This window comes from Pantoea sp. B623 (assembly GCF_024814475.1).
Taxonomy (GTDB): Bacteria; Pseudomonadota; Gammaproteobacteria; order Enterobacterales; family Enterobacteriaceae; genus Pantoea; species Pantoea ananatis.
The window spans coordinates 1203881-1261551 of record NZ_JANUXM010000004.1; the positions used below are offsets into that span (position 1 = coordinate 1203881).

The 57671-nt window shown below is 50.0% G+C and carries 42 protein-coding genes, 1 tRNA gene and 3 pseudogenes (2 of these 46 running past the window's edge); 22 read left to right on the top strand and 24 right to left on the bottom strand.

Annotated features, from left to right (window positions below; all coding sequences use genetic code 11):
* Positions 1–65 carry the start of a hypothetical protein gene (locus NXS97_RS07580; protein WP_105077374.1) on the bottom strand. It extends 724 nt beyond the left edge of the window, so the window shows 65 of its 789 coding nt (coding positions 1–65); the start codon lies at positions 63–65; its stop codon lies beyond the left edge, outside the window.
* Positions 66–418: 353 nt separating this feature from the next.
* Here NXS97_RS07580 and NXS97_RS07585 point away from each other — a divergent pair, with 353 nt between their 5' ends.
* The 3 genes from NXS97_RS07585 (at position 419) to NXS97_RS07595 (ending at position 6450) form a co-directional block, all read left to right on the top strand.
* A complete protein-coding gene (locus NXS97_RS07585) occupies positions 419–589 on the top strand; it encodes a hypothetical protein (protein WP_015700785.1) in 171 nt (56 codons plus the stop codon).
* Positions 590–1581: 992 nt separating this feature from the next.
* Positions 1582–4539, top strand: a complete 2958-nt coding sequence (locus tag NXS97_RS07590) for an autotransporter outer membrane beta-barrel domain-containing protein (protein ID WP_116219534.1) — start codon at positions 1582–1584, stop codon at positions 4537–4539.
* Positions 4540–4839: 300 nt separating this feature from the next.
* The gene (locus NXS97_RS07595) at positions 4840–6450 is read left to right on the top strand and encodes an FAD-NAD(P)-binding protein (protein WP_041457530.1); all 1611 of its coding nucleotides are present in this window, start codon (positions 4840–4842) and stop codon (positions 6448–6450) included.
* Between the two features lie 99 nt (positions 6451–6549).
* Here the strand turns inward: NXS97_RS07595 and NXS97_RS07600 are convergent, their stop codons facing one another.
* From NXS97_RS07600 to NXS97_RS07610, 3 genes are read right to left on the bottom strand one after another with little or no spacing between them, the layout of a single operon-like run.
* Positions 6550–7569, bottom strand: coding sequence for a NagC family transcriptional regulator (locus NXS97_RS07600; RefSeq protein ID WP_259231887.1), 1020 nt, complete (start codon positions 7567–7569; stop codon positions 6550–6552).
* Positions 7570–7625: 56 nt separating this feature from the next.
* Complete coding sequence (locus NXS97_RS07605) at positions 7626–8957, bottom strand: DUF4038 domain-containing protein (RefSeq protein WP_105083046.1); 1332 nt, start codon at positions 8955–8957, stop codon at positions 7626–7628.
* Positions 8958–8972: 15 nt separating this feature from the next.
* Positions 8973–10322 (bottom strand): MFS transporter, encoded by a 1350-nt coding sequence (locus tag NXS97_RS07610; protein WP_015700790.1) that lies wholly within the window; start codon positions 10320–10322, stop codon positions 8973–8975.
* Positions 10323–10800: 478 nt separating this feature from the next.
* Here NXS97_RS07610 and NXS97_RS07615 point away from each other — a divergent pair, with 478 nt between their 5' ends.
* Together NXS97_RS07615 and NXS97_RS07620 are read left to right on the top strand one after the other, a co-directional pair.
* Positions 10801–12222: an L-fucose/L-arabinose isomerase family protein gene (locus NXS97_RS07615; protein ID WP_259231889.1), complete on the top strand. Its 1422-nt coding sequence runs from the start codon at positions 10801–10803 to the stop codon at positions 12220–12222.
* Between the two features lie 384 nt (positions 12223–12606).
* Complete coding sequence (locus tag NXS97_RS07620) at positions 12607–13017, top strand: hypothetical protein (RefSeq protein ID WP_071785189.1); 411 nt, start codon at positions 12607–12609, stop codon at positions 13015–13017.
* A gap of 157 nt (positions 13018–13174) precedes the next feature.
* On the opposite strand, the gene NXS97_RS07625 is transcribed toward NXS97_RS07620, so the two are convergent.
* The 4 genes from NXS97_RS07625 to NXS97_RS07640 form a co-directional block, all read right to left on the bottom strand.
* Entirely contained in the window at positions 13175–13873 is a 699-nt protein-coding gene (locus NXS97_RS07625) for a DUF1868 domain-containing protein (RefSeq protein ID WP_042676411.1), read from the bottom strand.
* Between the two features lie 348 nt (positions 13874–14221).
* Positions 14222–14491: a hypothetical protein gene (locus NXS97_RS07630; RefSeq protein ID WP_019105965.1), complete on the bottom strand. Its 270-nt coding sequence runs from the start codon at positions 14489–14491 to the stop codon at positions 14222–14224.
* Positions 14492–14593: 102 nt separating this feature from the next.
* Positions 14594–15625, bottom strand: coding sequence for a hypothetical protein (locus NXS97_RS07635; protein ID WP_112899944.1), 1032 nt, complete (start codon positions 15623–15625; stop codon positions 14594–14596).
* 362 nt (positions 15626–15987) lie between these two features.
* On the bottom strand, positions 15988–17616 hold the full coding sequence (locus NXS97_RS07640) for an ABC transporter substrate-binding protein (protein ID WP_112899943.1): 1629 nt from the start codon (positions 17614–17616) through the stop codon (positions 15988–15990).
* A gap of 456 nt (positions 17617–18072) precedes the next feature.
* Here NXS97_RS07640 and NXS97_RS07645 point away from each other — a divergent pair, with 456 nt between their 5' ends.
* From NXS97_RS07645 to NXS97_RS07675, 7 genes are all read left to right on the top strand, one after another.
* On the top strand, positions 18073–18222 hold the full coding sequence (locus NXS97_RS07645; RefSeq protein ID WP_019105962.1) for a hypothetical protein: 150 nt from the start codon (positions 18073–18075) through the stop codon (positions 18220–18222).
* 154 nt (positions 18223–18376) lie between these two features.
* Entirely contained in the window at positions 18377–18814 is a 438-nt protein-coding gene (locus NXS97_RS07650) for a DcrB-related protein (protein WP_116219533.1), read from the top strand.
* 17 nt (positions 18815–18831) lie between these two features.
* On the top strand, positions 18832–23019 hold the full coding sequence (locus NXS97_RS07655) for an RHS repeat-associated core domain-containing protein (RefSeq protein WP_116219532.1): 4188 nt from the start codon (positions 18832–18834) through the stop codon (positions 23017–23019).
* Between the two features lies 1 nt (position 23020).
* Positions 23021–23269 carry a hypothetical protein gene (locus NXS97_RS07660; protein ID WP_028723926.1) on the top strand — a complete coding sequence of 83 codons (249 nt, stop codon included), beginning with the start codon at positions 23021–23023 and terminating at the stop codon, positions 23267–23269.
* A 262-nt stretch (positions 23270–23531) separates the two neighbouring features.
* Positions 23532–23849 carry an RHS repeat-associated core domain-containing protein gene (locus tag NXS97_RS07665; RefSeq protein ID WP_234033792.1) on the top strand — a complete coding sequence of 106 codons (318 nt, stop codon included), beginning with the start codon at positions 23532–23534 and terminating at the stop codon, positions 23847–23849.
* A gap of 165 nt (positions 23850–24014) precedes the next feature.
* Positions 24015–24452 carry a hypothetical protein gene (locus tag NXS97_RS07670; protein WP_072137461.1) on the top strand — a complete coding sequence of 146 codons (438 nt, stop codon included), beginning with the start codon at positions 24015–24017 and terminating at the stop codon, positions 24450–24452.
* Between the two features lie 919 nt (positions 24453–25371).
* Positions 25372–26517, top strand: coding sequence for a glycosyltransferase family 9 protein (locus NXS97_RS07675; RefSeq protein ID WP_234033794.1), 1146 nt, complete (start codon positions 25372–25374; stop codon positions 26515–26517).
* 285 nt (positions 26518–26802) lie between these two features.
* Here NXS97_RS07675 and NXS97_RS07680 read toward each other — a convergent pair whose 3' ends face one another.
* The 3 genes from NXS97_RS07680 to NXS97_RS07690 all read right to left on the bottom strand — a co-directional run bounded on the left by NXS97_RS07680 (position 26803) and on the right by NXS97_RS07690 (position 28186).
* Positions 26803–27126 (bottom strand): type II toxin-antitoxin system RelE/ParE family toxin, encoded by a 324-nt coding sequence (locus NXS97_RS07680; protein WP_116219531.1) that lies wholly within the window; start codon positions 27124–27126, stop codon positions 26803–26805.
* Positions 27126–27386: a type II toxin-antitoxin system ParD family antitoxin gene (locus tag NXS97_RS07685; RefSeq protein ID WP_029569751.1), complete on the bottom strand. Its 261-nt coding sequence runs from the start codon at positions 27384–27386 to the stop codon at positions 27126–27128. Before NXS97_RS07685 ends, NXS97_RS07680 begins: the two co-directional genes overlap by 1 nt.
* A gap of 305 nt (positions 27387–27691) precedes the next feature.
* The gene (locus NXS97_RS07690) at positions 27692–28186 is read right to left on the bottom strand and encodes a DUF2569 domain-containing protein (protein WP_105077383.1); all 495 of its coding nucleotides are present in this window, start codon (positions 28184–28186) and stop codon (positions 27692–27694) included.
* A gap of 624 nt (positions 28187–28810) precedes the next feature.
* Here NXS97_RS07690 and NXS97_RS07695 point away from each other — a divergent pair.
* Positions 28811–29506 (top strand): annotated as a pseudogene (locus NXS97_RS07695) (IS1 family transposase).
* Positions 29507–29603: 97 nt separating this feature from the next.
* Here the strand turns inward: NXS97_RS07695 and NXS97_RS07700 are convergent.
* Positions 29604–29825 carry a hypothetical protein gene (locus tag NXS97_RS07700; RefSeq protein ID WP_105077385.1) on the bottom strand — a complete coding sequence of 74 codons (222 nt, stop codon included), beginning with the start codon at positions 29823–29825 and terminating at the stop codon, positions 29604–29606.
* Between the two features lie 274 nt (positions 29826–30099).
* Here NXS97_RS07700 and NXS97_RS07705 point away from each other — a divergent pair, with 274 nt between their 5' ends.
* Both NXS97_RS07705 and NXS97_RS07710 read left to right on the top strand, forming a co-directional pair.
* Positions 30100–30231, top strand: coding sequence for a hypothetical protein (locus NXS97_RS07705; RefSeq protein ID WP_258151533.1), 132 nt, complete (start codon positions 30100–30102; stop codon positions 30229–30231).
* Positions 30232–30272: 41 nt separating this feature from the next.
* Positions 30273–30407 carry a hypothetical protein gene (locus tag NXS97_RS07710; protein ID WP_258151534.1) on the top strand — a complete coding sequence of 45 codons (135 nt, stop codon included), beginning with the start codon at positions 30273–30275 and terminating at the stop codon, positions 30405–30407.
* Positions 30408–30459: 52 nt separating this feature from the next.
* On the opposite strand, the gene NXS97_RS07715 is transcribed toward NXS97_RS07710, so the two are convergent.
* From NXS97_RS07715 to NXS97_RS07725, 3 genes are read right to left on the bottom strand one after another with little or no spacing between them, the layout of a single operon-like run.
* Positions 30460–30681, bottom strand: a complete 222-nt coding sequence (locus NXS97_RS07715; protein ID WP_029569746.1) for an Imm31 family immunity protein — start codon at positions 30679–30681, stop codon at positions 30460–30462.
* 15 nt (positions 30682–30696) lie between these two features.
* The gene (locus NXS97_RS07720; protein ID WP_116219530.1) at positions 30697–41478 is read right to left on the bottom strand and encodes a hemagglutinin repeat-containing protein; all 10782 of its coding nucleotides are present in this window, start codon (positions 41476–41478) and stop codon (positions 30697–30699) included.
* Between the two features lie 57 nt (positions 41479–41535).
* Positions 41536–43227: a ShlB/FhaC/HecB family hemolysin secretion/activation protein gene (locus NXS97_RS07725; RefSeq protein ID WP_105088464.1), complete on the bottom strand. Its 1692-nt coding sequence runs from the start codon at positions 43225–43227 to the stop codon at positions 41536–41538.
* A gap of 1485 nt (positions 43228–44712) precedes the next feature.
* Between NXS97_RS07725 and NXS97_RS07730 the strand changes: the two genes are divergently transcribed.
* Positions 44713–45156: a hypothetical protein gene (locus tag NXS97_RS07730; protein WP_013024960.1), complete on the top strand. Its 444-nt coding sequence runs from the start codon at positions 44713–44715 to the stop codon at positions 45154–45156.
* Between the two features lie 88 nt (positions 45157–45244).
* Here the strand turns inward: NXS97_RS07730 and NXS97_RS07735 are convergent, their stop codons facing one another.
* Positions 45245–46831, bottom strand: a complete 1587-nt coding sequence (locus tag NXS97_RS07735) for a glycosyltransferase family 39 protein (protein ID WP_259231905.1) — start codon at positions 46829–46831, stop codon at positions 45245–45247.
* Between the two features lie 819 nt (positions 46832–47650).
* Between NXS97_RS07735 and NXS97_RS07740 the strand changes: the two genes are divergently transcribed.
* Genes NXS97_RS07740 through NXS97_RS07750 form a run of 3 tightly spaced genes read left to right on the top strand, consistent with a single transcriptional unit; the run spans position 47651 to position 50377 of the window.
* Complete coding sequence (locus tag NXS97_RS07740) at positions 47651–48010, top strand: GtrA family protein (protein ID WP_104933247.1); 360 nt, start codon at positions 47651–47653, stop codon at positions 48008–48010.
* Entirely contained in the window at positions 48007–48918 is a 912-nt protein-coding gene (locus tag NXS97_RS07745) for a glycosyltransferase family 2 protein (protein ID WP_072137856.1), read from the top strand. Before NXS97_RS07740 ends, NXS97_RS07745 begins: the two co-directional genes overlap by 4 nt.
* A gap of 13 nt (positions 48919–48931) precedes the next feature.
* Positions 48932–50377 (top strand): glucosyltransferase domain-containing protein, encoded by a 1446-nt coding sequence (locus NXS97_RS07750; protein WP_259231908.1) that lies wholly within the window; start codon positions 48932–48934, stop codon positions 50375–50377.
* Positions 50378–51174: 797 nt separating this feature from the next.
* On the opposite strand, the gene NXS97_RS07755 is transcribed toward NXS97_RS07750, so the two are convergent.
* The 3 genes and pseudogenes from NXS97_RS07755 to NXS97_RS07770 form a co-directional block, all read right to left on the bottom strand.
* Entirely contained in the window at positions 51175–51621 is a 447-nt protein-coding gene (locus NXS97_RS07755; protein WP_013024955.1) for a hypothetical protein, read from the bottom strand.
* A gap of 451 nt (positions 51622–52072) precedes the next feature.
* Positions 52073–52309: a DUF4282 domain-containing protein gene (locus NXS97_RS07765; RefSeq protein ID WP_013024954.1), complete on the bottom strand. Its 237-nt coding sequence runs from the start codon at positions 52307–52309 to the stop codon at positions 52073–52075.
* An 87-nt stretch (positions 52310–52396) separates the two neighbouring features.
* Positions 52397–52609, bottom strand: a pseudogene (locus NXS97_RS07770) (terminase small subunit); the annotation flags it as partial.
* 20 nt (positions 52610–52629) lie between these two features.
* Here NXS97_RS07770 and NXS97_RS07775 point away from each other — a divergent pair.
* Entirely contained in the window at positions 52630–53034 is a 405-nt protein-coding gene (locus tag NXS97_RS07775) for a hypothetical protein (RefSeq protein WP_116219527.1), read from the top strand.
* Between the two features lie 31 nt (positions 53035–53065).
* Here the strand turns inward: NXS97_RS07775 and NXS97_RS07780 are convergent.
* The 3 genes and pseudogenes from NXS97_RS07780 to NXS97_RS07790 all read right to left on the bottom strand — a co-directional run.
* A pseudogene (locus NXS97_RS07780) lies at positions 53066–53185 on the bottom strand (Arm DNA-binding domain-containing protein); the annotation flags it as partial.
* Positions 53186–53349: 164 nt separating this feature from the next.
* Positions 53350–53426, bottom strand: a tRNA-Arg gene (locus NXS97_RS07785).
* Between the two features lie 94 nt (positions 53427–53520).
* The gene (locus tag NXS97_RS07790; RefSeq protein WP_014593114.1) at positions 53521–54024 is read right to left on the bottom strand and encodes a DUF1198 family protein; all 504 of its coding nucleotides are present in this window, start codon (positions 54022–54024) and stop codon (positions 53521–53523) included.
* Between the two features lie 174 nt (positions 54025–54198).
* On the opposite strand from NXS97_RS07790, the gene folD reads away from it, so the two are divergent.
* Positions 54199–55065 carry a bifunctional methylenetetrahydrofolate dehydrogenase/methenyltetrahydrofolate cyclohydrolase FolD gene (folD, locus tag NXS97_RS07795; RefSeq protein WP_014593113.1) on the top strand — a complete coding sequence of 289 codons (867 nt, stop codon included), beginning with the start codon at positions 54199–54201 and terminating at the stop codon, positions 55063–55065.
* Positions 55065–55277 carry a ribosome-associated protein YbcJ gene (gene ybcJ / locus NXS97_RS07800; RefSeq protein ID WP_013024949.1) on the top strand — a complete coding sequence of 71 codons (213 nt, stop codon included), beginning with the start codon at positions 55065–55067 and terminating at the stop codon, positions 55275–55277. The genes folD and ybcJ overlap by 1 nt, the downstream gene beginning before the upstream one ends.
* Before the next feature lie 28 nt (positions 55278–55305).
* On the opposite strand, the gene NXS97_RS07805 is transcribed toward ybcJ, so the two are convergent.
* Both NXS97_RS07805 and cysS read right to left on the bottom strand, forming a co-directional pair.
* Positions 55306–56412 (bottom strand): AAA family ATPase, encoded by a 1107-nt coding sequence (locus tag NXS97_RS07805; protein WP_014593112.1) that lies wholly within the window; start codon positions 56410–56412, stop codon positions 55306–55308.
* A 42-nt stretch (positions 56413–56454) separates the two neighbouring features.
* Positions 56455–57671 carry the 3' portion of a cysteine--tRNA ligase gene (gene cysS / locus NXS97_RS07810; RefSeq protein WP_014606408.1) on the bottom strand. 169 nt of this gene lie beyond the right edge of the window, so the window shows 1217 of its 1386 coding nt (coding positions 170–1386); its start codon lies beyond the right edge, outside the window — the gene reads right to left on this strand; the stop codon is at positions 56455–56457.

Consider the following 57671-nt stretch of genomic DNA (forward strand, 5'->3'; position numbering starts at 1 on the left):
TCGGTAGCATAGCCAGATGAACACATGAATGCAGCACTTTCACGAAACAAGAAATGAAAGTCCATTTCATACTTCGCGTAATGCGGCTGTTTATCAGCCCATTCAGGTACGTGGGTTTCATCAATTGTTGCGTCGTTGGTATCGCCCTGGTTCTTTTCTCGGGTTGCACATCCGGATGATCGCTCTTTACAGATCTGTCTGTCATCGTGGCTTCGGATTACAAGGCTGGATATGTTCTCTGCCGTCTTAGCCAAAGGTCAGCACAACAGTTTCCCGGCATTACATTGCACAGTCTGGATTCACTACCGTCAACCTGATGATATGGCTTACTTTTTCCCACCAACATTGACTTAGCAGAAATACCGACCAGGCTTATCAGGCGAGCTGTTTTATAGTGTATTCATCACGAGGGAAAGACATGAAAAGCATTTTGAGCGGTTTATTGATTGTTTCCAGCCTTTTAATGATGTCGGGTTGCCAGCAGGACAGCGGTGCTGTGGGCAATGATGGTCGTCCACATGCGCCAAGCGGGCAATCTGTTCCAGGCGGCCCGTTAGGTAAAGGCCCTGTAGGCCAGCCACAGGCTTAAATAAAAATCCGGCGCTGAGCCGGTTTTTTCACTTTGTGTTTGCGTAAATCTGATTTAACTTTCCACCAGACGCGCAAAATGGCTGTACAGCGCCGGCAAATGACAGCCGCTAAGCACGGTTATTATCCTCTGGATGCCGCTGTTATTTATCCCCCTGACAGAAAAAGTCCCGCACGGTGGTGTTTCATTACCGTTCTTAATTTGATTATTATATTAACATTTCACCCTCAACCATAAGGGAGCAGATTTAAGATTTTTCCTGTCCAGACTGAAAAATATTTTATCGACCACCACAAATGACGCGTCTGTCATCCCAGATATTCGTGATCCATCTCTCATTAATGAAGTCTTCCTTCACGTTCTTATCAAACATTACCCCGACGAAAATATTATTATTGCATTTACTGATAATCTAAATAATTAAGCAGCCGATTAAAACCTGCCAAACGCCACGCACTTAATTTCTTCATTTCCATCGACATCAACAGAAGATACCTGTTGTCTCTTCTCTATCGCCTTGTATTCAAACGTGAGCTTCTCTTACGAATAAACAGGACGTATCGATCAATTAATTATGTACAATAGCCTCGACCTATCAGGAACGCCGTACCGATCGATATTAACTATTTTTAAATGGTCAGCATCTCTGCAAAATAACTTTCACGCTCCGCTCAGGATTAAGGAGTATTTCTATACATTTAATTAACCTAATTTCGAGCAGATTAAAACATTAAGTCAACCACACCACCAAGGTATAAAAATGACGTCACATTAATTTAATAATAATTATCATTAAGAATAAAGCGTTAATCCTTAATGTTAATTCATAAGTTAACGGATGCGTTATTTAAAATATTCACATTAAAAATAATTATTTTAACAGAATGCTTAAAAAGAATGTTCCTGCCTGATGAAAAGCGATCTTCTGAACATTTAACAACCCCATTACGCTAAGAAAAACATCGATGAAATAAATGGATGAATAAATAACAATGAGCAGAACAACGCGTAAGTTTGTTATCGCTACGGTGATGAGTACGTTTGGATTAATGAATGCCCCTGCAGAGGCGGTCTGTAGCCAAGAAGGGAACAAATACACCTGTAGTGGCGCCGATCATGACACGCAAAACCTGACAGGCGATGTCCTCGACGTCGTGCTGGACGGGACGTCTTACATTAATACCGATAGCGGATATGGCTTATCCGTCACGGGTTCATCCCTGACCATTACGCAGCAGGGAGGCGGCATTATCGTAGCCGATGGTTCAGGGATAAATATTGAAAATACCGGTACGGGCGACACCACGCTTAACATTTCCGGCACTGTGGTGGCGAAAAGAGCCGATGGTATTGAAATCATTACGTCCTACGAGGCAGGCGCAATCACCCTTATTCAGGAAGCAGGCACAATATCAGGGGAACAGAATGGCATCCAAACGCAGTATATGGGAACGGCCGATACGTTTATCGCGGTATCCGGCGAGGTGAAGGGAGAATCGAATAACGGTATTAATGCCCTGAATGGCAGCACGGCAAAAAACCTCTCCATCATGCAGTCTGGCGGAAAAATAACCGGCAGATTTAACGGTATTCAGGCATCTAACCAAGGTACCGGAAACACGTCCATCATCACAACCAGTGATGTCTCAGGTGAATACGCGGGCGTTTTTGTCGATAATCATGCTTCGGCACAAGACATCCTGGTTATGCAGGCAGATGGCCGTATCACCGGGGGCCATTACGGTATCTATGCCTCCAACCACGGAATCGGTGATACCACCATCCTGACCGCGGGTAACGTCACAGGCACAAACGGTTCAGGCATTTACGTCGACAATGCTGAGAGCGCAAACAATCTGTCCATTGTGCAATCTGGCGGGAAAATAACCGGCGGTGAGCATGGTATCTACGCGAACAATCACAGTCGCGGCGATACTTCCGTTACCACCCGCGGTGAAATCGTGGGTGAAAATGGCTCCGGTGTCAGCGTCTCGACCATGGACGGCGGCGATATCGCCTTCACTCAGATTCAGGGAAAAATTTCAGGTACTCAGTCAGGCATAGATATCTTAAACCGCGAAACGGGCGCCACGACTGTGAATATATCGGGTGAGGTTATTGGCGGTAGCGTCGCCGGTATCAATACAGATTTTAGAGGTAATGACGGAAAAACTACCATCAACCTGAACCAGGGTGCGGATATTTCAGCCGCCTCAGGTATTGCAATCAGGTCTACTCATTCTGATGCAACGGTAAACCTGAATAACGGCGCCAAAGTTTCCGGACAGATTCTGTTGGGAAATGGGAATAACACCCTGAATCTCAATCAGGGTTCAGATGTAAGCGGCCTGACAGTGATAAATGGAAACGATGACGATGATCCTGAGGACAGTATCACTACCCTCAATATCAATCAGTCACTGACGGGTTCTTCTTTTTCTGAGGGGGCAGCAGGCGATGTCGCCATTCTGAACTGGAATATCATTAATGTTGGCAACGCAGCGCAGACCCGCAATGCGACGTTAACCCTTTCCGGCGATCTCAATGCAGATCAGATCACTATCGCATCAGGGGGAAGGGTTAACGTTTCTTCTGCGGTCCGGGATGTCACTCTTGCGGGTAAGGTAAATAATGCAGGCTCCCTCGATCTGGGCATTGAGCGAAACAGTGACAACAGGTTAACCATTGAGGGTGATTATTCAGGGGATAACGGCAACCTGGTCCTGAATAGCGTTCTCGAAGGTGACAATGGCACTGCTGACCGACTGATCGTCAATGGCGATACGGCCGGCCATACCTGGGTCAGTATCAATAATCTGGGCGGACAGGGAGCACTGACCGATAAGGGCATTGAAATTGTCACGGTTAAAGGTGATTCCGCCGGTACCTTTGCAAAATCAGGCCGAATCGTCGCCGGGGCCTATGATTACGATGTAGTTAAAAAAGACAGCAACTGGTTTCTTGCCAGCGAAAAAGTGTACCGTCCCGAATTTGGCAGCTATCTGGCAAATGCCCGTGCGGCCAACACGCTGTTCCATACCCGCCTCCACGACCGCCTGGGTGAAACACAATACACCGACAGGTTAACGGGCGAACAAAAAGTCACGAGCCTGTGGATGCGCCATATCGGTGGGCATAACCGCTTCAGAGATGCTTCCGGCAAACTCCATACCCAAAGTAATCGTTACGTGATGCAGCTCGGCGGCGATATCGCACAGTGGAGCCGCAATGGACTGGATCGCTGGCACCTTGGCCTGATGACCGGCTACGCCAATAATCAGAGCCGCACGCATTCTAAAGCGAATGGCTATACCTCACGTGGAGACATTAACGGTTACAGCGTAGGCCTGTACGGCACCTGGTACGCTAACCAGAAAGAGAAAACCGGGGCCTATGTCGATGCATGGATGCTGTACAACTGGTTCGATAATCAGGTTACCGGGCAAAATCTGGCGACGGAAAAATATCATGCTGATGGGATCACCGCTGCCCTTGAAACGGGCTACACCTTTCAGACAGGAGAGAGCCGCGATGGCCGCACGCGTTACTGGCTACAGCCAAAGATACAGCTTACCTGGATGGACGTGCAGGCTGACGATCACATCGAAAATAACGGCACACAGGTTGTCAACAACACCAACGGAAATCTGCAGACCCGTTTGGGCATGAAGTTTTATCAGCAGGGAAATCACATCAGTGATGAGGGCAAAGATCGCACTTTCCAGCCGTTTATTGAGGCCAACTGGATCCATAACACCCATAACGACAGTGTCATGATGAATGGTATCAGCAATGCGATCACAGGCGCGCGCGATGTGGGTGAACTGAAACTTGGCGTCGAAGGTCAGATCAACGCTCGCCTGCAACTGTGGGGCAACGTTGCTCAACAACTCGGCGATAATGGCTTTAGCGATACACAGGGCACGCTGGGGATAAAATACCAGTTCTGAATGTTCGCATAATATTCCACGTCAGCCCATTACCTCAGATGTCCGGTTTTTACGTTTGGGTACCATGACAGAAACCGGCCTGAATGAACCTGTTCAGGCCGACCGCACAATCAGGACAATCTGCATTTGTCGTGATGGCGTTCCACTCAGCTCCCCTTCCGCGCAGTTCTGCAATACTCGAGTAAACTTGATCATACTGGCTGAAAGGAAAAACCTGTATTGAGGCTTTGCCTGTCCTGCGGCGAGATCAAAACACGCCTTACAACCGTCCCCCATAACAATAATAAGGTGCGAACAGTGATGAAAAAGATCGCGATCGTCGGCGCTGGGCCAACCGGTATCTACACGTTTTATGCGCTTCTGGGTCATCATGTACCGATGTCCGTTTCCGTTTACGAACAGGGTGATGAGGCCGGTGTTGGCATGCCCTATAACGATGAAGAGAATTCCCGGATGATGCTGGCAAACATTGCCAGTATTGAAATCCCGCCTGTATTTATGACCTATATTGACTGGCTACGCGCCCAGAGCGACAGTCATCTCAGGCGATATCACGTCGATCCTGCCTCTCTGCATATCCGTCAGTTTCTGCCGCGTATCCTGCTTGGCGAGTATTTCCGCGATCGGTTTTTAGCGCTGGTGTCCCGCGCAACGGCACAGGGTTTCGAGGTAAAAATACATGAGCGCTGTCAGGTCACCGATCTTGAGGCCACCGATGCTGGCGTAAAACTCTGGACGCAGGGCGATACTGCCCCAGCAATATTTGATCAGGTCGTTATCGCCACAGGCCATGTCTGGCCAGACGACAGCGCCGCCACCCGCACCTACTTCCCCAGCCCCTGGTCCGGTCTGATGGAAGCGAAAATAGCGGCATGTCACGTGGGTATTATGGGCACCTCCCTGAGTGGCATTGATGCCGCAATGGCCGTGGCGATCCAGCATGGTGACTTTCAGGAAAGCGACGACGACGCGATCGCCTTCACACTGGACAAAGGCCACGAAGCCCTGAAGATCGTATTAATGTCACGATCGGGCATTCTGCCAGAAGCCGATTTCTACTGCCCGATTCCCTATGAGCCACTGAGCGTCGTTACCCAAAATGCCATCGATAACGCGATTGAGGCAGGCGCTGACGGATTACTCGATCGCGTATTTGCACTGATGGTTGAGGAGTTGGAGGAGGCTGCGCCCGCGTGGAGCAAAACGATTGATCTCAAAGCACTCACTGCCGACAGCCTTGCAGAAGCCTGGTTTGCCAACCGACATAAACAGGATCCTTTCCACTGGGCCAGCGCTAACTTGAATGAAGTCGAACGCAACAAACGCGACAGGCACACCGTGCCCTGGCGCTATACCCTTTTGCGGCTGCACGAGGTGGTTGAGGAAATCGTTCCCTTCCTTAACGAAAGCGACAGTAAACGCTTTTCAGGTGGCCTCGCTAAAGTGTTTATTGATAACTACGCGGCGATTCCTTCTCAATCCATCCGTCGACTGCTGGCCTTACGAGAGGCCGGAATCATCAGCATCCTTGCCCTTGGCGAAGAGTATGAACTGCGAAGGCAACAGCAGAAAACGCTGATCACGACTGAGGGGCAACAGCGAACGTTTGACGTGTTTATTGATGCGCGAGGGCAAAAGGCTCTTAAGACCCGCGATCTGCCCTTTGCAACACTGAAACAGCAGATCCAGCGCTGCGGCGATGAGATTCCGGATGTGGGTGACGATTATACTTTGCTGTCTCCTGAATCTGCCCGTGGACGCATTGCCCTGGCCGCCCTGCCCTATTTAATGCATGACCAGCCGTTTGTGCAGGGACTCACGGTGTGTGCCGAGATCGGTGCCGCCATCGCCAGTACGCTTGTGGAATCACCTTCACGTCCCCGAAAGCGCCTGGCGTGTTTTGAACCCTAGGGCAACGCGATGCCGCTATCTTGTTAACGCTGAAACGACTGGGCGACAGCGCATCTCGTCGTCCGGCTCTGGCATCAGCTACCTGATTCCGGCACGTGATTAAGGCAGAATATGCTCTGTGATGGCGTCAGAACTCAGTTGCACCAACCCTTTGACGCCATAGTGATAACCAGTTTTATCATGTTTAATGCGGATGCCGCTGATATGCGTGTCTGCATTCGCTGCGAGTATCGCCTGCGCCAGTGGCAGCACCTCGTCGCCATAGTCTTCAAACAGCTCACCGGTGACAATCACGTGTCTGATATTGTGAATCGGTGCGGTGCAGCAGATAGCAAAACAGAGCGCTCTGGCGGTGGCCAGTACCGTTGCGGGCTGGTTATCCGGATCGACAGCAAACGCCTGCTCGATACCGCCCTCATAAGGTAAATGCACTATCTCCGGATAAAATCCGTTCTCACCCAGTACCGGCTCGCCGTGAATACATTGCCCATAGCCCAGGCTGCCAAACCCAGGCATAAACGCCACCCACGATGTGTAAGGTAAGCGCTGAGCCAGCTGAAAGGTGGTGCAGAACGCAATATTAAAAATCTGTGTGCTGATACACATCGCGTCTTCAATCCGTTTTTTAAGCGCCACGTTCGTCTCACTGAACAACGGGCAATAACGTACGACGCCGGTGAAATGCTCGATGCCGCCCTGCAACGCCACGCTTATTACGTTGACCTGCTGCTGACGGACATTGCCTAACAGGCATAACGCCGCAACGCTGGTGGCGATAAAGGCAACCAGGCGTTGTGGCGTTAGCAGGGCAGGCAACGAGATCCTGTGGTGCGCCAGCGCGGGCACTTGCGTATTGAAGTCGTTTAGCATCGCCTGGAGCTGGCCTTTGCGAAGCGTAATATTGACGCTGAAAAACTGGCCCGGCGTTGCCGCCAGCAACTGTTGAGGTCGGCCAAACGCACTGTCCTTTACGTCCCGCTCCTCAATAACCCGCTCTTTCAGCAGCTGCGACGTCAATTTTGTCACGTAGGCCTTCGTCACACCCAGGCGGCGCGTCATCTCTGCCCGTGACTCGCATTCGCTGTGCAGAATATTCAAGATCTGCTTCTTGTAATCCATTCACGACCCTCTGCCCGCTCTGCGCTTCTGAGCGGACAGTAACACAGTTCGCCTTATCAGGAATTTGCTCTCAACACGAGTATCCAGTCATTTCCGCTGGCGGGTGGGTCGATGTTAAGGAAGAAGGTCTCCGACATATCATTGCTCAGCCAGTTCATGATGCCATAGCGGGGATCAAACCATCCTGTTTCGAATCCCGTGGCGGCAAAGGCGCTGATATCCAGGGTGATATTTTGCTGTTGCGGAATATATACCGCTATCCAGCGCTGCTGGTGATCGCGCATCACACCACAGTGGCGTTGATCGCTGGGATTAGGATTGATAAGTAAAGACCGATCGGGAACCCGTAGATGCCAGTCAGGCAGGGATTCAATAAACCGTCGCAGGATGCCAATGGCAAAGGCGCCGGGATAGTCAAGCGCATCAAACCAGTATGGAATGGTATCGCCCTGATAAGTACTCGCTGCGCTTTCAGGTATCGCCACGGCGTCATCTTCCGGTCGGCGCATCTGCCAGAGACTGTAGCAACCATAGGTAATGCCCGCGCCCCCCGCAAAGACTGACCAGTAGCTGCTGCGGCGCACCTCACGATCGGTAAAGCGGCTGGCCTCCTGTGCACGACGGAACTGATGCTGACACATGATCGGATGGGCTTCATAGCAGGGTTCAGCATCGAGAACCGGCTTGCTCTGACGCTGGTAATCCATTTCAATGGCGCGCCACGACGGATAAGCCTCACCCATGTGTCCCGATTGCCAGACGATAAAATCATGCCAGGGCCGATCGCCCAACATGTCCAGCGTGCTTCGCCCGCCCTGCGAGTGCACGGTCAACAGCGCATCGCCACTGCCACCCTGTCGCAACCCTTGGGCCATATTCTCCATCAGCTGGCGTTGTTCCGGGGTTTGCACTGCACGATCACCGCCGATCATCCATATGATGCCCGTGCCTTGCAGCTTGTCACTGAGATACCGACAGAATGCCTGAACGTTTTCTGCGTTAAATAAGGGCGTTTTGGCCGCTCCCCAACTGTTGTTCACACTCCAGTGTGACCCCCACATCGGCACCAGGGCGATATAGAGATCTCGCGAGTTGGCGATGTCGGTGACTCGCCTCAGATGATCAAAATAGGCTTCATTGGGAATCAGAGACGTTAGATCCTTAAAGGGCAGATGTCCGCCTTCGTAAGTCGGCGTCTGTAAACCGTCAAGCTCACACAGGGCAACGGCCTGAATCACATTAAAGCCTTTTTTTGCCCGATTTGTTAAATACGCTTCTGCCTCTGTCAGCGTCAGTTTGTGAAACAGCTCCCAGGCAGTACAGGCCGTATAGAAAAAGGGGCGATCCTCCTGATAAAAACTTCTGTCACGAACCGTTAATTTTTTCATCTACCACTCCTGATATCAGAACGCTTTTTCATTGATAAATGACTGGCAGGTTTTTTCATCCAGTTTGTAACGTGAAAATATTCCGGCGGTGATAAACATGCAGGATGCGGGGAGCCAGACATAAAGGAGGTTAAACGCAGAAAGTTGATTTTCTGAAGCCGTGGTCATGAAATCGGGGTTATATCCGTACCATGCTAAGACATAACCAATAATTGCCCCACCGATCGCCATTCCGGCTTTTGTGGCAAACAACATGCCGCCGCCAATCATGCCGTTTATTCGGACGCCATATTTATAAAAGCCGTAGTCAGCCACATCCGCGACGGTTGCCCAAATAATTACGGCGATAAGTTCAACAACCAGTGTCGCCGTGACAAACAGCCCCGCATGTACCCAGACGGCTTCGGCAGAGGTAAAACCAATGATTAACGTAATAAGTCCCCCCGCGATCTGACTCCAGATCAGTAATGGAATCCGTTTTACCCGTCCGGTTTTAAGGACATATCCGGTAATCAAGGGGGCGATAATTCCGGCAATTGAACCTGCGGTAAGCAAAACACTCAGAAATGAAACAGGCAAGTTAAGCACATATTTTACAAAATACGCCGCCGCACCAAACTTAAGCGTATTCATAATCATCACCACCAGCTGTGCAGCAAAAATGATTAAAGCCTGATCGTTTTTCAACATCAGCCGTATCTGGTTGCCGACGCTGAGCGTCTGTACATCCCCCGCTGAAACGCGTTCCTGAGTATTGTAATAGCAAATTAAAACCAATAGCGTTGAGAGCAGGCCAATACCGCACATCACAACCCGATAACCCATCACCTCATTATCAAAAAGCGCAATCAACATGGGGACCAGTAAAGAACAAATTAAGTAAGAGACCTTGGCTAACGGAAAGCGAATCGTGTTTATCTGTATCCTCTCGTCACTGTCTGCTGAAATGGCTCCCAGCAGAGAGACATAGGGCACCGCCACCAGGCTGAACGCCATAACCAGCATGATATAGGTGGTGTAGGCATAAATGATCCGTCCGGTTTCACCCAACTCGGGTGAAAGGAAAACGGCTGCGCAGCTAAGCCCATAAGGCACAGCGAACCATAATAGCCAGGGGCGGTAACGGCCATGTCGAGAACGCGTGCGATCGGCCACCACGCCGATTAATGGATCGCTTATCGCATCAATTAAGCGCGTAATCAGAAATAAGGTTCCCATTACTGCAGGGCTGAGCTTGAATACATCGGTGTAATATATCGACAAAAACATCATGGTCATGCCCATGAAGATATTCGCTGAGGTATCCCCAAGCCCGTAACAAAATTTTTCGCGAAAACTCACTTTTAATGGTTTATGTAATTCCATTCCAGCATCCTCCCGCATTAATAAAGGACGCCAACCATATAAAAACAGGGAACAGAAACAAACTGCATTAAGTTTCTTTTGTGAACTTAGTTCAATAAAAAACAAATCACACCTTCAAAAATACATCAATATTTAAGTTAATTAATTAACGCATCTCGATAAAACATCTCTTCATACCTCTAACCACCAACAACCAAAAACACTATTAAAGATAATAGTAACTGCCAAAAACCACGCCTTATTTGCGGCATACACTCCATTTAAAAAAACAAAAATAGACAAAAACAGGCATCACGAACAATGTGAGAATGAATTAATAAAATCAAACTCACCCGATAAGAAAAGCGTCCACTTGAATGTTTTGCACAGATCACACCATCTGTAAAAGCCAGAACAAAATAAACAACATCATTAACAATGATGAAATTTTAAAACATCAAAACACCCATAATAAACCTATGCATACCGGAGAAAAATCATGTCAAGAATACCACATCAATTAACCATGGCCGTTATTATCGCTAACCGGGGGTTCTTCCCCGGATACGTCGTCAATGAGGCGCGCGAGCAGATTATTGAGGTGTTTATTCAGCACGATATCAATCCGGTAATGCTCGATGAAACCCAGACCCGCTACGGTGGCGTTGAAACACGTGCAGAAGCCAAAATATGTGCAGCATGGTTACGCGCTCGTCGTGACGATATTCATGGCGTGGTGGTATTGCTTCCCAATTTTGGCGATGAAAAAGCCGTTTCAGAAGCATTACGTCTTTCCGGACTTAATGTTCCCGTGTTAATTCAGGCCCAGCCAGACCGCCTGGACAAGATGCATCTCGCCAGTCGGCGAGACAGTTTTTGCGGCAAAATCTCCCTGTGTAATAACCTGCGTCAATATGACATTCCCTTCACCTTAACCACCCAGCACGTGAGTGACTTAGCGGGTGAATCTTTTGCCCGGGATATAAGCCGGTTTAAGCAGGTTTGCCGGGTGGTCAGCAGCATGCGCGGCGCGCGAGTGGGCGCAATTGGTGCGCGTCCTGCTGGTTTTAATACCGTTCGCTACAGTGAAAAATTATTTGAAAGGCTGGGCATCGCCGTGGAAACCCTGGATTTATCGGAGGTGTTCAGCAGAATGAAACGGTTAGGCGACAGCGATATTCGTGTCGATGAGAAGCGCCGCCTGCTGCTGGATAATGCGCATGCCAGCACGATGGCTTCAGATAAAATCACCGTCATGGCAAAGTTGTTCGTGGTCATCGCTGAATGGGTTATAGCTGAAGACATTGATGCCACCGCCATCCAGTGCTGGACCTCATTGCAGGAAACGCTCGGTATTAACGCGTGCTCTGTGATGAGCGTGATGTCCGGTCAGTTACTGCCCAGCGCCTGTGAAGTCGATGTGATGGGCGCATTATCCATGTATGCCCTTGCCAGTTGCAGCCTGAGTCCGGCCTCCATTGCCGACTGGAATAATAACTACGGCGACGATCCAGACAAATGTGTGCTGTTTCACTGTGGCAACTTTGCTACAGCCTCTCTGGAGGACGCCACAATGGGCACCGCCAATATTATTGGTCATCGCGTCGGCAACGAAAATACCTGTGGTGCCGTTCATGGCAGAAGTAAAACTGGCAACATCACCTTCTTCCGACTGAGCTCAGACGATCTGAGGGGAGAAATTAAAGCCTATGTGGGTGAAGGCGTCTCCGTGAACGATCCGCTAGACACCGTTGGCTGTCGTGCGGTCATTGAAGTGCCGCAGCTGGAACGCTTGCTGGCGTGGATTTGCCGTAACGGCTTCGAGCATCACGTAGCCTTTAACCACGCATCCTGCGCAGAGGCTTTGCATGAAGCCTTTACCCGCTATTTACAGGTTGGGACGCATTTTCATTGCCAATAAGGTTGATGTTAAATCAAGGCGGTTTGGTACACAGGCTATTGAGCCTGTTTAACTGTTACAGAAATTTCAAGGGGCCTGGATGTTGAACGACATCCCTTTTACCCGTTTCGTTATTCCTGTTTTCGCTGTGCTACCGCCTCACTCTTGTGCATCAATCGCAACAATGTTAAGTCACATCAGGTATTCATCCTGGTGAAAGATGAGTAAGCAATGATGACTCACATTTTCAGTCAGACATCCTTAAAGTAACGCTTACCCCCTGACGACCGGAAGGGAGTAACAGAAATGTTTACCTTAAAAATAGTTCAGCGACAGTCATTCCCGAGAATGGAAAGCAGCACTGATTCCATAAATTTATCTGAATATGAAACAAGGATACTCTGCATGAAAACCCAAATTAACACCTTATTATTATTATCACTATTTTCTTTTGGTAGTCAGGCTGCTTCATTCACAATCAATGCAAAAGATCATTGCATCTATCCACCATTAAGTAACGTCAGGGTACAGGCGGGTACTGCATTACAGTTTCAGTTGCAACCCGGCACCTATACTGTGTCCCTGCTTTCGAATAGCATGAGTTGTGCAAATGGTTCGCTGAGCGACGGCTGCCAAATTAGTTCAGTCTATTTACAGGGCGGTTTAGGCAATGCTCGCTGGGGGACCACTGTTGGTAGTACACCTATTACCGTCAACGTCCCAACAACCTCAACGTTTATGGCATTTGTGACAGATGACAACTGCGTTGATAATACAGGTAGTGCGACCATACAAGCGGATAAAGTTTCAAATTAACGAATCCCGCGGACCGTCTTTCCAGGGCGGTCCGCGGCATTATTTTTATACATTCGTTTTAATCCCCCCAGTTAAAAATTTTTATTTATAATTTTTCAATTTCCGTGTTAATACGAGGCATTCAGGTGTCCCCCTTAATACGCAACAGAACTTTTGGCTATTCCAGCCTTAAAAACGGCGTATACCGAGACATATCCCTGAAGGTACAAAACTCAGGCGCACCCAGCGTCATCACCGGCGCAACCCGCAGCAGCTTTTCCAGATATCCGGCTCTTAAAATTTGCAGCAGGCGCAACTCCTCATCGTTCGGTTTATTGATGAGATAAGAGACACTGACATGAAATTCGTAGACATCATGATTATTTCGTTTGCAGTTAAGCGTGCGGCTGAGCGCATCTCTGAGCGACCGTATTTTGCGCTCTTCCGCCCTGTCCAACGGCGCCAGCGACAGCGAGACGCCACGTTTTAAGGCAATGGCTCCAATGCGCATCTGCAAAGGTAACGAGGGCATGAGCCTGAAATTTGCCAGCTTCGCCGCGAACAGGCGGTCGCACTCTTCCATCGACGCATCAAGATTCAGGTCTTGTGGCCAGGCCGGATAGTGCCGTGCCCGGTCATTGGCACCGTTAAACACCGTCATATGGTAGCTCGACTGCGGCAGAAATGCGTAACAACGCCCCAGCCCTGCGGCTTTCATTGCATCAACCATTTCGCCAGTCACACGGACGATTTCACTGTCCTGTTCGAGATGACAAATCAGCGTGTTGCCTCTGAATGGCAGTACCTCACCTTTGGCGTTAAATTTTTCACCGATGGCATTTTCTATCCATCCTTCCTGCTCCAGCACTTCTGACATGATTCAGGCTCCCGCGCGCTCGAGATGGCTTTCCTGAGACGATTACTCTCTAAGCTGGCATAACCAGGCGATATGATGACGTGCTTCAGGAACGCTCTTTGTGACTGCCGAACCACAGCATAAAGCATGATTGTGACCGTTATCAGGCAGCAGGAGCGATGGAAAATCAGGACAGCGGGCTGGCTTTAATACAGAACAGGCAAAAAAGACATCCGAATGCGTTTTATGAAGCCATCATGGGCACAAAGCAGATAATTAACAGTTTGGTTTCTTACCGCTGTCGGGTTTGAGCCTGGCCTTTTTTAACCAGGCGTTGTGCCCCGTCGCCTGCGGATATCCGCAAGCGGGCTATTTTTTCCGTAACAGAAAAACAGCAATGGCGGTAAGCACGCCCATCAGTGGCATAGCGATCGCGCCCGAGAAGAAGTCGTGATGATCTTTTTGATTGCTTCGACGAATATCAGCAAACCGGTTAAGTGCCCGATGCTTGTCAGTTGCACTCACCTCTTCGAATTGCTTTTTATAGCCCTTATCTTCTAACTGAGAACCACCGTCCGCATCATGTCTTTCCAGCACGACGGTGTGCTGACCTTTTTGATAGAAACAGTAATCTGGCATTTTGCGCTTCGCCTGAAAGAAGAGGAGAAATGACTCTATCCTGCTGCGGTTGATATTGTAAATACCTCTCCCGCCTCACGCTTCAGCCACCAGCCTGATGGGTTACACATTATGCGCTGATACCGAATGATGCCCACTGTTGAAGGAATTAGCAGACTGGGCATTTATGGTCTGAAAATGCGCTCCGCCAGGGTTGTCTCTGTGCATGCCGGCTACTGGCTTATCGGATATCAATCTGGTGGTCGCGGTTTGCTGACTGTTGGCTTCACCAGCCTGACTCGATTGCTCCCCTGTCATCCTGTTGTCAGCCTTCGCGATAACAGATTTCACTGAACCGTCAGAAGGCATATAGAGCGCCTGCTGCAGGATAGTTTCATTTTGTGACAGGTTCTCATCCACCTGCGCCAGCTGACGACGCAGGACGTTAAGCTTTACGGATGTGGCTAGCGGTATTTGAAGCTGTTGGTCGTTCAAAACGTTTAACTGCTGGCGGGCACCATACTGTTGCTGTAACAGCGCACGGTACTGGCTTTCATAGCCCCATACCGTCGATTGCTCCTGCTCAAACTGAAGCGTGGAGATGTATCCCTTTGCTAACAGCGGTCGCCAGGTGTTGACCAGCTTCTGAGCCATACCCATTTGCGCCGATTCAATTTTAATCTGGTCCGCCAGTTGCTCAAGTTGACCATTCAGCATGGCCTGCTGGAAGCGGCTGTCGCTGACCTGTTGCAGAGCAAGCTGCTGGGTGTGCTCGATATCCTGCAGCAGACTGCTCTGCTCAAGCTTCAACTGCGCACTGACGAGCCGAATTTTTTCCGCGGCTAACCGGGTCTGGGCAGAGGCAAGTTCAAGTGAAGCGGCGGTCAGCGCAGGCTGGCCCTGGCTGTTCTGCCCCTGCTTAACCGTGCCGCCAGCAGGCGCATTGAAGGCCACAGGTTGTGGCTGCGCGGCCTGCCTGGCGGCTGACGGGCGCACGTGAAGCGGATGGCTTTGAACGAAATAAATGACGGTTATTGTCCCAACAACGAGTGAAACCAGGTTCCGGCGAAGCAACAGTGCCAACGGGGACAGGGTTTCACCGCACTCAGCGCCGGATGATTCAACGATCTGTTTCTTAAAAAATGGGTTTTCCATTTTTATACCTTCAATAATGACGTATGGATATTACCGGGCAAGGCGCCATGTAACAGATGTTTTGTGAGTGCGGTTAATTCAAGGCTAATCGGGTAACGGATTCCCCTCTGCGCTTAACATCCCATTTCCTTGTGCCGTTTTAAAACAGAAGAACATTTCCAGTCGTTACCTTTTGCAAGCGAGTTTCAATCTTTCGGGTTTGCTGTGTCAGAGGACGGCTTTGACTGCGTATGAAGAGACGTTTTACGGCGCTGACAGAAAAGGCGGGGGATGTCACCAGGCTCGCTGGGGCCAAAAGCTGGCCCCAGCGAGCAAACAGCACTCAGCAGTTCGGTTACGTCAGAAACGTACCGCCGGGCGTTTTATTTAACAAGATAAAGGTCCTTGGTGTAATAAAACCGCAGATGCGATGGGGCATAACCGCCGACTTTTGGGTTAACCATCTGATTAAGCGCGCCATAAAACACCGGAATAACCGGCGCATCTTTTGCAATAATGTCGCTGGCTTTCTGGTAATCCTGGGTTACGGCGTTTGGATCGGTATCCATTCCCGCGGCTTTTACTGCCGCATCAAACGCTGTGCTGTCATAACCTGAGCTATTCTGACTGTCGCCACTGCGGAAGGTATTTAAAAAAGTAGAGGGCTCACTGTAGTCACCAATCCAGGTGTAGCGCACCAGATCATATTGCCTCTGATGCATGGTATCCAGCATGGTTTTCCATTCCTGATTTTGCAGCGTGACCTTCGCACCTAACGTTTTACCCCACATGGAAGCAGCGGCAATCGCGATACGTTGGTTATCCTGATTGGTGTTGTAGAGCAGGGTAAAACTCAGAGGATGGCTGGCTGAAAAACCGGCTTCGCTGAGTAACGCCTGAGCTTTTTTGATGCGCTGCGCCTGCGTCCAGCCAGCCCAGTCTGGCGGAGACAGTTTGACGTCCCCCATTGATAATGGCACAACGGTATAAGCCGGTTTCTGTCCCATGCCGATAACCTTATCGGCGATGATGCCTTTATCCAGCGCCAGGTCCAGCGCCTGACGCACGCGGACATCGGTAAAGGGTGCCTTGTGCGTATTTATCTGGAAATAGAACACGCTATAAATAGAGGTGCTGTGTACTTCTTTGGGCCGCTCTTTTTTCATTCGAGGGAAATCAATGGCGGGAATATTCTCCGTAATCGTAATACCGCCAGCCAGGTAGCGGTTAAGCTCGGCAGAAACATCATTAATCGGTAAAAACGTTACGCGATTAATTAGGGTGTGCGCGTTATCCCAATAGCGATCGTTACGGTTCAGCGTGATTTTTTCATTAACTACCCACTGATCCAGTTTATAGGCACCGCTGCTGACCATGTTGCCCGGCCGGGTCCAGGCCTCACCAAACTTTTTAACGTTATTTTCGCTGACCGGAAACAGGGAAGGATGGGCAACAAACTGCAAAAAATAGGACACAGGCTGATCCAGAGTAACCTGCACGGTGTGCGCGTCTAAGGCTTTAACGCCCAGGCTGTCAGGCGGGCTTTTACCGCCCGTCACCGCATCAGCGTTAAGGATATGCGCATAGTTAGCAAAGGATGCATAAGGCGATGCCGTTTTGGGATCGGTCAGACGACGCCAGCTGAAGACAACATCTTCAGCTGTCAGCGGCGATCCGTCTGACCATGTCAGGTCAGGACGAAGATGAAAGGTCCAGACTTTGTTGTCGGCCGTTTCCCACGAAGCAGCCAGTCCCGGTATGACTTTGCCCTCTGGATCAGTCCGCACCAGCCCTTCAAACAGGTCGTTAATAACTGAAAAGGCATCGTTGGTTTCAGCTTTATCAACATCCAGGGTAGCAGGCTCGGCTCCATTGCCCCGCACGATCTCCTGCACGGGAGCCAATGTCACACCATTGGGTACGTTTGCCCCAAAGGCCGCCGTCGAGCACGATAACCCCGTGATTATTACAGACAACCCCATACGGGCAACATATAAACGGCTTACCGACATTCGTCCAACTCCTTTCGCATTGTTTTAAGGTGACTTCACCCCATCAGCACTGCAATTTACAGGCCAGAGATAAGGGTAAGCGCCACGCCAGCCTGCACCCGATCTGAGACTAAAACCGCGTTGTATTGCACAGTTCTGATGCAAGGAGCCGGCGTATCCGCTCAAAAACAGCGCCGCTGTAATCTGCATATGTTCATTTTCAGCTATCAGACATAACGATGTTGCCTGCGCGAATAACTGTCGTGGTTCGTTTATCAGGAAAGCGGGAATATTCGGAAAGGTGTTCTCAGGATTAAACGCGTGCGACAAGGCCAGAACATGGGGCTGCGACCGGTTTTCGCTGCTGAACGCCCCGATTAACGGAACTTTTACGCTATCCTGCCGGGTCTTTTTCATCTGCCACACACTTGTACAAGCAGGGCTTGATATAGTCATTCCTGTTAATCAGGAGCCTGTATGAAAAAAGTGATTCTGTTCGTTATCGCGTTAGCAAGTGTTTCTGCCCTTTCGGGTTGTGTCTGGCCATTCTGGGGCCCCGGAGGCGATGGCCCGGGACATATGGGCCCTGGCGGCGGCGGTGGGCCTGGCGGCGGTCCACACAGGTAACACATGATGGCCTCACCAGGAGGCCATTGTTTGCATCGCGATCAGGATTATTCTGACATTACATTTACGCCCTCTCTCTGCGCATGCCTTTGCTGGAGATTCGCCGCTTTTCATGACAAACTTGAGCACATCTTAAGGATAGGGAATCTGCACGATGTCAGGCTCAAACATCGCTTGTCTGTTTACCGAAGGCCAAATCACACTGCCTGATGATTATCAGGACCGCACGGTTAACGCTTTCACCGCCTCTGATGCCACTGCTCCCGCTTTTAATATTTCACGCGATACGCTTAACGAGGGTGAAACGCTGCCTGCGTACATCGACCGTCAGCTCACGCTAATGCAAAAACACATAAAGGGATGGAAACAAACCGAACGTAGCGCTGCGGTATTGGGTTACGCGCTGCTACAGGGTGAATGCGTACACGCCAGTTTTCTGCGTGACGGCAAACGTATCTGGCAACAGCAGTCGGTCTTCACGCCCGATGGTCACAAAGTACTGGTCTTTACCATGACCTCTACGTCCGCCATTGGTGACGCGGACAGCGAACAGTTTCAGGCACTGCTTAAAAGTTTTCGTTTTAACGCTTAACGACAAGGGCAATTATCATGTTTGAAGCTGCACGCCTCGGCGATGATATCGGTCACTCTCATGCCCTGGCGGGCATGATTGCAGGCACTATCGTCGGTGGACTGATCGCTGCGGCGGGCGGTATTGCTGCGGGTGCATTGATGATTGCCGGGATAGGCGCCTCCTGCCTTGGCGTGGGCGTATTGCTGGTTGGACTCAGTATCGGCGTGGGTTACCTTACTGGCGAACTGGCCACCGCCGCGCGAGACGGAATAGCGGATGCTGGGGCGGCCAGCATGACCCCAAAGGGCAAGATTACCACCGGTTCGCCCAACGTCTTTATTAACAGTAAACCCGCCGCCATGGCCACCAACAGCATAGTGGCCTGCAAGGACGATGGTCCGCAGCAGATGGCGGAAGGCTCCTCCCGGGTGTATATCAACGGCCTGCCTGCATCACGCATCGACGATCGCACCACCTGCGATGCCAAAGTGATGACGGGCTCTGACAACGTCTATATCGGCGGCGAGCCTGAACAAACGCTGCCTATCCAACCTGAAGTGCCCGAATGGGTTTATAAAGCCTCCGATCTTACCCTGCTGTTTGCCGGGCTGGCCGGTGGCGTGGGCGGTGCGGCTGGCAAGGTCGGCGCGCTGGGTAAATTACTGAGCAAGATTCCCGGTGTCAATAAAATCGCCCGGGTGGCCTGCCGTGCTGGTGCCTTGATGACCGGTGTGGCGGCCGCAGGTATTCTTGCCCGTCCCGTTGATATCGTAAGCGGCCAGAAGTTTCTTAGCGGCGATGATGAACTGGATTTTGTGCTGCCCTCCCGGCTACCGCTACGCTGGCAGCGCTACTGGCGCAGCGGTAATCCCGGCGACAGCGTATTAGGCCGTGGCTGGAACCTGTTCTGGGAAACACGGCTGGAACGCTACCAGGATGGGCTGGTCTGGCGTGCGCCCTCCGGCGACTACGTCTCTTTTCCTCTGGTGCCCAAAGGCCAGCGTACCTACTGCGAAGCGGAGAAACGCTGGCTGGAACATCATCGGGACGACAGTTGGTCATTGTATGACATCAGCGGTGAGCGCTGGCATTTTATGCCCCTGCGCAATGACGCCCCTTCTCTGCCCCTCTGCCTGACCGAGCCCTGCGGCAATGAGATTCAGTTCGACTGGAACCCCGATCACACATTGGCTGCGCTGACAGAAAGTGCCGGTCAGCGCGTAACCTGCCGCTATGCGAATAACCGGCTCGCAGGTGCCTGGCTGGATGACGATATTTGTCTGGTCAGTTACGCTTATGATGATATCGGCCAACTCGTTACGGTAACGGGCCGGGGCGGTAGCGTGCGCCGACGCTTCCAGTGGCGCGATGGCCTGATGGTGGCCCATGAAGATATGAATGGCCTGATAAGTGAGTATCGCTGGCAGGAGATCGATGGCCTCCCAAGAGTGGTGGCCTTCCGTCACAGCGGCGGCGAGCAGCTGGATTTTGAGTACGATTTTGATAATGGCATCCGACGCGCGCGACGTGATGACGGCGTTGAAGCTCACTGGCTCATTGACGATGACGATCATGTCGCCCGCTTCACCGACTTCGACGGCCGCCAGACCATGCTGGTTTACCGCGCAGGCGAGTTGTGCGATGTGATTATGCCCGGCGGTGCCATGCGCTGCAGCAACTGGGACCGCTATGGTCGCATGACGCAGGAGATCGATCCGGTCGGACGTCGAACCACTTATCACTGGTTCCGCATGACTGACCGTGTGATCCGTACGGACTATCCCGATCTGAGCGCGACTCAGGCGGCTTACGATCTTAATGTTCGCCTGCTGACTGAAACCGATGCGCTCAATAACGTCACCACCTATCACTACCCTGATGACACAGAACTGCTGCCAGACAGCATTACCGATGCAACGGGCGGCGTGGTGAAGCTGGAATGGAACCGACAAGGGCTGCTGACGCAGCGCACCGACTGCTCTGGCAGCGTAACGACGTTTAGCTACGACCGATTTGGCCAGCTTGTTCGCAGCGTGGATGCTGAAGGTCATGTCACCCAGCGCGAGTGGAATGACAAGGGACAACTCTGCGCCATCATCCATTCAGACGGTAGCCGGGAAACCCTGCACTGGAACACCCAGGGGCAGCTCAGTGCGTGGCGCGATCCGCTGGAAACCGAAGTCCGCTGGACCTATAACGCACTCGGATTACCGGTAAGCCTGACGGACCGCATTGGTCGCACGCGTCGCTGGCATTACGATGCCCGCGGTAATCTGCTGCGGCTGGAAAACGGCAACGGCGGTGACTATCGCTTTACCTGCGATCCGCTCGGCCGTCCATTGAGTGAGATCCGGCCCGATAAGACCTCACGCAATATGGAATGGAATGCTCGTGGCTTTCTCATTGGTTTACAGGAAAATGGCCAGCCCGCTAATGACGGTGGCATAGCTCGACGCTGGCAGCGCTTTAGCTACGACGACAGCGGCTTGATTACCCAGCGCACAACGCAGCATGCTGAATACCACTACCGGCGTCATCGTAGCGGTCAACTTGCCAGCCTGGTTCGCACGCCGACCAGCGACGGAATGGCGCTTGGTATCGAAGACGATGAAATCGCCTTTACCTATGACGTCGCAGGTCAGCTGTTAACAGAAGCTGGTATAAACGGGAAACTGGATTACGAATGGGATGCGCTGGGCAACCTCACCCATCTGACCCTGCCGGGTGAACAGCAACTTGCCTGGCTGCACTACGGTTCGGGTCACGTCAGCGCGATTCGCTTTAATCAGCAACTGGTCAGTGAATTTACCCGCGACCGCCTGCACCGGGAAATTCGCCGCAGTCAGGGCGCGCGTGAGCAGGCGCGTCAGTACGACAGCCTTGGCAGGCGCACGATGCAGCGCAGTGAATTGCATAGCGAGGTGGTGCTACCGGAAAAAGCCATTCTGGAACGCGCTTTCCGCTATTCGGCACGCAGTGAACTGGAGTCTGTCAGTGATACGCTGCGCGGCGACATTATCTATGGTTACGATGATGAAGGCCGCCTGCTGAAGCACTATGAAGCCAGACAGGGCCACAGCACCTCGCATTTTGCTTATGATAATGCGGACAACCTGGCGGCAAACGACGATGCACTGCACGCGTTGCCAGTTACCGACAACCGTCTGCATCACTGGCAGAACCTGTTTATGAAGTACGATGACTGGGGCAACCTGGTCAGTCGACGCAGCGGCCTGCATGAGCAGCATTTTACCTATGACGCCGAAAACCGACTCATCAGCGCCAAAGGCAATGGCCCGGACGGCGGGTTTACCGCGCATTATCATTATGATGCGCTGGGCAGGCGCACCCGCAAAGTGGTCAGCACCCAGCACGATCGTAAAGAAGTCCGTTTTCTGTGGCAGGGCTATCGCCTGTTACAGGAGCAGCATGAAAACGGCCAGTGCCAGACCTACGTGTACGATCCCAACGAGGCCTGGAGCCCGCTGGCGCGCATCGACCATATGGCAGCAGGCGGCCGGGGCGATGTGCTGTGGTTTAACACCGATATTAACGGGGCACCGCTAGAGGTGACCGATGAACGGGGCAATATCCGCTGGAGCGGTCAGTACGGCAGCTTTGGCGAGGTACGCCGACAGACGGAGGGCTTTACCCGGCTGGCAAAACAGTCTGCCCTGCCCCATCAGCCGCTGCGCTATGCGGGCCAGTATGCGGACAGCGAAACCGGTCTACACTACAATCTGTTCCGCTATTACGACCCGCAGGTGGGACGGTTCACGGTTCAGGATCCGATAGGGCTGGAAGGCGGCTGGAACCTTTATCAGTATGCACCGAACCCGCTGAGTTGGATGGATCCGTTGGGGTTGAATAAGTGTGGGAGCTTTACAAAGAATCCTGACGATATCCATTTCATGCAAAGTTCAATTAAGAATCAAACGGGCGAGCATACCGTTCTCAATAACGCAGCTGCTCTTAAAAACGGTACTCTTAAGCCCACTGATTTACCCGCAATTAAAATTTGGCAAGACTCAAGCGGAAAATTATGGACTCTGGACCACAGGAGACTGGCTGCATTCAAACTGTCAGGGCTGAAAGAAATACCGGTGCAGTGGGCTACGGAGAAAGAAATTGCTGGCCAAATGTGGAAAATGACTACGAAAACAGATGGAAAAAGTATCATTCTTAAAATGGGTGATGGTATTAAGAGAGTTATAGGTGGCTAAAATGTTAGATGATTTATTACCGGTTAGCAGTAAAGATGGGCTTGTTAAACTTATAGAAGCTCTGGCGAAAGATCTTAAAGACAACCCTGATGAATGGGAAAATAAAGATCTCAGCTCTTATCTTGAAGCTATAGCTTCATGGATTGAGGATATGGATGGGTATTATGAAAACACTAACCAGCCGTTGCCAAAGGATACGAACTGGAAAGTTTTTGCAGATATTTTAATGGCTGCAAAAGTCTACGAATAATAATAGCCGGAGGCGATCTTAACGATCCTTCCGGCTTTTTACCGTCAGCCGCTGACCCGAGTCAGCAACGTCTCGATCTGTTGCCGGGTCTGCCTGGCATCCCGCTTCTGCTGCACATAGCGGGCCACTTCTTGGTGCAGACAGAGATAGTCACGGCTAGGCAGTAGCGTGCGGGCCAAAAGTGCGCGTCGGGGTATATGGAAAAACCGGGCAGTAATCGGCAGAGCTGGCGTTATAAAGTCAATGTACATCAGTATGTTAAGTGACCTTAAAAGTATGGCCGCACCGGGATCGTCCCGATGACCCGATAGGGCTGAAAGGCGGCTGGAACCTGTATCAGTATGCGCCAAACCCGCTGAGCTGGGTGGATCCGCTGGGGTTGAGTGGGGAATGGGTTAATCCCAAGGATATCAATTTTTCTCAGAGGACAATTTCGGCGAATGATTATGCTGAAATTATGAAAAATGGTCAGTGGGACTGGAACAGGTCTCCATTGAATGTAGTAGATGTTGACGGGCAACTAGTCACTTATGACAACAGACGCTTGGATGCAGCTTATGAAGCAGGATTGGATAAATAAAGGTCAATAAAGTCAATCCTTTAGCCCCTCACCCTGAATCATCAACAGGGAAAACATGGTGGCAGAAATTTCAGCAGCGATTTAAAGATCGCCGTAATATTAAAGCAGGTGGTGTTGTTCCCGACAAAGGATTAAACACACGACCCAAGAAATGTGGATAAAATAATGCAAAGCATCATATCAAAATTATGGAAAGAAGAGTTATTGCCAATAAAGGAAGCTGTGTTTTTTTTCGATGGAAGAGCTACATCCTGTAAAATTACATCCTTTCCCACACCAAAAATTGAAGTGGGCGCGGATTTTGATTTTATAGATTTTTATCGTAACAATAATGAAGAAGTCACATCCATTGATATAATAAAAGAAGTCAAGTTACTCAATGAATGTTATTGTTGTGTAGGAGAAGGAAGCTACGGCTCCGAGGGTTTCATTGCTTATCTTGATAATGATAAAAATCCAATATGGATTTTGTACTCTGAAAACTCAAATCCTTTTGTCAGCGTATTCGAGCATGAAGAAAATACAATACTGGTCGAGTCGACCGCTGGTCTAAAAATACAAATAGATCTCCATAATCCTGTAAACCTAAAGTTAATTGGTTAACTGCTCAATCAGATGTGCATGTTTAAAAAATAATCTGCGCACATAAATCTGACTTTGTTAATGATGATTGTTATTATTGACAGTTTAAGCACCAAAAAATCAGTGTATTTTCACGAGATGAAAAATAATCATTGGGTTTATGATATTATTAAGTAACTTTAATTAGCCATCGATTAGTGAATAATCCCATAATAAAAATTGGTTTCACCTTAAAAAAACATCAAACAAGGATATTATATAAACGACAGGAAGATTAAATCTGTAAACTACACCCAACCTTCTCTAATGACGGGAAACAATATGAAACTCGAATAAATAAAACATCAAATCATTTAGATTTTTGAAATTTTATTTATACACTTTTAAAACAAGAATCTTCCATTTCATTGAAACGAAAAAATAAATTAAAATAAAATTTTTAAAAAGTTAATTCATAAAAAATCAATGATAAATTTAAATTCATACAAAAAAGAATCATAACTCAAAAAAACATATTCTTAGGTGTTAATCATTATCAATAAAGTATTATTACATTTGATAAAATCGTCGATATAAAGTCAATAATGAAATTTAAAAATATAAAATTGGCAGAAATTGATTAATTACACGATTAATGGGCTTGAACTATGAAATCCTGAATTTTACTTTCAAGCTGGATTAATTATAAATATTTAGCATTAATATCAGTAGCGACAAACCCGCCAGATGACACCGTAGTATTGTTATTACTCAGCACGACATAAATCAATCATTCAGAGAAGATTATTAGTGTCAACCTTGAATTAAAATTTTTCCGTTTATTATCTTCACAGTACGTTAGTGTTACATTTTGATCTTGCTTTCGTTTTCCGCTAATATATCTCATCTTTTACATAAAAAATGAATGTTAAAAATATTTACGGATTCAATGGAGGATGCTGTGAGTAAAAACCTAGAAATTTCCATTTCTAAAGGCCGTTTTAAAAAAATAAGAGAGTGGAACAGGCGAAAAAATTACTATATTAAACAATTAAAAATTGACGTAAAAATTTACATTGCCAAACTCTTGTGGGATAAATCCAAGAAAAATTCATTCGATGTTGGATTAGTTAAAACAGTTCTCCTCTTACGTAATGAAGGAACAGTTGGGGACGTAGTGGTTACAACCCCACTAATAAAATGTCTCAATGAAGCAGGCTACTCTGTTGATTTATTATTAACAAAAAAAAACAGCTTAGCTATTAAATACAATCCGTATGTTAGAAATGTATACGAGGCAGATGATTGTAGTAATGCTGTATTTATTAAGGATTTCAATCATACTGTTTCAGATCTAACCATTAAATCACTCAAGAAGGAAAATTATGATTTAATTGTTGATCTTTGTTTATTTGAAACACCAGTTCATCGGATGAAGCTTTTTCATGATATAAAACCAAAATATATTATTGGCTTTAATAAATGGAATTGCATCAATCATTATTCTAAATCTATTTCATTCAAAAATGATAAACAACATGTAACAAAAGCTATTTCTCTAGTTGCGGAACAAATGAGGCTGGAGCTCATAAATAGTCGAGAATATGATTTACACATTCCAGAACTCATTCTCAGTGAAATAAAAAATTACTTCAAGGCCTATGAGAATGATTTCAAAATAGTCATCAATGCTTTTACAGGAAGTCCGGAAAGAAACTTATCACCTCAACAACTATCTAATATATTAGACATGCTTAAAAATATATCACCTAAAGTTAAAATAGTTATTCTTGACCACAAAAATGAATTAAATATTTCACTTCCTGAAAATATTGCCATAAATCCATTTTCGTCGTTACATCACGTCATGGCGTTAATTCGTGAATCGGACATAGTTATATCGCCAGACACTTCGATTGTACATATTTCAGCGGCATGGAAAAAACCGCTTATTTCTGTTTATAAAAATGTAGGAGATAATAATGACTTATGGAGTCCGGGATATAAAAACGCAAGCCAAATAATTGTTAATAACAGAAAAATATCGAATGTTGATAAAATCCCGGATCTTATAATCGATGAAATAAAGAAAAGAGGCTTACTGTAATGTTAAAGAGTTGCGACAGGATATCCCGGACTTGAACACGCAAAAAACTGTGGTAATGCCTGCCTGCATCGTTATCACTACCCAAGACACCCGCAAACTGTGGGGCTGCGTTAAGGGTTTGAGCGTGGAGCCCATCAAACGGAAGAAGGTGGCGCAGTGGCTGACAGAGTTTCCGGGCGCGATGCAGAGCACCTGTGATACACAGAAGTTTAAGCGTAATGACAGGCATTTTAAGTAAGAGCTGATAAAAGAGACTTTTATTTATCTCTAACGGCTCCGCTAACGTTAAGCGCTTTCCGTCTGCTCTGGTGCTCCGTTCGGCTCTGCAAACAGCGTGATAATATCGCGTGAGCCATGCAGCAGCCTCTCTATACGTATTTCAGTGTCAAGCACTCTGTACACAATGAGATAGCGTCCGTAAGCACAGCTTCGGACGCTCTTGCCCAGCTCCGGCCTTTCTCTGTAGATAACCGGCGACTCTGCTATCAGCAGGCACTGCTGGTAAAGTTCTTCCGTGAAACTCACTACCCGTACTGGGTTGTCCTGCGCGATATAGTCACCGATGGCCTCAATATCCTGCCCCGCCAGAGGCGATATGCTCAGTTTCATTACGCTTTACCGTCTTCGGCCTGCCGCCGGTATTTCTGTGACAGACGACCAAACACCTCTTCCGCACTTTTGCTTTCACCGCTGTTTATTCCTGCGCTGACCGCTTTTTGCAGGGCATCAAGTTTCATCTGTTGCTCCCGTTCTTCTAGGGCGCGAAGGCCTGCCCGGATAACCTCACTGGTATTGTTGTAGCGCCCGCTTTCTATCTGTTCGCGGATGAACGCTTCGAAGTAAGGGCTGAGTGCTACGCTGGTTGGCATGGTCATTTCCCCATCCGGATTACTATCAGTTATTAACTGTTAGTAATCCGCATCATTCTTCATCGGCAACGCCAGGTCTGTTTTCTCCCCCGCAGCTCCGCCCGATGCGCGCTCGCATGTACCGCATGCAACTGACCTTCCCCCGGAACTCTCAAAAAGTGCGTGGAACTGAAACGTGTGTGCTTACAGGTCGCACGGCTGAGTAATGTAAAACGGCCTCTCAAGGAGGCCGTTTTACATTCGTTTGAGGTTATTGCTTTTAGCAAAAGCAAGCCACTTTATTACGTCACCCTGCGACGCTTAGATTAATGACAAAAAACACGATTAATTCTTTTTGAAAAAATAAAGTAAGGCACCCAAATAAAAACACCAAAAAGACTACTAATCAAAACTCTGATATCACCCTGTTCTAACTTCATACCAAAAAGGGCACCGGGCAAAACTGTGAGATACAGTGCAAGCATTAACCCTGAAATATAATAAATAATCATGACTCTACGAGTACCCATCTTACGCCTGAAGAACAACCAGGCTGCATAGACTGAGATTAAGAATGCTGAGAGCAGCATAATCACTCCACCTATTGAAAACCAAGATAAAAAACCCGTTTTATTGTAGTATTTGAGAACCGCGCCAAAAAAATCATAAAGCTGCATAGCGCCACCTATTAATCCCAAAACAAGACCCAAAGCAGGTAGATAAAGTAGCCCGTTGATTTTACGCTGTTCTACTTCTTCACAATCATTACATAAACCAGACTCTTTATTGGCTTCAACAAGCCGACATTCAATGCATTCCATTACAACCTCTTAAAAAATTTATTTATTTTTACACTGTAAAAATAACTCAAACCCCACACGTCAGCGCCAATTATTCCTCCAGAGAAAAAACCAACAGTCCCACATTTAGTTAACTGTGAAAATGTCATTGCTTTTTTCATCGCGAGCCAGACAATCAGGATCATGCCCACTGAGCATACAATTGTATATACTAGAATTAGGATTAAAAGAAGGAGAAGCTTTTTCATTTCATTTATCTTTGGCTTGCTCACTTTGGACAGCATTACTAGCACCTTCAGCCATTAAGGAACAGACACTGCCGCCTGAAATGCTTGGAACTGGACTCATTTCATTGCCTTTAAGTAAAAAACAGAATTAAAATTAGATTCAGTATATTTTAAGGCATTACTACTTGACGTAATCCCAAAATGTTTTTTCACATGCTCACTTTCAGTTTTTTAGTTACAGCTCCTCCAACTCCATAGCCTAATGCCATACCAGCTATACTTCCTGTCAAGGACACTTTGCTATCCTCACCGTTTATCTGGCTCGTCATATAGGCATTATTTGCTTCCAATAGCTGACTTGGGTAATGCCTCTGATTAGTTGAATTTGATGTATAATGCTCTCTTTTAAGGTTTACTCATGACCAGCGTTACCGTTCATTGTCCCCGTTGTCTGTCTGCTCAGGTCTATCGCCATGGGCAGAACCCGAAAGAAAATGACCGGTTTCGCTGCCGTGACTGCCAACGTATGTTTCAGCTTACTTACTCATACGAGGCCAACAAACCGGAGGTTAAAGAACAGATCACCGAAATGGCCTTTAACGGTACCGGAGTTCGCGATACAGCCAGAATACTGAAAAAATTGGCATTAACACCCTCATCCGGACTTTAAAAACTCACGCCAAAGCGAATAACGTCTTCGCCCGTTGCTAATGCTGATGTGGCACTTATCTGCGAACTTGATGAGCAATGGAGCTTCGTTAGCAGTAAAGTCCGGCAGCACTGGCTCTGGTACACGTATAACACCAAAACAGGCGGTGTACTGGCCTACACTTTTGGTCCCCGAATCAATGAAACCTGCCGGAAACTACTTGCACTGCTGACTCCGTTCAATATCTGCATGATCACCAGCGACGACTGGGGCAGCTATGGCCGGGAGGTGCCGAAGGATAAGCATCTGACCGGTAAAATATTCACCCAACGGATTGAGCGCAATAACCTGACGCTCCGCACCCGCATTTAGCGGCTGGCTCGTAAAACAATCTGCTACTCGCGTTCAGTGAAGATCCACGAAAAAGTCATCGGAACGTTTATTGAAAAACACATGTTCTACTAACTGGAAGCATCACCACGCCGAAGATGCGGCCGCCGCATAAGGGAACAGTCGAGTGGCGGCGACTGTGATATCCCGGCCTCTGAAGGGCCGGGATATTTTACTGATTTAATAATTTTTTCTTGGCCTCATTCAATGCATTCTGAAACCAGTCTAAATTTAATGTATTGATGTCGGAGGAAAATTCAATTCTGAGATCATTTATGCCATTATCCTGTTGTAGTAGGGCGATGAAAATATTATCACAATAAATTTCAGCGATTAAGTTCTCATAATCAACATCACTGGCAATTACGATTTTTAAAGGATCTGTAGAGTTCATTATTAAGGCTCCAAAAAACCACGGAAATTACCTTGAGGATCAAATCTAGCTCCACGGCCATCGGGAGCAATTACATCAAAACCACCAAAGCGATTACCTTCTTTCACAGAAGCACCTGGCGCTTTAACTATTCCATCAAGTATTTTCTGCCCCTGCTCGTTAATTTGAACTGGAGTACCTTTAGCTGTCGGATAAGCACTCCCTTCACGACCTCCATGTTTCTGTAAGGCTCTACCGGCAGTGGTAAAGTTACCAGCTGTGACTGCTGCAGGCGATGCTGCTCTTTCTCTTTGTCGAAAATCGGGCTGATGCTGCCGTCGTTGGCATGCTCCGTGTCGCGGTTCAGGCCGGACAGATCCTGCTGATGGCGGAAAAACCGGATATCCCAAAAAGTGCGTGGAACTAAAACAGGTATGCTTACAGTCCGGTCGGGTAACCTAGCAGAGCATGCGCGAGCTGTGGGACTGCATTGAGGGCCTGAGCGTCACAAGCTTTAACCGTGAAAAGGCCAGCGCCTGGCTGAAGGACTTTCCGGGGGCGCTAAACCAGGACTGGCAGATGCCGGAGATCACACAGCGGTAGGCAGGACTGATAAAAAGATCCCGGTCACTGAAGGGCCGGGATCTTTAGCTGCTCAGTAAAAATCGTCCTGAGTGAGCTGTTTTCCTGTTGGAAGGACTTCGCTTTTATCAAAAGATAAAAGGTATTCTTCGTCATAGAGTTTTATCGAGTACCCATACAGTATGCCGTCCTCTTCACTTATCCCCATGACTCCTCCTTTTTTACCTGCATATTTTTTATTTTTGCAGCCGAAAATTATTTCTACTTCTTGATAAAAACCAATTTTATTTTCCATAAATATGTACCTTGATTATTTATGTGTAATCTTTCCGTCAAGAGACACATTCAAGTGAGAACCATCTCTTGTTGCCCAACCAAGTTGCGCTCTACCTTTGGGTGACAGCTGGACATCCCATTCAAAAGCCTGTCCTGCAGTACGTGATGGACCTTTTACCCATTCGTTACCAAACTTATCGAGATAACCGTTATTCGGCCCTCTCGGTAATGGATTGCTTGAAGAGTAATTGCTATCCGGAACAAACCGTATTTTCCCTCGAGTCGGAAGCTCTACGTATTTTATCCGCCCCTTGGTAGACCAGGGCTGCGCGCCTCCCGCTGTACCTCCGGGATTAAAGGGCGGTTCATCAACGTAACTGAGATTTTTATCTGCCTTCGCTGTTGGTGATTTGCTGACGTTCGCGGGCTGTCTTATCTGAATGCCCTTCATGCCCGCCAGTGCCACAGCAATCGCCTGTGCCTGCATGGCTGAATCATATTGTTCAGCCACTTTGTCCCAGCTTTGCCCCGACTGCTTCGCTATCGCAGTTATAGCCTGATCACGGCTGATACTGCCTGCATCCAGTCCCTTCAGCACGTTTTCCAGGTTCGCCGCATCCTGCGGGTACAGGTCTTTGTAAATCAGCGAGTAGGTGACGTTATCGCCGTACTTATCCAGTGCCGACTGGGCCTGGCTGACCAGTGCACCACAGGCTGCACCGCCTTTATTGCCCTGTGTACACACATCATGAATGGCCTGGTCACGGGCTTTATTCGTCTGGTTGATACCGGACAGCTCCTGACGCTGGTCCGGTGTAATGGTGCCAGCTTTCTCCCTGCGCTCCAGCACGGCTTTTCTTTCGGCTTCGTCAACGTGCAGGAAGTTATTCTCCACCGCATTCTTACCCGCCAGCGCGCCCGTCGCCGCACCCGCCGTGCTCCCGCTGCTCACACCCGCAGCGATTCCCGATGCCAGCGTCGCCAGCGCGCTCAGGTTCGCCTTCTGCTCCGGGCTCAGTTTATCACTGTCTGCCGTGCCGTAAAGCGCCAGTGCGATGGCCGGCGTCGCCAGTTCCCCCGTTACCGCACCGGTGGCGCCTGCGGCTGCACTGCCCCCGCTCAGCTCAGCGACCACGCCGCCCAGCAGCGCGTGCGCCATCAGGTTATTCAGTTTCTGTGTGTCTGTCAGTTCGCCGTAGGGCGCATTACCGGTGGTCAGTTCCTTGACCTTCGCGGCCAGATAAGGCGCAGCGCCCTGCGCCAGGGCAGCCCTGATGTCGCCGCCCGCCAGCGCCTGCAGGGCATTAACCACCGCATTCACGCCGGTGCGCACGCTTCCGCCCATGTCCGCGCCCTGACGGACAATCGCCTGGTCGTAGGCCAGCTGCCAGGCCTTGCTGACCACCGCCTGCCTGCTGTTGTCTACGTTCGGATCCTTTTCATGCGCCTTATCCAGCATTGCGCTGGCCTGCGCTTCCAGCGCAGTACGCGTATCCGTATCCGCCAGGCTGGCCGTGGCGGCGCGCGTGGCCCGGGCGGCTTCATGCGTGTTGTAAACGTCAAGCGCCTGGGTGGCAACGTCGTTGACCAGTTGCGCCTGCTGCAGGCGGCGCTGCTCTTTCTCTTTGTCGAAAATCGGGCTGATGCTGCCGTCGTTGGCATGCTCCGTGTCGCGGCTCAGGCCGGACAAATCCTGCTGCTGCGCATCCCGGTTGCGGATAATGATATTGCCGTCGCTGACCGCCGCTTTTGTGCTGCCCTCAGCGTGCCCACTACCTCCGGCAGCACTGATTGGAAGTGCACTGACGTTGCTTAACAGATTGGAACCAATGGGGCCACCACTGTTGAAACCTGCGCTCTGATGCTCAGATTTATAGTCGGCCTGATTCTGAATATCGCGCCAGCCCAGGGTGCCGGTATCCAGAACATTGCGGTCTTTGTCCGCCGTGCTGGCAATGACAGCCCCGTCGAGCTGCGTGTGGTTCCCCACGGTGATCTGATAGCCACCTTTACCGGCAAACAATCCCGTCTGCTCTTTAACCGAGTCGAAATTGCTGTGGATTTTATCTTTGGATACGTTGACGTTTGCTGAACCGGTCATCGAACCAAACGTAAAGCTGCCACCCGCGCTGGCGCTCTGCTGTTTTGAGTCATAGCGGTCACTATCCTGCTCACTGGCGAGCGTCAGGTTCCGTCCAACATCCGCCTTGATGGTTTCTCCGTTAACCTGAGCCCCTTTCAAAGTGGTGTCACGGCCACTCTTCAAATTGATCCCGCCGCCTGCATCCAGCGTAGTTTCGTTATGCGTCAGCGAGTTGCCGTTTTCACGGCCCTTACTGCTGTTGACGCTGGCAGAGACGGTAATGCCATAGCCGCCTGATCCGACACCGATACCAATGCCAACCGATCCGCCTTTACTGCTGTTTTTATTGTCGGTCTGTTGTGTATTTTGCGATGACAGCAGATTGATATCGCGGGCAGCGTCCAGCGTCATCTCCCCGCCCGCTTTCATCTGGGTACCGGCGAGCGTAATATCACCGCTCTGTTCGCCTTTGTTTTTACCGGTCGCCGTGATAGCGATATTTCTGCCTGCATTGAGTGTGCTTCCCTGCGCCTGACTGCTCTGGCTGTGAGACTCGCTTTTCGATGACTGGCTACCGTATGAGAGCGTGATACCAACGGTATTTTTCGCGCCCTGAGCCGCATTATCAGCCTTGGGATCGATCCCCGCCGCCGCATTTTTGGCGTTTGCCGCCTCGGTAAGAGCGCTGTCGTTCTCATAAGCCGCTGCTGCCTGCGCGCCGCTCAGCGCGGCTTTAGTTCCCTGCAGCGCACGGAGTCGTCCATCACCCTCTTTTCTTGCCTGCTGTGCCACGCTGACAGCCGTGTTCAGGGCGCTACCCACCGTACCCGACAGCGCCAGCGTAAAGCCACTCTGTTTAGACTCAAATGTTTCCGTGCGGTTATTGCGGTCGAAACCCGAGTCAATATCTACACTGTCGCCGCTCAGGTTAAGATCTTTACCGGCTATCAGATCCGCGCCGCCAATATGCAGTTTATTCCCTGCGGTGATGTTAACGTTCCCCTGGCTGCTGCCGATGGTGCTGAAGCTCTGGCTCTGAACGATCTCGTCTTCATTAACTTCATGACGCGTCGACTGTTTGCCGACCGTAAAGCCAATCCCCCCGCTGCCCATCAGGCCGCTCTTTTTCTTTTCTTCCAAGAGATAGTGATAACCGGTTTCGGTGGCGGCAGAAATATCGACATTGTTTCCCGCCTGCAAATCCACATTCTGATCGGCGGCGATGGCTGATCCACTTACAGTGAGATCGTTTCCGGCATCAATCGTGACACTGTTGCCGCTTATCAGCGTGCCTTTTTCACGCGTCACACGATCGTCCTGCACTGTATGACTGCTTTTCTTACTCAGGAAACCTTTCTTCTGAGAACTTTCATCCAGATAACGTGATTCACGCTCCGTTGCACTATTGAGCGTGATGTCGTGTTTAGCCTGAAGGGCGATTGCCCCCTCCTCGCTATGCAGGGTACTGCCAGTCACTGTGATGTCACCCGTGCGGGCTATCGTTGTAATGCCATGCTGTGCACTGAGCGTACTGCCGATCACGTCTTCTTTTGAAGTCTCTTCTATACGCGTATGGTTTTTGTTACTCGACTGCTCATTATCGTAGGCATGTGTTGAGCTTCGGACCTCTTTGATGGTGACATTTTCCGCACCAATCCCAATGGCCCCTGCTTTACTGTCAATCTGCGCACCTTCGGCAAGCAGATCCTTGCCAGCAATGATCGTCACACCTTTATCGCCACCCAATGTACTGAGGTAAAGCTGATCTTCTTCACGGCTGTTGCTGACAGAAGAAGTCCGGCTATTCGCTTCGACATGCGTGCTGTTGGTGGTTTTATCCGCTAATAAACGGATATTTCCGCCAGCCTGAAGCGCTGTTTGTCCGCCCGCCTGTGCCTGACTGCCCTGCAGCGTGATGTCTTTACCGGCTTTCATGACCAGATTGCCGCCCGCTTTCAGCTCACTGCCCTGGGCAAGCTGCCATTCACCGCTGACCTGCGCCATGCGCTGGCCAGCCTCTTCCATCCCGGCACTGCTTCGGTTTCCCATGGCCCCCGAGATCACCTCAACATTCGCTTTATAGCTCTGTTTTGCAGCGCTGATCTCCAGATTGTCACGGGCGCTAAGCGCCAGGTTATCCGTTGCGCTTAGCTTCGCGCCCTGCAGACGAATGTCATTGCCGCTGAGGCTGATATCGCCCGCACTCATGCTCGCCTGCCGTAAAGCATCCTGCAGATTAGTGCTCATGCTCAGGCTGTCAGCATGTACGTTGATGCTGTCTGCTTTGATATCACCACTCTGATGAGAAAACGCTGAGGCATCAATGCTCAGGGCCTTATCCGCCAGCAGATTACCGGCGTTGGTTACGCTGTTAGCAGAGAGCTGCAGATCGCCCCCCGCGATGAGTGCGCCGTCGCCAGTCAGGCGCAGCGTGGACTGGGCCAGATAGACTTTCGGCACCCAAACAGTCTGCGGGCCGTTCTCGGTATTAACCGTTTCGCTCACCAGCCAGACAATATCCTGCTGTAATGAGGCGATCTGTTCCGGTGTTAACGCCACGCCGGGCACCAGACGGAAATCCTGCGCCACTTTCACACCGTTATTCATCAGCGCCTGGTACTGGGCCATTGCATCTTCACCGTGCACCGACTGACGGCCGGTCAGGCTCAGCACCTGATCCCGTACCAGCTTCTGCTCATAAAACCCGTCACCCAGACGCTTATGCACCGCCGCCGGATCATAACCCACGCGAGAAAGCAGATAATCACTGCTGATAAACTGGGTCCGGCTGGTAAAGCGCGCGTCGGTGACCACCAGGTAAGGGCTACCGCTTGCCGTAAACTGGCGGAACAGGCCGTTATTGGGAATGTTTGTTGCCACACTTGCCAGGTGCTGTCTGGCCGTGAAGGCCAGCTCCGCCGGAAGCAGCGGACGTCCTGGCAAAGAAGGCTGCTCTGCGGCGATCTGCCCCCCAGGTTGCAGTTGGGTATCGGCATCTTGTCCGCTTGCGCCATTCACGCTAAATGCCAGGGGGTTACGCTCCCATTCTGCGCGCTCCGCGTCCACGGCCTTTAGCGCCGCTTCAACGCTGCTGATTTGCGCCTGATTGACAGTTGTATTCGAGATACTGGTCCCGATGATGCTCACTCTGCCATTGCCAGAGATAATGCCATCAATGGTTTGTAGCGCCGTGGTGCCATCATAGTGTGACGTGGGATACCAGTGGCTCTCATCTCTGTCATAGTGGTCAACGAGGGTTTCAATGCGATGTTCGTTAACCGAGTAACCTCGGTTATCCACGCTACCGCCACCGTCAATGCCCAGATTGCCGTTCGCTGTGATAACACTCGCATCGTTGAGCAACTGACTGCCGACATGCAGAGCCATATTGCCCCCGGCCAACATACGCGCGCCTGTGCCTTCGGATATAAGGCGATCACGCGTTAAAGAGCCGGTTACCGTGCGCTCGCGTAAATTATTGTAGTCATTGACATTAGGCGCAGTGAAGATATCAATATGTTTATTGGGATCCCACGTTAATACCTGCGTCCTGTCATGCTCCCAATGGAAACCGTTTTGATAGGGAGTGGGGATGACCGCAAGCTGATTCTCTCCGCGCGTTTCGTAAAATGTCATGGCGTAGCTACCGTCGCCGTTCGGTCTGAGCGCCAGGTAATTGACCCACAGGTCGATCAGTTGACCGGTGTTGTCTTTGACCCGCACCTGCGCGCGCTTACCGGCCTCATCAATAGCCATTAGGGTGCCATAACGATTGTTTTGCGCCTCAGCACCATTGCCAAAAGTCAGCTGTTGGGTGGTCGGTGCCAGCGTATTTTTATCGTTGTTGACCCACATTCCATAGGATCGCCAGTAATAGTTATAACGATGCCATTTGTACGATTCAGACTCTGCATCAGGGGCAATATTTAACCCGATGCGCTGATTGATTAAACGCTGTGCGTTTACCGTGAGATCACCGCTGGCCTCAATGGCACTTGCCCGGTTTTCAATCAGGTCGTTACTGCCCAGTTGCATATTGCCACTACTGAACAGCAACGCCCCGTCACGGTTCGTCAGCCGCTCGTTGCCGCGCAGGTTAAGCGACTGGGTCGCCGCGATAACCCCACCCGCGCCGTAGTTATCAATAATGCGGGCGTTAACGGTGATGTTGTCGCCCATCACCGCCGTGGGGTTGTCCAGCGTGTCAACGTTAAGCGTCATCGTGTCAGCTTCAACACGGCCACGGTTGGTGAATTGCCCTGTTGTAATCTGCATGATTTTACTAACCAGCGTGCCCGGGTTAGTAAAATGCGCACTGGTAAGGTTCAGGTTCCCAGGCAACAGCCAGTCATTCAGGTTGGTAAACATGCCCGCGACCGACATCGTGAGCGTGCCATTACTGGTTAGAATATCACTGGCCCGCTGGACATAATCCTGCTGTACGCCCAACGTAAAGTCCTGCTGGCTTTGCAGTTTTCCGCCCTGGTTGTCCAGCGTACGCGCATTAACCGCCATCGTTGCGCCACTCTGCACAACGCCGTTCTGGTTTAGTAGAGCTAATGAAGGCGCGGAGAAAGCGAGCCGGGCAAAACGTGCATTACTGCCATTGTTAATATTGAGTGGCCCATTTGCGACGATGCTGCCCTGGCGGTTATCCAGCAGTGACAGCCCTGCCAGCGTCATCGCCCCCGCACTTTGCAGTCGACCTGTGCTGTTATTCAACTCGTTGGCCGAGATGCCCGTGCGCGTGGTGCCCAGAATCAGGCCGCCATCGTGGTTATCCAGTGTGCTGCCCTGTACGTCCAGCGCTCCCTGGCTGCTGATTGTTCCCCGGCTGGCATTGGTGATTTGCGCCGCCGTGATAATCATATCCTGGGTCGAAACTAACTGGCCGCCCTGGTTACTGACCACGTTACCGTTCAGCGTCAGGCCGCGGCCGCTATGAATTTTGCCCTGTTGGTTATTCAGCGTATCAATACGATAAATGCCGGTTCCCTGGCTTATCAGAGTGCCCGCCGCGTTATCAAGTTGCGCCGCGGTGACGCCAAGATCGTCAAGGCTACTGATCGTGCCTTGCTGATTATTGATATGACTGGCGCTGACCTGCTGGACGCCATTGCTGCGTAACGCGCCGCCCTGGTTGCTGAGCTCGCCTGTCAGATTGAGCGTTAACTGCTGCTGGCTGGCGATCGAACCCGCATCGTTTTGCAATGAGCGGGCTGCAAGCGTCAGGTTTTCTCCGCTCTGCACTTTGCCCTGTTGATTACTCAGCGTGTCATCGAGAAGAAGATGAAGCTGTTTCTGACTGTAAAGCAGGCCATTCTGGGTATTGTCCAGCATCTGTGCCGCAAGGTTTAACGCTTCGCCCGCCAGCCACTGACCACCAGCATTGTTAATGGCACCCGTGCTCGCCCCGTTATCATCGCCGCGTGCATCCAGCTGCGTTTGGGCGCTGATTTTACCCGCGCGATTGTCGATTCCCTGCGTCACTCTCATCGTCAACGCAGCAGCAGCCTGCAGCAGCCCCTGTTGGTTATTCAGCGCAGCCGCGTTAAGCCATGCCGACTGCTCGCTTTGCACGCTGCCCAGCGTATTAGCGAAATGACCTGTGGTGGCGCGCCATTCTCCCTGGCTTCCCATCCAACCTTGCTCGTTTGCAATATTCCCCGCCGTCAGTTTCTGAGATAGCTGGCTGAAAATACGCCCATTACTGTTGTCCAGTTGGCCACTGAACTGCATCTCAAGGCCGCCAAGGGAATTGATTTTGCCGCCAGCATTGGTGAGACTGCCTGCGCGCAGGACCGTTTGACCACCGCCCGTGATTTGACCGTCCTGATTATTGACGTCAGCGGCCAGATCAAACGAGAGAGCATCCTGTCCCAGCACAATGCCCTGCGCGCGGTTGGTCAGTCGCCCACCCGTGACTGACAGGTTGTTTCCACTCTGCAACGAACCGCCATCATTATTAAATAAGCTGGTTGTGGCACCTTGCCACGTCAGGTCTTTTTGCGCAGTCAGTTTGCCACCCTGGTTGATAACATCCCCGGCACTGTCTAACCGCAGCGCGCCACCAGACTGAAGCCTGCCGTTTGTGTTATCAAAATCGTGCGTGGCGGCAATAACAGCCTTGCCGCCTTGTGCCGTGCCCTGCTGATTTTTCCAGTTGCCTTGGGTACTGGCATCAAGTGTCTCACCCGCTTCAAGCAAACCGAGAGTGTTATCCAGAGCCTGCTGTGCCCGCACGTGCAGGCCGTTATCCGCAATGATTTTTCCTTGCGTGTTATCGAGTTGACCGGCGGTGAGATCGAGATCGGCCGCGCTGATGCCGCCGTTCAGATTATTCAGCATACCTTCGGTAGAAAGGTTGAGCATCTGGCCGGCTGCCAACAGTCCCTGCGCGTTATCGAGCCCGTTTTTCGCATCAAGGATCACCGACCGACCGCCAATGACTTTCCCTTTATCATTTGACAGGTTCTGTACACCTAACGTCAGCGCGCTGCCGCTGATTTCACCCGCAGCGTTATTCACTTCACCACTCGCTTTAAGCACGAGCAGATCGCCAGACAGCAACTTGCCTTGGGTGTTGTTGAGATGTCCCGCAGACAGCTTTAACTGGGTTTCGCTCTGTACCGTGCCGCCCTGGTTGTTCCAGCTCCCCTCGGTATGAACGTCTGCATTCTGTCCGGCGGCGATAAGGCCCTGGTCATTGTCGAGACTCTGCTGTGCGTCAAGCGCCAGGCCCTGCTGACTCAGGATCTGACCTTGCGCATTATCAAGCTGTTGAGCGGTGATTTTTACTGCCTCACCATTAAGCACACCGGCATGGTTAACCAGCGTCTCCGCCTGCAGCGTGACGTTATTGCCCGCCAGGAGCCTGCCTTCGCTGTTATCGAGCGCGTGTTTAGCATCGACCTGCAGAGAGAGCATACTTTTAACCGAACCACCCAGATTGGTGAGGCTTCCGGTGCTCAACGCCATATTCCCGTTACTGCCCAGTTCACCCGCACGGTTGTCGATCAGCCCTGTCACATGCCACTGCTGATCGCTTCCGTCGAGTGCAACCAGTCTGCCGTTCTGGTTAGTCAGCGCGCCCACATTCAGGTTAAGGCGCTGTGCCTCTATCGTACCGCCGGTATTATCAAGCTGGTTTTGCAGCGTAAAACGATTATCTCCGGTGCCCGTCTGCGACCAGACCGCCTGCTGATTAAACAGGTTGTCTGCATTAACGTCCCAGTTACCAGCCTTAATCTCTGCCTGTCGCGCATCCACGTCGCCCGTGCTGCTGATGTGCAAGTTCTGGCTGTCGACCCTGGTTTTATTTAACCCAACCCCTTCTTTCTGGGCGGTGACTGTTGTCTGTTTCGCAGCCAGCTGTCCTTCACTAAGATCAACGCGTTTACCAGACAGGGTGACATTCTTTTTGCTCAACAGGCTACCTGTTGAGCGAACAGTTTCCTGGCTGCTCAGCGAGAGGTCGGCTTCGCGGTTGAGCATGCTGTTTACATCACTGCCCGCCAGCAGATGACCGCTGTTTTCAATCCCGCTAGCGGCAGTTAGCTGAACATCGCCAGCGGCCGCCATCGTCCCGGACTGCTTAATCTCTCCAGTGCGGCTCTGTACGTTGAGTGTGCCACCGCTGTGAAGTTTGCCCGCATGTTCGATATTGTCTTTGGCGATCAGGGTGACGGACTCACCCGCCTGTGTCACAGCCTCTTGCTTGCCCGATTGCCACACCAGACGGCCTTCGCTACTGACGGTAAGGGTTTTTCCGGCCTGTAACTGCCCGCCTTGATTACGCACACCAACGCCGGCTTCGGTGCCGATCATACGAATCTGGCCGCTGTACATTCCCCCCATATCGCCCATGTCTATCGCTAACTCAGGCTTAGCGCCATCCTGGCCGGAGGAAGGCGTCACGGTGTTGCCATCCGCGCTGACAGTGTTTTTTCCCGCGACGACGTTGATCTTCTCTTTCGCCCAGACGCCCGCATTAACTTCCACGGCGCGCGCAAGCACATCAACGTATTCGGTGTCATGCCGCGAGTCGCCATTTAGGCCCCCGCCTTCAATGCGCACGACACCGCGCTCAACCTGATAACCTGCAATACTGCCGTCGGCATTGAGCTGCGGTTTACCGGTGGTAAGCGTCATCCTGCCTGCGTTGATGGTTCCGCAGCCATTACAAACAATACCTGAAGGGTTGGCGACGATAACCTGCGCACGGCCACCAGCTACTTCCATATAGCCCCGAAGCTGGCTGGGATTGTTACTGTTAACTTCGTTCAGAATGACCCGGGCGGCCGCACCATTGGGATTGATATTGGGATTGCCCTGAATCATGCCCGCCATTTGCGTAGAGGTCATGACCGCAGAGTTATTAAGAATGGCGCCTTTTTGGTCAACGTCGAACTGGCTGTACTGGTTATGGGAAACGCCCGCCTGATTTGGCGCGGTGATGTTAACCTGTGGCAGGCCATTTTGCGTATTGATCACCTCAGGGCGCAGACCTGCTGCGGCATTGCCATCTGCAACGATACCGTCAGCAAGTGCCTGACCGTTAAACAGCATCAGACTTATGAGCCATCCTGAACGACGCAGTGTTACCCAGACGCGCGCGGCTCCCGTCCCACGCGTCTGGCCCGGTTCATTACTGCAGCTACGGGCCAGTTCAGAAACAACGCGAAGTTCACCGTGCGTACGGCTGAAGATCAGGCGGTAACAATGTTTGTTCATATAATTTGGCTTCTCAAATCCATGAGGTCTGAATCGTGGTCATAATGGGGCAAGGCATCATAGTTCGACGTTAATGCTGAATCCTGCTGTCGCACCTGAGGTATGAAAACTGTCGGGTTTCATCAGCGGAATGCCAGCAAACAGGTCGTAACTTACGCGCCTTATCAGTGTGCCTCTGATGCCCGCTGCGGCGCCCACCAGTTGATGTCCAACCAAATAACGCGTGCCTGGCCCATCAACGCGACCGTAATCCGCTGCAAGATAAAATTCATGGCCACTGGCAAAAACGTTCCAACCCAACTCATTTCGCCAGATAAGGCCTTTTTCCCCAGACAGCATCTGCTCGCCGTCAAAACCGCGAACCGAATAACGCCCGGCAATTGCCAGCCTTTCCTGAGGCGTGAGCGCACTACTGCTCCACTGCCCACGCAGCGTGGTGTAATAGCGTAACGGCTGATTTAGCAGCGAGAAGGGTTGGTTAAGGCCAATGTCCCCAAATAACATGCCCGCACGTGCGCTACCGCTTTGAGTCGCCTCTTCTGGTGCCGGTGTTGCCCCCCAGGCACCGGTGCCGTGCCGCCAGTTGATACTGCCATCCAGCGTGGCGCTGCCCAGATAAGTGTGCTGGCTTAATCCCAGCTCCCAACCGGCTGTTCGCCGCCGCTGTTGATCAATATCAATATCATTAACGGCGTTTGAGGAACGACGGCGATAAGTGCGTACATTGAGCGTGGTTTTATTGGACTGGTCGCGGTACAGCAGTCTTGATATCGTCAATACGACGCTTTCACTTTTACCGTCATAGCTCAGGATTTCGTTCGCGTTAGGGATATTCTGGTGATAGGTGTAATCGTTATAGTTTGCCGAGAACGCCCAGTAGCCAACGGGGAAAAAGTAATTCACCGCCTGGGAATGGTTACCAAAGGGTCCCTGCTCGAACATATTTTTTCCAAAGCTGGCATAAAACAGATCGTTCTGGGCCAGAGGGGAATCGATGGCCAGGGTAGCCGTTCCCAAATAGCGGCCGGTGCTTTCAGAACCGCTGTCATCAAGCCCGATGTTCAGCCGGACGGGACGCGATTCCTGCCAGTTCACCACGAGATCACTGGTGGATTCTTGTTCGCCGGGGACAATTTTGATATCCGCTGCCGCACTGGGAACGCGCTTGAAATTCTCGAGTCCCTGCTCGACATCACGCAGATTGAGGATGTCACCGCGAGAAGCGGGCACGGCATTCCATAACCGACCGCGCCATGATACGTCCTTGTTGAAGCGAACGTTTGCCACTCTGCCCGGCTGGATCGTGAGCGTCAGTGTGCCTTTGGTCAGATCCTGCTCCTGAGCCATGACGCGCGTGGTGACATAGCCTTTAGCCAGGATCGCATTTTGGACTTTTTTGATTACCAGCATAATGCCCTGCCCGCCCAGGCAGCGCCCTCTGGCGTCAGCTACGGCATTCAGGGCCCATTGAAATTGTTGTGATGCATCCCCCTGTAGCGCAATAGTGCTAATGACAAAGCAGGGTTTTTCATCAGAGGGGTAATCCGGCAGGGCAGCGTCAGGACGCTCAAGACGAATATCCGCACGCGGCGCATTTTGCTCACGCAGAATACGCGCACGTTCCAGCTGGCGCTGTTGCTCATTTGCGTCGATACCCGTAGCCGTATTTAAGACTTCGCCATCTGCCGCTGAAACAGGCAAAGGTAAGAGTGCTCCTGTCAAAAACAACAGGGCGGGTACACCGCCCATAAAACCACAGGCAATGAGAAAAGTCCTTTTAACGTTAACTTTCATTCTGTAAATCGTAATGATATGTAACAAAGGCGCGCATTATTCATGCCGTAAAATTAAAAAACAAGCCCTGAGTTAAGAGTTATTGATGAGTGAGTCCCGCCAGAATGGGTTTTCAGGGCGATTTGCAGGAACATCAGAATGAGCGATTGCCTATATCAAAAAAGAATAAATTATCTCTTATTTACAGTGAGTTATCTTGATTTTTCACATAATTTCCAGTCCACAAAAGATCCAGAAAATTGAGTTTATGTATGAGGTAGCTTACCGATTCAGACGCGTGCCTTATTTTTTTCTAGTGTAAAACAGACGTAAATCCTGCCTTAAATCTGTTTTAACGAAGATTAAAAATGTCAGCGATCTGTTCAGATCCCAGCCGTAATAACCGAGGCGCCCATTACGCAAAGATTTGAAAGGAAATATTCTTTTTACCCTGCATGGCAAAATAAATCTATTCACCTCAGGTGATCGTGCTGCAGTATAAAAGTTTATCGAAAAAAACAGATTGCCCTGTTTAGCTTTAGCCTGGCACCGTTTAAAAGAGTCTGTATTTAACTGACAATACAAGATAACACGAAGCGTTTCTTTAATTTTAACTCTGTTAATAAATAAGGGTAATTAGCGAGAAGCAAATCAACATGACGATTGTCCCTTAATCATCACCTGCGGATAATTTATAACTGTCACCGTGATAACTCACCCAAGTCGCACTAAAATATTTTCTGCCTCCTAAAACTTATTTACCCAGCCTTGCCTCCGTGCGATAAGCGCATTCACGTGACCGTTTAAAAGGGCAACCACGTGATGAGACCAATGTTAGTGCGGACACGGAGATCCCTTACGGGCACGCGATTTCACTGTACCTGTTTCCTGATACAGCTACTGCGCGAATGCGAGGAACACAGGGTGAAAAAGGCAGACATCATTTTTACGCCTTCTTCTACATTCAGAATGTGACAGCCATTTTAGGAATGGCACAGCAATATTTTCCATGGCTTTATTAACAGTATGTACTTATTTATCCACCAGCCCTATGATTTGGCTGTGTCACCTGGACACGGTGGAGGTCGATATGAGAAATTTCGGTTTCGTCGTTCTTGGTTTGGTGGGTTTCTCTGCATTCAGCGTTGCTTTTTGCACACTTTGCTTAACCACCGCCGGTGTGTTGCATTAATCGTACCTGAATGCCCTCGACATGGCCCTTGGTGGCCATTTTATTTTTTAAATGTTTAACGTTAAAGCCATCACCTCGCCTTCTTCGCTTGCTAAAGTTGTCATAATAAAACGCCCCTTTGCAGGACACTTAGCGACAGCATGTTGGCGACAAAATTAAATGCTGTCTTTTTTAGAGTCAAATGCGGCTGATTATGCTTGTGGCCTTTGCCGCGCGTGTTCCTTCTGCTAACGTTGTTATGAAAACGACAATTTCAGACAAGGCAAGCTATGAATCAGTATGACAACCTCTGGAATGCTATCGAGACGCGCGTTAAGCAGAATAATGATGCCACGACGCTGGATATGGGCAATTCCGAAAATGTTTTTGTGAATCAAATCAGGCAACGGACAGCACAGATTTTCATTCTTGAAATCATTCTGGACAAGCATCGCAAACAATTTGGTACGCGCTATTTTCCCTTGTCGGGAGATGAAGCGCTTTATCATCTGATCTTTACGCGTACAAACTGGTTACCCGCGCAAATCAGAACGCTTTCGCTTTCCGATGCCCTGTTTGTTATTGCTGAGCTGTTTCGTGACGGTAATCTTCAGGAAGGCGTAAAAAACTTTCTAGGCACCCAGGGGCTGCGCAATGTCTCCTATTCTGTAGATGAGTTCTCTGACAGAGACTGGGCACCAAAAGAAAATGAAGTTCATCTGTCGCTTCCCTGAGTGCAGATTTTACTGAAATAGCCGATGTAACCAATCGTCACTCGCCTGCAAAATGACCTCAGGCGAGTTAAGCATGAAAAATACTGGCTTATCTGTTCAGTCGATAAAGTTGGTAATTCTCTTCGTTATCCGCAGGCCGCTCCCCTTGCCAGACCAACGTCCCGTCGACAAACTCCTCAGGATGCCTTTTATCATGTTGCAGGAGTAGCCAGTTACAGCGGTAGGCGCCTCTGTGCTTCCCTTCTCGCAGCGTTACCAGCCCATCGTAATATTCCAGTAAAGCCCGTTGTGGTTCACCAAGATGCCGGCTCGCGACACATTCATCCCTTGGCAACCATGCCCGCAGCGGGAGAAAAACATCAGAATAACGCTTGGTGTAATCCAGATACGGCATGCCCAGCGTCATGGCCAACACCCAGCACAGCGTGATGCAACTGGTAAAAATTGATAAGGGACTTTCCCGGCAGGTGCGATTCAAAAACACCAGCCCGCTCAGCAATAAAGTAGCCAGTAATGCTGCTGCAAACATCACTGATGAAATCTGGGGCGTAAATCCGGGCGCACCCTGTGCCACCCATTTATTCCACAGTGGCGCAGGCCAGCCGGTCATCAGGATGATGCCCGCTCCCCACATCACCGTTGGAAGCAGGCAGAATAAGCCGAGTGCCCATGGCCGCAACTTTATCGTCCAGAGGGTTTTCTGCTGACAGGTACCTGCTGCCAGTATGGCCAACGGCAGAAGCAGCGGCATGGCGTAAAGCTCCCGCGCGTCAGATGCACTCGACAGAGTGACAAAACCGGCTAAAAAAAACGTTACCAGCACCATTGCGGATGCGCTGATGCCGGTTTTCCAACTGCGCCAGAGCCACCACGCAGCCATCGGCAATGCAGGAAAGGCATACCAGGGAAGCAGTTTAAAGTAAAAGAAGTGTTTTGCTTTAGGCCCGAGCTTAGCGGTACCGTCAAAACGGCCAAAATTATTGACCAGTAGCCAGGTTGAAAACAGCTTTTCAGAACGCATCCAAAGCGCATACAGCCACGGCACTACCAGCGGGCAAAAGACCAGAAACGCGATAGCACAAAACACGATATAGCGTCTGCTACGAAACGCTGTATTCATCAAGGGTAACGTCAGCGCTGTCAGTCCCAATATGCCCGGGCCGAGAAGCCCTTTAGAGAGAAACATCACCGCTGCGCCAATGCCCAGTATCGCGCCACCCAGCACATGGCGGCGAATCCCCAAAATGAAACCATAAATGCCAATAGCGCCGCCTGCCAGCAACGCGGTATCGGTAATCATTTGGTGTGCCCGGACAGGAAAGCCCAAACAGGCAAACAGGATAAGCACCGCCCAACGACCAGCCCCTTTGCCATAGAGCTCACGGGAAGTCATTGCGATAGCGTAACAGGCAAGACTAATAAACAGGCCCGTTGTCAGACGTGCCGCATCGGGCTCACCCAGGGCCGGGCTGAACAGCCTGAGGAAGAAAGAGGCCACAACAAAGTAGAGCGGCGGCTTTTCCATAAAAGGTTCGCCGGCCAGGGTTGGCACAACCCAGTCCCCACTCTGGGCAATGTGGCGAATCAACCCAAAGGTATAGGCTTCGTCAGGCTTCCACGGTTCATGGCCCACCAGCCCCGGCAGCAGCCAGCAGGCGAAAATAACCAGGCACAATAAGAGTGGGATTTGCTGTGACGCGGGTAAAAAAAGTCGATGACGGTAAGCGTACGTGTCACTTATGTGCATTGAAGTTCGCGGTAAAAATGACTCCGGACCCGCCGCCCGCGGAACAGGAAAGACTCTTTGGTAGTTACGGGTATTCACGATTAACGCGCCTGCCTTGCCTGCTTTTTAAACTCTGAATTCGGCTATGTCTGTTGCGGTCTTTAAGGCACGGTTTTTCATAGCATTATGCCGTTTCAGCTTGCTCTCACCGTTATTCCTTTATTGACTTTCCCTACCCTGAATGCCGCATCACTTCCTATGCGTTTTAAGATGTAACAGATAGGTTAGACATGAGTATTCAGAAGGTGTGCCTTTAAACATCTGACAGCAAATAAGATAAGGAATGGGGAATAAACAGCGCATCAACGTATTCTGTATAGCGATAACGTCTCATTTGTAGAGAGTAGAAATGAATTTAGGGTCAGGCTGACGTTAATGCGCAGGGGGCCAAACACAACGGACCAATCTGGTTGCATACGCAACACGCACAGGCATTTGAGAGATAAAATGACCAGGTTAAGCCTTCAATTTCGCGCTGACAGGCATTTATGTCCGAAACAACTTAAAAAAACCTGTCAGGGTTCAGCACAGTATCTCCGTTTGTCGCCACATCCGGCCTTGAACCGGCCAGAGTCTCTCCCCTTCAGGTTCCTGTGCTCATGCCATCTCTACCACTTAATGGACCTGACTGATTGTTTTTTTCCTCAGAGATTTGTTGCCTTGTGGCTCAGGATGGATAAGATCGGCTGACTTAAAACGGTGGTGATAATGATAAAGCTCTTCTCAAAATACTTCTCGGTTGGGATCCTCAACACATTGATTCACTGGGGCATATTCTCGATCCTTTATGCAACAGGCTCCTCACAAACCCTCGCGAATTTTGGGGCTTTTTGTGTTGCTGTAACGTTTTCATTCTTTGTAAATGCAAAGTGGACATTTAATGCAGAAGCATCAACGATTCGTTACATGATATATGTCCTGTTTATGGGATCCGTCGCCTTACTGGTGGGTTGGATTTCGGATAAAAGCATGCTTCAGCCGCTTTACACGCTGATCATCTTCTCTTTAATCAGCCTCATTTGTGGCTTTTTATATTCAAAGTACATCGTTTTCAGAGATGCCAGATGAAAATATCGCTGATTGTTCCTGTTCTTAATGAAGAAGACGCTATTCCCGTGTTTTATAAAACGGTGCGTGAATTTGAGGCGTTGAAACAGCACACAATTGAAATCGTTTTTATAAATGACGGCAGTAAAGATGCAACAGAATCTATTATCGATGCGCTTTCGGTTTCAGATCCTCTGGTCGTGCCGCTGTCCCTTACCCGCAACTTTGGTAAAGAACCTGCTCTTTTCGCGGGATTAGAGCATGCTACGGGTGATGCTGTTATCCCTATTGATGTTGATTTACAAGATCCCATTAACGTCATTCCTTTACTGATTGAAAAATGGCAGGCAGGTGCGGATATTGTTCTGGCTAAGCGCATCGACAGGTCTACTGATGGGCACCTGAAAAGGAAGACGGCGGAATGGTTTTACACCTTACATAATAAAATCAGTAACCCGAAAATTGAAGAAAATGTAGGTGACTTTCGCCTGATGTCACGGGACGTGGTTGAGAATATTAAGAAGATGCCAGAGCGGAACCTCTTCATGAAAGGGATTCTTTCATGGGTTGGCGGCCAGACGGAGGTAATTGAGTATGCCAGAGCCGAGCGTGTCGCTGGCGATTCAAAGTTTAATAGCTGGAAGCTGTGGAACCTGGCTCTTGAAGGCATAACCAGTTTCTCAACCTTTCCGCTACGTATGTGGACGTATATTGGCCTGCTCGTGGCGAGCTTCGCGTTTTTGTATGGCGCATGGATGATCGTGGATAAAATCTGGTTTGGCAACAGTGTTCCCGGTTACCCTTCGCTTTTAGTATCAATACTCTTTCTTGGTGGCGTTCAGCTCATTGGTATCGGTGTATTGGGCGAGTATATCGGAAGAATATACATAGAGAGTAAGAACCGACCACGTTACATCATTAAAAAGTGAGATGGAATTTCAAATGATTTGTAAAAATGATAAAAAAATGCTCGCCCTGTATGCAGGTTTGGCGTTGCTATTCATCTATCCTTTGATTCAGGCGGGCGTATTTTATCGGGACGATTTAGACAGAGCGATTACAGGCCAATATGGCTGGCGTGGACTAGGTCGGCCGATGGCCGATATCCTAATGAAAATATTATCCGCGAGCGGCCACTATAATCTTGATCTGTTCCCTTACACCATGATCGCATCATGTCTCTTCATCGGTGCCGCATCACTGATGTTGAATAAGCACCTTGTCAAAATGGATGTCCCCAATGAAAAGCTGGTCGCAGCCCTTCTGATCTTCAACCCCTTTTTTTTGCAGAACATAGCTTATCGATACGATTCCCTGGGCATGTCCATCGCTTTTTTTCTTGCTGTGGCCGCTTATACCTACAGCAGCAGCAGCAGTCAGATACGAGAATATTCAGTTAAAGTGATTGCAGGCGTATTATCACTTACGCTGTATCAGCCTTGTGCCAATATTTTCATCGCCTTGCTTGCCATTGACATTGTCATTCTGGCTGTCAAAAGCGAATTAACTGTGGCTGGGATGTTTAAAACCATAGTCAATAAAGCATCATTATTTATTGGTTTTTTCCTGGTTTACATGCTTTTTTTTGCATCTAAAAAGAACTCCCGCGCAGAGCTTATTCACCCAAACCAAGAGGGGTTCGCGCATCTTTTGAACACAGTCGTTGCGCTAAAAGAATTAATCCTCTCCTACTTTTACGGTCCGGTTTATATTTACTTTCTTATTCCTGTCGTAATCGCATTTTTGCTGATGTTATATAAATTTCGGCAGCAAAAGAGCAAAAGCCTTGCTGTAATACTTTACTGCACAGTCGCATTTTTCATCTTCCTTGTGTCGCTTATGGGGCCCACCATTTTACTCGTGGATGCGCCTGTTGCCCCCCGCGCCATTGTTTCTTTTTCTACTTTGTTGGTCATGATTGCGGTTCCTGTTGTCTTTTTTTCGCCGCGTCTCAGATATATATCGCTCATCCCTGTCATTACCGCCATCGCATTTAGCGCTCAATTGAGCAGCGCGCTTAAGTCACAGCGGGAATATGAAGACCTTATCTTCAACATGGTTACTCGGGATCTTATCAATATAAAGAACATCCACTCAATAGTTACTGTGGGTCAAATCAACATTGATGAACGAGCAAAGCTTTTAATGGAAAATAAACCGCTGATAGGACATTTCCTTAGCCCTGCCTCTCAGTTTTTGGCCTCTTTCCAGCTAATCAATAAAGGGTTTACCCAAACCACGCATGGTTATGGCAATGAAGACGACAATCATCAACTGCTGCAAAAAATGCTGCAAAAGGGCATAAACCCTGTCATTGCCAATTCGGCGTACTCTCTCTACGTTGAGGACGGAACTGCCATTGTGAAGCTGGGGGGCGGTGCTCAGTAATGTTGGGTGGTTAATCCCTTCCCCATAGCCGATTAGGGCTGTGGGGAAGAACCGAGCGATGCTGTATCTGATATCCTGCAGGCGGCGCCGATCGTCATATCCGCCTTCGTGAATTCATCTTCACAGGTCAGGCACTTAATCCGATGGTCAATTCATGCCACTACATCTCTGGAAGGCAGCATTTGAGATCGCGTACCTGCGTCAACGTTACCAGCCAAAGCCCTCAGCTCAGGCCTCACGACGCGTATTGATGAACGATTCGCCGGAAAGACACCTGTTCATCAGGACGCGCTCAGGTTGTTGATAAGATATGGCTAATATCGGGATGTATGAGTCAGCAGGGAGCAGGTCAAACTGGCAGCAATGTCTCTGACGAAATTTTTTGCCTTAAGATTGTTTTTACGTGCACCTGTTAACCCCACGGCATTTACAGTAAAAGATGTGGTTGACTCCAGACGGCAAGTCAGTGCTTTTTTTTTCTGCGGCAGCATTCTCTCGGGCAACACTTGTCAATGCCTGTGATAACGCGAAAGGCATCTGTTTGCTCAGTGACCTAAGCTTAGATTTAAGGTCTTTTAAAGCGGCCATAAACCCTCAGTTTTACTGCTTTGACAATCCACAAAAAAGCTATTTAGGCTGTCTGAATGAGTTCATTTCCACGATTCATCTGTGTGACACCATTATTCATGGCGTTGATAAGGTTGATTTTAAGCATGAAAAAATGTAGAAGATTAGCGTCCTATATAATCTGTCAGAAAATATAGGACGCTTAGTTCTAATAAAATCCTAATGACAAATTAATTCTGCCACTTTTCAATTATTACATTAACTGTGCCTGAGTTATCTGCTCGCTGCCAATCTTGAAGATACAAATCAAAACCACCACCTTGTGGAAATGCATGGATGAGCGATGAAGCCTGAAGCCCATCATTATTCAAACCATAAAAACTTACAGCAGCGGTTTTATCTGTAGTTGTCGTACGATCATAGGTCATTAATGCAGCGGATTTAGAATTCGTATTTCCTGACTGGCCAGTAGCATAATCTACCCCAGCTGAATTCGGGTCAATACGGAAGCGATAAACACCTGAAGCCACATTAGTTTCATTGTAAACACTACCACCGGGGATTGTATTATTAAACCCATCCAATGAAACAGTTTTATAAGGCTGCCAGTCAGCCATAGCTGAAAAAGATGCGATCACAGAAACTGCTACGATAGAGGCTTTTACTAATTTAAACATGATTTAATTTCCTTTGGTGAGTTAACTAGCCTCTTATATATATCGACATTAAACTCAGTTGTTAAGCTGACAAATTTTACTGGTCAACTACACAACAAAACACCATTTTGGACTCGGAAATCCTAAAAGTGGCATGTACGTATCATCACTTCTTTGCTCTGCCCTAAAACCGTGCGCCTTTTTTGGCGAAAGCTGATGCCGCCCAAAAAAAGCCAACGTCAGCTTCGGCAAGGTGCGCATGGTCTGGATTGTGCAGCCGCCCTTCTGGGCTAACTATCTGATCCTGAACTCAATTGTCTGTTTTCATTTGCCGGAGTGAGAGATATATAGCTTGAATTCCTCCATTAGCTCAATGGGTGGCATTGGTCGGCCATTCACTGCAATCTCTGGCAAATGTTACTTAAGTAGAATTACGACAATAAAAAACCGCCCGGAGGCGGCTTGACTGCTGTCATTTTTTTTCAAGCGATTCCGCTATTCGACGCAGATATTCGTTGTTTTTGAACGATACCATGATGGTCTCAAAGAAAACCCTCGCAAATACAGCCATCAATAGAAGTATTAATCCCGCTCCATTGACGCCTCTTGTGAAGAAAGTAATCACAGCAGCAATCGAGAGTAACGCAACTGTAACAAGGTAAAGAGCAGTGATAATTTTTGGCGTAATTAACTTATCGAATCCAAACATTAAATAATCTTCCTGATTAAAAGAGGAATAATCCTAATGTGTGTGGCATTATATTTCAACCTATCATCATCTGGCGCAGTCGTAAATGCGCCTTGTATAGTCTGCATTTACCTCTACCCTTTCGTTGCGCTCTGGTCTAATGTCGATGATAACTTCCGCAATGTCTGGTTTTGTGAGGTTTTCACTGCCAATCTTACGGGCGGTGTTATCGCTATACCCAGCCCAAATAGCAGCTTGCGTAGCGTTCAAATCGATGAGGTACTCGCGACAGAACGTTTCTTGTTTATCGGTGAGTGCCACTTTAATTCCAAGGATTGAATATGTCTGATGTAATTAAGCGCACGTCTAAAAACGCCGGTGATGCGGGTGAGTACTATGTTGCTTATATGCTATCAAGACTGGGCATTAGTGCGGCACTAACTACCAGTGGATCAAGTGCAGTTGATATTATTGCCACTATTGATGGCTCTAAAAGCATCAGCATTCAGGTTAAAGGCTCATGGGCCAGAAGCGCTCCACGTCAATGGACAGTCGGAAATCATAGGCCAATCGTATCGCCGGATTTTTTTTACGTTTTATGCAATATGTCTGAAGATATAGGAAACAATGCCGCTCCAGAGATATTTGTCGTCCCGAGCGCATCCATAAACGATACTTCGACCTGGCACCACAAAGTTCCTTTATTCAAAATAGCTAAGGGCGAGGACGAAAGGTTTAAGGACTGATGGGATTTTATCTTGAATGCTCTTGAGGCATGAGTCGCCAGCTTTCGGCTCCGTTTGGAAATATTTCAATATACATACCACCACCATCCGAAAGTTTGTATGACTTTTCTTTTGGCTTCGCAGAGTCGATTTGGCGGGCTGTTAGCTTCATTTGGGGGCATCATTTCCATTGAACCTGTCGATGCCCCCTGTCGTGCCCCCATATTGGATAAGAACGCAATAGGTGACCTTGGCCCGAAATGGACCAGCTAAAAGATTTATATTCTGATTTTTAAGGAAAAAGTAGACTTTAAGTAATGCAAATAGAAGAGAAGGTGGCGCGCCCTACAGGATTCGAACCTGTGACCTACGGCTTAGAAGGCCGGTGCTCTATCCAGCTGAGCTAAGGGCGCGGAGAGGTTGGGTCGAATTATACGGTTGAACGCTGTTACGTCAACGTTTTTGCCGCTGAGGGGCGGCGAGTGCCCAGGTAATAACCAATTTGCGCTAATGACGGTCGCGCCAGGCGCTGAGGGAGACCAGATTGCTTGCTTCTGTCGTTTCCCCTTCCAGCTCAACGCCCTGCTGCGTTACGCGCGCGTTGTATTGCTCGCGAAGCGCATTCAGCTCCTGGCTGTCGGGCTCTAACTGGCGCAAAAAGCCCAGTGCCAGCAACAGTTGCTGTCGGGTAAGCGTGGCAGAGAAACCGGCTCGGGTTAGCACGCTGTGCCAGCGCCAGGTATTTTCATCGCTGCCATCCACAATCAGCACCTGCCAAATCAGCAAAACCGCCGCGCCGTTGTTTAAGTGTGCTTCGTTATCACCCGCGATGTAATCAGTAAATTCTTTCGCCGCCTCTTTACCCATCTGCGACAGCATTGATTCAATATGGACCGGCGGCAGTTGCAGACGCTTGCTGAGTGCCTGTGCGGCATGGCGTGAACCGGCGGTCAGCAACTGAAATCCTACAACAAATACAACAGCCAGAGTGGCAAGCATTAACCAAATCATCACGTCATCCAGTAAGGTCCCTGTCTGGCATCATAAGCGTTAACCCACACTTTCGTCACGGCGAAATGTCGTAAACCACCCTGCTGCAAGAATCTCTACCTGACAGCCGGACGTGCTTCTGACAAAATAGGCGCCATTCCCGACTTAAACTCAACACAGTGGATTTACGCTCTGATGGCAGCAAAAATTATTGACGGTAAAACGATTGCGCAGCAGGTACGGCTTGAGGTTGCAGAAAAAGTGAAGCAACGTCTGGCAGCCGGTAAACGTGCTCCGGGTCTGGCAGTCGTTCTGGTGGGTGAAAACCCTGCATCGCAGATCTACGTCGGCAGTAAGCGTCGTGCCTGTGAAGAAGTGGGCTTTATCTCCCGCTCTTACGATCTGCCCGCCACCACCAGCGAAGCCGAGTTGCTGCAGCTGATCGATAAACTTAACAGCGACAACGAGATTGACGGCATTCTGGTGCAGCTGCCGCTCCCGGCAGGCATTGATAACGTCAAAATCCTGGAGCGCATTACGCCCGATAAAGACGTAGACGGCTTCCATCCTTATAACGTCGGTCGCCTGTGCCAGCGCGCACCTAAGCTGCGCCCTTGTACACCACGCGGCATCGTCACGCTGCTGGAGCGCTACAACATTGATGCCTACGGCCTGAATGCCGTCGTGGTGGGCGCCTCAAACATTGTGGGGCGTCCAATGAGCATGGAGCTGCTGTTAGCGGGCTGCACCACGACCGTAACGCACCGCTTTACTCGCGATCTGCGCCATCACGTTGAGCACGCCGATCTGCTGATCGTCGCGGTAGGCAAGCCCAACTTTATTCCAGGTGACTGGATTAAGCCGGGCGCTATTGTTATCGACGTCGGGATTAACCGTCTGGAAAGCGGCAAAGTCGTCGGTGATGTGGATTTTGATGCTGCCGCTGAGCGTGCCGCTTATATCACGCCCGTTCCCGGCGGCGTTGGGCCGATGACGGTCGCAACCTTAATCGAAAATACCTTACAGGCATGTGAAGAGTTTCACGATGGAGAGCAGGCATAATGGCGACGTTTTCTTTAGGTAAATTCCCACACGTTGATCTCTGCGATCTGCTGAAACTGGAAGGTTGGGTGGAAAGCGGCGCGCAGGCCAAAGTCGTGATTAGTGAAGGTGAAGTGCGGGTGGATGGGGAAGTTGAAACCCGTAAGCGCTGCAAAATCGTTCAGGGGCAAACGGTGGAGTTTGCCGGACAGCGCATCACTGTCGTTGCCTGATCGTCAGGTGCCCTGTGCCCGGGGCACCTTAAATCCTTTCTTCCCCAACTATCCGCGTTTCCCCGTTAATCTGCTCCAGCTCAATGTGATTCACTTCTGCATGCTGCGCAATCAGTGCGGCCAGCTTCGGTGAGTGACTGGTGATCCACAGCTGACTAAACTGGCTGGCTTCAGCAATCAGCGCCGCCAGCGCCGGGAGCAAATCCTCATGCAGGCTGTTCTCGGGTTCGTTGAGCGCCATAAAGGCAGGCGGGCGGGGGCTGAGCAGTGCAACCACGAGGCACAGAAAGCGCAGCGTCCCGTCAGAGAACTCGGCGCTTTCCAGCGGGCGCATAATGCCCTGTCGCCGCATCAGCATCTGGAAACGGCCGTTCTGGACATCCACCTGAAATTCGGTATCAGGGAAGGCTTTCGCTGTCACCTTGTAGAGCAGCTCATGATGACCCCGCTCGACAATGGTTGCCCATGCCGCCGCGAGGTTAGCGCCATCGTGCGCCAGAATGGGCGCGCGCACGCCAATTTGCGGCGCACGAATCGGCGAACCGGGCCAGACGGCAAACTCGTGATAGAAGCGCCACTGGCGCAGACGTTCACGCATCTGAGAAAGCTCAGGATAGCGGTGCGGCTCACCGAGCTGACCAAACAGGGACTCTTCGGGATGCAATACGGCGGGATAGCTTACGCGCTCCCCTTCTACATTATGCAAAAAGGCGGTCTGGTTCGTGCGCTGCATGATGCAGGAAGAGGGACGCCGCTGCTGACCACTCAGCCAGATACGTTCTTCTTTGACCAGCGGATCGAGGTTAAACAGGCTGGTCTCAAGCTTCTGAGGAAACCCCACCGCAAGCTCAAAATCCATGTCGTCCATCAGGACCGAGAGGATGAGTCGGCTGGCATCCTGACGACGAGCGCTGCGATGCAGTTCCCCTGCCCACATGACTTTTTGGATACCGCCCTCTTCTGCCAGCGCTAACGCCAGGCGACCATTGGCGGCCTCGTGCAGCAGGCGCACGGCCTTATACAGGTTGGATTTACCACAGCCATTAGGCCCGCTTACCACGTTCAGTTGCTGAAGCGGCAGGGTCAGATCGCGTACCGAGCGGAAACCGCGAAGGTGAATCTGTTTTATCGTCATAGACAAAAAAGGGCGATGGCTCGCCCTCTCCTGTGTTGCCCGTTATTTACGTCGCCAGCTGGAGCCCTGAGGGCCATCTTCGACAATCACGCCAAGCGCGTTCAGCTTGTCGCGGGCTACATCAGCCTGCGCCCAGTCTTTTGCCGCGCGTGCGTCGGCACGGGCTTTCACCCAGCGTTCGATTTCTGCCACTTCTTCATCGTTGCCCTGCGCACTGCTTTGCAGAAACACTTCTGGCTCCTGCTGCAGAATGCCCAGCACGTTGGCAATTTCACGTAGCTTTGCCGCCAGCGCATTGGCTGCCGTCATGTCTTCGCCTTTGAGACGGTTCACTTCACGCGCCATGTCGAACAGCACAGAATAGGCTTCTGGCGTATTGAAATCATCGTCCATCGCCTCGCGGAAACGGGCCTCGAAGGCTTCACCGCCGTCGGCAACCGCGTTGCGATCGGTATGTCGCAGCGCGGTATAAAGACGTTCCAGCGCCGCACGTGCCTGGTTCAGGTTATCTTCGCCATAGTTAAGCTGGCTACGATAGTGGCCGGACATCAGGAAATAGCGCACGGTTTCGGCATCATAATGCTGCAGTACGTCGCGCACGGTGAAAAAGTTATTCAGCGACTTCGACATCTTCTCACGATCGATCATCACCATGCCTGAATGCATCCAGTAGTTTACATAGGGACCATCATGGGCGCAGGTAGACTGGGCGATTTCGTTTTCGTGATGTGGGAACATCAGGTCAGATCCGCCGCCGTGGATGTCGAAATGCGCGCCAAGCTGTTTGCAGTTCATGGCTGAACACTCAATATGCCAGCCCGGGCGCCCCTGGCCCCACGGTGAAGGCCATGAGGGTTCGTCCGCTTTAGACATCTTCCACAGCACGAAATCCATGGGATTACGCTTCACATCCGCCACTTCAACGCGGGCGCCGGCCTGAAGCTGGTCCAGATCCTGACGCGACAGTGCACCGTAATCCACATCGCTCAGCACATCAAACATGACATCGCCGTTTTCCGCCACATAGGCATGACCGCGGGCAATCAGCTTTTCCACCAGCTCGACGATTTCCGGAATATGGCGCGTGGCGCGCGGTTCCCGATCTGGCGGCAAAATGCCCAGCGCATCAAAATCACTGTGCATCTCGGCAATCATGCGATTGGTCAGGGTTTCGATGCTCTCACCGTTCTCGTTGGCACGCTTGATAATTTTGTCGTCGATATCGGTAATATTGCGCACGTAATTTACGTCAAAACCGA

Bases quoted from the DNA above. Each gene is read 5' to 3' on its own strand.
- NXS97_RS07585 (WP_015700785.1), top strand. From the start codon at position 419: ATGAAAAGCATTTTGAGCGGTTTATTGATTGTTTCCAGCCTTTTAATG.
- NXS97_RS07590 (WP_116219534.1), top strand. From the start codon at position 1,582: ATGAGCAGAACAACGCGTAAGTTTGTTATCGCTACGGTGATGAGTACG.
- NXS97_RS07595 (WP_041457530.1), top strand. From the start codon at position 4,840: ATGAAAAAGATCGCGATCGTCGGCGCTGGGCCAACCGGTATCTACACG.
- NXS97_RS07600 (WP_259231887.1), bottom strand. From the start codon at position 7,569: ATGGATTACAAGAAGCAGATCTTGAATATTCTGCACAGCGAATGCGAG.
- NXS97_RS07605 (WP_105083046.1), bottom strand. From the start codon at position 8,957: ATGAAAAAATTAACGGTTCGTGACAGAAGTTTTTATCAGGAGGATCGC.
- NXS97_RS07610 (WP_015700790.1), bottom strand. From the start codon at position 10,322: ATGGAATTACATAAACCATTAAAAGTGAGTTTTCGCGAAAAATTTTGT.
- NXS97_RS07615 (WP_259231889.1), top strand. From the start codon at position 10,801: ATGTCAAGAATACCACATCAATTAACCATGGCCGTTATTATCGCTAAC.
- NXS97_RS07620 (WP_071785189.1), top strand. From the start codon at position 12,607: ATGAAAACCCAAATTAACACCTTATTATTATTATCACTATTTTCTTTT.
- NXS97_RS07625 (WP_042676411.1), bottom strand. From the start codon at position 13,873: ATGTCAGAAGTGCTGGAGCAGGAAGGATGGATAGAAAATGCCATCGGT.
- NXS97_RS07630 (WP_019105965.1), bottom strand. From the start codon at position 14,491: ATGCCAGATTACTGTTTCTATCAAAAAGGTCAGCACACCGTCGTGCTG.
- NXS97_RS07635 (WP_112899944.1), bottom strand. From the start codon at position 15,625: ATGGAAAACCCATTTTTTAAGAAACAGATCGTTGAATCATCCGGCGCT.
- NXS97_RS07640 (WP_112899943.1), bottom strand. From the start codon at position 17,616: ATGTCGGTAAGCCGTTTATATGTTGCCCGTATGGGGTTGTCTGTAATA.
- NXS97_RS07645 (WP_019105962.1), top strand. From the start codon at position 18,073: ATGAAAAAAGTGATTCTGTTCGTTATCGCGTTAGCAAGTGTTTCTGCC.
- NXS97_RS07650 (WP_116219533.1), top strand. From the start codon at position 18,377: ATGTCAGGCTCAAACATCGCTTGTCTGTTTACCGAAGGCCAAATCACA.
- NXS97_RS07655 (WP_116219532.1), top strand. From the start codon at position 18,832: ATGTTTGAAGCTGCACGCCTCGGCGATGATATCGGTCACTCTCATGCC.
- NXS97_RS07660 (WP_028723926.1), top strand. From the start codon at position 23,021: ATGTTAGATGATTTATTACCGGTTAGCAGTAAAGATGGGCTTGTTAAA.
- NXS97_RS07670 (WP_072137461.1), top strand. From the start codon at position 24,015: ATGCAAAGCATCATATCAAAATTATGGAAAGAAGAGTTATTGCCAATA.
- NXS97_RS07680 (WP_116219531.1), bottom strand. From the start codon at position 27,126: ATGAAACTGAGCATATCGCCTCTGGCGGGGCAGGATATTGAGGCCATC.
- NXS97_RS07685 (WP_029569751.1), bottom strand. From the start codon at position 27,386: ATGCCAACCAGCGTAGCACTCAGCCCTTACTTCGAAGCGTTCATCCGC.
- NXS97_RS07690 (WP_105077383.1), bottom strand. From the start codon at position 28,186: ATGGAATGCATTGAATGTCGGCTTGTTGAAGCCAATAAAGAGTCTGGT.
- NXS97_RS07700 (WP_105077385.1), bottom strand. From the start codon at position 29,825: ATGAACTCTACAGATCCTTTAAAAATCGTAATTGCCAGTGATGTTGAT.
- NXS97_RS07705 (WP_258151533.1), top strand. From the start codon at position 30,100: ATGCTGCTCTTTCTCTTTGTCGAAAATCGGGCTGATGCTGCCGTCGTT.
- NXS97_RS07710 (WP_258151534.1), top strand. From the start codon at position 30,273: ATGCGCGAGCTGTGGGACTGCATTGAGGGCCTGAGCGTCACAAGCTTT.
- NXS97_RS07715 (WP_029569746.1), bottom strand. From the start codon at position 30,681: ATGGAAAATAAAATTGGTTTTTATCAAGAAGTAGAAATAATTTTCGGC.
- NXS97_RS07720 (WP_116219530.1), bottom strand. From the start codon at position 41,478: ATGAACAAACATTGTTACCGCCTGATCTTCAGCCGTACGCACGGTGAA.
- NXS97_RS07725 (WP_105088464.1), bottom strand. From the start codon at position 43,227: ATGGGCGGTGTACCCGCCCTGTTGTTTTTGACAGGAGCACTCTTACCT.
- NXS97_RS07730 (WP_013024960.1), top strand. From the start codon at position 44,713: ATGAATCAGTATGACAACCTCTGGAATGCTATCGAGACGCGCGTTAAG.
- NXS97_RS07740 (WP_104933247.1), top strand. From the start codon at position 47,651: ATGATAAAGCTCTTCTCAAAATACTTCTCGGTTGGGATCCTCAACACA.
- NXS97_RS07745 (WP_072137856.1), top strand. From the start codon at position 48,007: ATGAAAATATCGCTGATTGTTCCTGTTCTTAATGAAGAAGACGCTATT.
- NXS97_RS07750 (WP_259231908.1), top strand. From the start codon at position 48,932: ATGATTTGTAAAAATGATAAAAAAATGCTCGCCCTGTATGCAGGTTTG.
- NXS97_RS07755 (WP_013024955.1), bottom strand. From the start codon at position 51,621: ATGTTTAAATTAGTAAAAGCCTCTATCGTAGCAGTTTCTGTGATCGCA.
- NXS97_RS07765 (WP_013024954.1), bottom strand. From the start codon at position 52,309: ATGTTTGGATTCGATAAGTTAATTACGCCAAAAATTATCACTGCTCTT.
- NXS97_RS07775 (WP_116219527.1), top strand. From the start codon at position 52,630: ATGTCTGATGTAATTAAGCGCACGTCTAAAAACGCCGGTGATGCGGGT.
- NXS97_RS07790 (WP_014593114.1), bottom strand. From the start codon at position 54,024: ATGATTTGGTTAATGCTTGCCACTCTGGCTGTTGTATTTGTTGTAGGA.
- folD (WP_014593113.1), top strand. From the start codon at position 54,199: ATGGCAGCAAAAATTATTGACGGTAAAACGATTGCGCAGCAGGTACGG.
- ybcJ (WP_013024949.1), top strand. From the start codon at position 55,065: ATGGCGACGTTTTCTTTAGGTAAATTCCCACACGTTGATCTCTGCGAT.
- NXS97_RS07805 (WP_014593112.1), bottom strand. From the start codon at position 56,412: ATGACGATAAAACAGATTCACCTTCGCGGTTTCCGCTCGGTACGCGAT.